General features: G+C 38.8%; 52 protein-coding genes and 4 pseudogenes (2 of these 56 only partly in view). 15 read left to right on the top strand and 41 right to left on the bottom strand.

Annotation, left to right across the window (positions count from 1 at the left end):
• Positions 1 to 879: pseudogene (fbaA, locus tag IPJ09_06045) on the top strand (class II fructose-bisphosphate aldolase) (it extends 196 nt beyond the left edge of the window).
• Positions 880 to 1,469: 590 nt separating this feature from the next.
• Here the strand turns inward: fbaA and IPJ09_06040 are convergent.
• The 22 genes and pseudogenes from IPJ09_06040 to IPJ09_05935 all read right to left on the bottom strand — a co-directional run bounded on the left by IPJ09_06040 (position 1,470) and on the right by IPJ09_05935 (position 18,044).
• A complete protein-coding gene (locus tag IPJ09_06040; GenBank protein ID MBK7370987.1) occupies positions 1,470 to 1,895 on the bottom strand; it encodes a DUF1801 domain-containing protein in 426 nt (141 codons plus the stop codon).
• A gap of 75 nt (positions 1,896 to 1,970) precedes the next feature.
• Positions 1,971 to 2,471, bottom strand: coding sequence for an SRPBCC domain-containing protein (locus IPJ09_06035; protein MBK7370986.1), 501 nt, complete (start codon positions 2,469 to 2,471; stop codon positions 1,971 to 1,973).
• Positions 2,468 to 2,788, bottom strand: coding sequence for a winged helix-turn-helix transcriptional regulator (locus tag IPJ09_06030; protein MBK7370985.1), 321 nt, complete (start codon positions 2,786 to 2,788; stop codon positions 2,468 to 2,470). Before IPJ09_06030 ends, IPJ09_06035 begins: the two co-directional genes overlap by 4 nt.
• A 611-nt stretch (positions 2,789 to 3,399) precedes the next feature.
• Complete coding sequence (locus IPJ09_06025; protein MBK7370984.1) at positions 3,400 to 3,975, bottom strand: hypothetical protein; 576 nt, start codon at positions 3,973 to 3,975, stop codon at positions 3,400 to 3,402.
• A 630-nt stretch (positions 3,976 to 4,605) separates the two neighbouring features.
• On the bottom strand, positions 4,606 to 5,028 hold the full coding sequence (locus tag IPJ09_06020) for a hypothetical protein (GenBank protein MBK7370983.1): 423 nt from the start codon (positions 5,026 to 5,028) through the stop codon (positions 4,606 to 4,608).
• A gap of 8 nt (positions 5,029 to 5,036) precedes the next feature.
• Complete coding sequence (locus IPJ09_06015) at positions 5,037 to 5,702, bottom strand: hypothetical protein (GenBank protein ID MBK7370982.1); 666 nt, start codon at positions 5,700 to 5,702, stop codon at positions 5,037 to 5,039.
• 255 nt (positions 5,703 to 5,957) lie between these two features.
• Positions 5,958 to 6,178, bottom strand: a pseudogene (locus IPJ09_06010) (amphi-Trp domain-containing protein).
• A gap of 32 nt (positions 6,179 to 6,210) precedes the next feature.
• Positions 6,211 to 7,167, bottom strand: a complete 957-nt coding sequence (locus IPJ09_06005; GenBank protein ID MBK7370981.1) for a calcium/sodium antiporter — start codon at positions 7,165 to 7,167, stop codon at positions 6,211 to 6,213.
• Positions 7,168 to 7,384: 217 nt separating this feature from the next.
• Positions 7,385 to 7,861 (bottom strand): DNA starvation/stationary phase protection protein, encoded by a 477-nt coding sequence (locus IPJ09_06000; GenBank protein ID MBK7370980.1) that lies wholly within the window; start codon positions 7,859 to 7,861, stop codon positions 7,385 to 7,387.
• Between the two features lie 1,205 nt (positions 7,862 to 9,066).
• Positions 9,067 to 9,672 (bottom strand): transposase, encoded by a 606-nt coding sequence (locus tag IPJ09_05995; GenBank protein MBK7370979.1) that lies wholly within the window; start codon positions 9,670 to 9,672, stop codon positions 9,067 to 9,069.
• Between the two features lie 6 nt (positions 9,673 to 9,678).
• Positions 9,679 to 10,002, bottom strand: a complete 324-nt coding sequence (locus IPJ09_05990; protein MBK7370978.1) for a transposase zinc-binding domain-containing protein — start codon at positions 10,000 to 10,002, stop codon at positions 9,679 to 9,681.
• Positions 10,003 to 10,035: 33 nt separating this feature from the next.
• On the bottom strand, positions 10,036 to 10,722 hold the full coding sequence (locus IPJ09_05985) for a tyrosine-type recombinase/integrase (GenBank protein MBK7370977.1): 687 nt from the start codon (positions 10,720 to 10,722) through the stop codon (positions 10,036 to 10,038).
• A 339-nt stretch (positions 10,723 to 11,061) separates the two neighbouring features.
• Positions 11,062 to 11,571, bottom strand: a complete 510-nt coding sequence (locus tag IPJ09_05980; protein ID MBK7370976.1) for a hypothetical protein — start codon at positions 11,569 to 11,571, stop codon at positions 11,062 to 11,064.
• Positions 11,572 to 11,646: 75 nt separating this feature from the next.
• A pseudogene (locus IPJ09_05975) lies at positions 11,647 to 11,772 on the bottom strand (hypothetical protein).
• 27 nt (positions 11,773 to 11,799) lie between these two features.
• Positions 11,800 to 12,126, bottom strand: a complete 327-nt coding sequence (locus IPJ09_05970; protein MBK7370975.1) for a hypothetical protein — start codon at positions 12,124 to 12,126, stop codon at positions 11,800 to 11,802.
• A gap of 399 nt (positions 12,127 to 12,525) precedes the next feature.
• Positions 12,526 to 13,032 (bottom strand): hypothetical protein, encoded by a 507-nt coding sequence (locus IPJ09_05965; GenBank protein ID MBK7370974.1) that lies wholly within the window; start codon positions 13,030 to 13,032, stop codon positions 12,526 to 12,528.
• A gap of 502 nt (positions 13,033 to 13,534) precedes the next feature.
• Positions 13,535 to 14,902 carry a metallophosphoesterase gene (locus tag IPJ09_05960; protein ID MBK7370973.1) on the bottom strand — a complete coding sequence of 456 codons (1,368 nt, stop codon included), beginning with the start codon at positions 14,900 to 14,902 and terminating at the stop codon, positions 13,535 to 13,537.
• Positions 14,903 to 15,217: 315 nt separating this feature from the next.
• Entirely contained in the window at positions 15,218 to 16,222 is a 1,005-nt protein-coding gene (locus IPJ09_05955) for a transposase (protein ID MBK7370972.1), read from the bottom strand.
• A 60-nt stretch (positions 16,223 to 16,282) separates the two neighbouring features.
• Positions 16,283 to 16,606: a transposase zinc-binding domain-containing protein gene (locus IPJ09_05950; GenBank protein ID MBK7370971.1), complete on the bottom strand. Its 324-nt coding sequence runs from the start codon at positions 16,604 to 16,606 to the stop codon at positions 16,283 to 16,285.
• Positions 16,607 to 16,685: 79 nt separating this feature from the next.
• On the bottom strand, positions 16,686 to 17,162 hold the full coding sequence (locus IPJ09_05945) for a tyrosine-type recombinase/integrase (GenBank protein MBK7370970.1): 477 nt from the start codon (positions 17,160 to 17,162) through the stop codon (positions 16,686 to 16,688).
• A gap of 5 nt (positions 17,163 to 17,167) precedes the next feature.
• A complete protein-coding gene (locus tag IPJ09_05940; protein MBK7370969.1) occupies positions 17,168 to 17,377 on the bottom strand; it encodes a phage integrase N-terminal SAM-like domain-containing protein in 210 nt (69 codons plus the stop codon).
• Positions 17,378 to 17,633: 256 nt separating this feature from the next.
• The gene (locus IPJ09_05935) at positions 17,634 to 18,044 is read right to left on the bottom strand and encodes a helix-turn-helix transcriptional regulator (protein MBK7370968.1); all 411 of its coding nucleotides are present in this window, start codon (positions 18,042 to 18,044) and stop codon (positions 17,634 to 17,636) included.
• Between the two features lie 111 nt (positions 18,045 to 18,155).
• Between IPJ09_05935 and IPJ09_05930 the strand changes: the two genes are divergently transcribed.
• From IPJ09_05930 to IPJ09_05920, 3 genes and pseudogenes are all read left to right on the top strand, one after another.
• Positions 18,156 to 18,956 (top strand): SDR family oxidoreductase, encoded by an 801-nt coding sequence (locus tag IPJ09_05930; protein ID MBK7370967.1) that lies wholly within the window; start codon positions 18,156 to 18,158, stop codon positions 18,954 to 18,956.
• Positions 18,957 to 18,967: 11 nt separating this feature from the next.
• Positions 18,968 to 19,972, top strand: a complete 1,005-nt coding sequence (locus IPJ09_05925; GenBank protein ID MBK7370966.1) for an NADP-dependent oxidoreductase — start codon at positions 18,968 to 18,970, stop codon at positions 19,970 to 19,972.
• A gap of 310 nt (positions 19,973 to 20,282) precedes the next feature.
• A pseudogene (locus tag IPJ09_05920) lies at positions 20,283 to 20,483 on the top strand (hypothetical protein).
• A 46-nt stretch (positions 20,484 to 20,529) separates the two neighbouring features.
• Here the strand turns inward: IPJ09_05920 and IPJ09_05915 are convergent.
• From IPJ09_05915 to IPJ09_05880, 8 genes are all read right to left on the bottom strand, one after another.
• The gene (locus IPJ09_05915; protein MBK7370965.1) at positions 20,530 to 21,819 is read right to left on the bottom strand and encodes a hypothetical protein; all 1,290 of its coding nucleotides are present in this window, start codon (positions 21,817 to 21,819) and stop codon (positions 20,530 to 20,532) included.
• A gap of 31 nt (positions 21,820 to 21,850) precedes the next feature.
• On the bottom strand, positions 21,851 to 22,615 hold the full coding sequence (locus tag IPJ09_05910; GenBank protein ID MBK7370964.1) for a formylglycine-generating enzyme family protein: 765 nt from the start codon (positions 22,613 to 22,615) through the stop codon (positions 21,851 to 21,853).
• A gap of 247 nt (positions 22,616 to 22,862) precedes the next feature.
• Entirely contained in the window at positions 22,863 to 23,393 is a 531-nt protein-coding gene (locus tag IPJ09_05905) for a fibrobacter succinogenes major paralogous domain-containing protein (GenBank protein ID MBK7370963.1), read from the bottom strand.
• A gap of 244 nt (positions 23,394 to 23,637) precedes the next feature.
• Positions 23,638 to 24,768, bottom strand: coding sequence for a hypothetical protein (locus tag IPJ09_05900; GenBank protein ID MBK7370962.1), 1,131 nt, complete (start codon positions 24,766 to 24,768; stop codon positions 23,638 to 23,640).
• A 365-nt stretch (positions 24,769 to 25,133) separates the two neighbouring features.
• Complete coding sequence (locus IPJ09_05895) at positions 25,134 to 26,246, bottom strand: IS91 family transposase (GenBank protein ID MBK7370961.1); 1,113 nt, start codon at positions 26,244 to 26,246, stop codon at positions 25,134 to 25,136.
• Positions 26,191 to 26,961, bottom strand: a complete 771-nt coding sequence (locus IPJ09_05890) for a tyrosine-type recombinase/integrase (GenBank protein ID MBK7370960.1) — start codon at positions 26,959 to 26,961, stop codon at positions 26,191 to 26,193. Before IPJ09_05890 ends, IPJ09_05895 begins: the two co-directional genes overlap by 56 nt.
• Before the next feature lie 451 nt (positions 26,962 to 27,412).
• Positions 27,413 to 28,054, bottom strand: a complete 642-nt coding sequence (locus IPJ09_05885; protein ID MBK7370959.1) for an alpha/beta hydrolase — start codon at positions 28,052 to 28,054, stop codon at positions 27,413 to 27,415.
• Between the two features lie 9 nt (positions 28,055 to 28,063).
• Entirely contained in the window at positions 28,064 to 28,393 is a 330-nt protein-coding gene (locus tag IPJ09_05880) for a hypothetical protein (protein ID MBK7370958.1), read from the bottom strand.
• 418 nt (positions 28,394 to 28,811) lie between these two features.
• Here IPJ09_05880 and IPJ09_05875 point away from each other — a divergent pair, with 418 nt between their 5' ends.
• The 4 genes from IPJ09_05875 to IPJ09_05860 all read left to right on the top strand — a co-directional run bounded on the left by IPJ09_05875 (position 28,812) and on the right by IPJ09_05860 (position 29,897).
• Positions 28,812 to 28,973: a transposase family protein gene (locus tag IPJ09_05875; GenBank protein MBK7370957.1), complete on the top strand. Its 162-nt coding sequence runs from the start codon at positions 28,812 to 28,814 to the stop codon at positions 28,971 to 28,973.
• 128 nt (positions 28,974 to 29,101) lie between these two features.
• On the top strand, positions 29,102 to 29,548 hold the full coding sequence (locus IPJ09_05870; GenBank protein ID MBK7370956.1) for a transposase: 447 nt from the start codon (positions 29,102 to 29,104) through the stop codon (positions 29,546 to 29,548).
• Positions 29,536 to 29,715 (top strand): transposase, encoded by a 180-nt coding sequence (locus tag IPJ09_05865; GenBank protein ID MBK7370955.1) that lies wholly within the window; start codon positions 29,536 to 29,538, stop codon positions 29,713 to 29,715. The genes IPJ09_05870 and IPJ09_05865 overlap by 13 nt, the downstream gene beginning before the upstream one ends.
• A 23-nt stretch (positions 29,716 to 29,738) precedes the next feature.
• Positions 29,739 to 29,897: a transposase gene (locus tag IPJ09_05860; GenBank protein ID MBK7370954.1), complete on the top strand. Its 159-nt coding sequence runs from the start codon at positions 29,739 to 29,741 to the stop codon at positions 29,895 to 29,897.
• A 149-nt stretch (positions 29,898 to 30,046) separates the two neighbouring features.
• Here the strand turns inward: IPJ09_05860 and IPJ09_05855 are convergent, their stop codons facing one another.
• The 3 genes from IPJ09_05855 to IPJ09_05845 form a co-directional block, all read right to left on the bottom strand.
• A complete protein-coding gene (locus IPJ09_05855; GenBank protein ID MBK7370953.1) occupies positions 30,047 to 31,210 on the bottom strand; it encodes an IS91 family transposase in 1,164 nt (387 codons plus the stop codon).
• Positions 31,207 to 32,067 (bottom strand): tyrosine-type recombinase/integrase, encoded by an 861-nt coding sequence (locus tag IPJ09_05850; GenBank protein MBK7370952.1) that lies wholly within the window; start codon positions 32,065 to 32,067, stop codon positions 31,207 to 31,209. The genes IPJ09_05855 and IPJ09_05850 overlap by 4 nt, the downstream gene beginning before the upstream one ends.
• 166 nt (positions 32,068 to 32,233) lie before the next feature.
• On the bottom strand, positions 32,234 to 33,331 hold the full coding sequence (locus IPJ09_05845; protein MBK7370951.1) for a tyrosine-type recombinase/integrase: 1,098 nt from the start codon (positions 33,329 to 33,331) through the stop codon (positions 32,234 to 32,236).
• 125 nt (positions 33,332 to 33,456) lie between these two features.
• Here IPJ09_05845 and IPJ09_05840 point away from each other — a divergent pair, with 125 nt between their 5' ends.
• Positions 33,457 to 33,810, top strand: coding sequence for a hypothetical protein (locus tag IPJ09_05840; GenBank protein ID MBK7370950.1), 354 nt, complete (start codon positions 33,457 to 33,459; stop codon positions 33,808 to 33,810).
• A gap of 163 nt (positions 33,811 to 33,973) precedes the next feature.
• Here the strand turns inward: IPJ09_05840 and IPJ09_05835 are convergent, their stop codons facing one another.
• Positions 33,974 to 34,558 (bottom strand): tRNA-(ms[2]io[6]A)-hydroxylase, encoded by a 585-nt coding sequence (locus IPJ09_05835; GenBank protein ID MBK7370949.1) that lies wholly within the window; start codon positions 34,556 to 34,558, stop codon positions 33,974 to 33,976.
• Between the two features lie 283 nt (positions 34,559 to 34,841).
• Entirely contained in the window at positions 34,842 to 36,176 is a 1,335-nt protein-coding gene (locus IPJ09_05830; protein ID MBK7370948.1) for an AAA family ATPase, read from the bottom strand.
• A gap of 91 nt (positions 36,177 to 36,267) precedes the next feature.
• Here IPJ09_05830 and IPJ09_05825 point away from each other — a divergent pair, with 91 nt between their 5' ends.
• Together IPJ09_05825 and IPJ09_05820 are read left to right on the top strand one after the other, a co-directional pair.
• On the top strand, positions 36,268 to 36,987 hold the full coding sequence (locus tag IPJ09_05825; protein ID MBK7370947.1) for a methyltransferase: 720 nt from the start codon (positions 36,268 to 36,270) through the stop codon (positions 36,985 to 36,987).
• Between the two features lie 21 nt (positions 36,988 to 37,008).
• Positions 37,009 to 38,292, top strand: a complete 1,284-nt coding sequence (locus IPJ09_05820; GenBank protein MBK7370946.1) for a 1,4-alpha-glucan branching protein — start codon at positions 37,009 to 37,011, stop codon at positions 38,290 to 38,292.
• Here the strand turns inward: IPJ09_05820 and IPJ09_05815 are convergent.
• The 4 genes from IPJ09_05815 to IPJ09_05800 form a co-directional block, all read right to left on the bottom strand.
• Complete coding sequence (locus IPJ09_05815) at positions 38,289 to 38,546, bottom strand: DNA-binding protein (protein MBK7370945.1); 258 nt, start codon at positions 38,544 to 38,546, stop codon at positions 38,289 to 38,291. The two genes, IPJ09_05820 and IPJ09_05815, sit on opposite strands and share 4 nt — an antisense overlap.
• 113 nt (positions 38,547 to 38,659) lie before the next feature.
• On the bottom strand, positions 38,660 to 39,778 hold the full coding sequence (gene ald / locus IPJ09_05810) for an alanine dehydrogenase (GenBank protein MBK7370944.1): 1,119 nt from the start codon (positions 39,776 to 39,778) through the stop codon (positions 38,660 to 38,662).
• 149 nt (positions 39,779 to 39,927) lie between these two features.
• On the bottom strand, positions 39,928 to 45,048 hold the full coding sequence (locus tag IPJ09_05805; GenBank protein MBK7370943.1) for a T9SS type A sorting domain-containing protein: 5,121 nt from the start codon (positions 45,046 to 45,048) through the stop codon (positions 39,928 to 39,930).
• Positions 45,049 to 45,412: 364 nt separating this feature from the next.
• Complete coding sequence (locus tag IPJ09_05800) at positions 45,413 to 50,455, bottom strand: T9SS type A sorting domain-containing protein (GenBank protein ID MBK7370942.1); 5,043 nt, start codon at positions 50,453 to 50,455, stop codon at positions 45,413 to 45,415.
• A 376-nt stretch (positions 50,456 to 50,831) separates the two neighbouring features.
• On the opposite strand from IPJ09_05800, the gene IPJ09_05795 reads away from it, so the two are divergent.
• The 3 genes from IPJ09_05795 (at position 50,832) to IPJ09_05785 (ending at position 52,347) form a co-directional block, all read left to right on the top strand.
• Entirely contained in the window at positions 50,832 to 51,569 is a 738-nt protein-coding gene (locus IPJ09_05795) for an MBL fold metallo-hydrolase (protein MBK7370941.1), read from the top strand.
• Positions 51,547 to 51,756, top strand: coding sequence for a hypothetical protein (locus IPJ09_05790; GenBank protein ID MBK7370940.1), 210 nt, complete (start codon positions 51,547 to 51,549; stop codon positions 51,754 to 51,756). Before IPJ09_05795 ends, IPJ09_05790 begins: the two co-directional genes overlap by 23 nt.
• A 423-nt stretch (positions 51,757 to 52,179) precedes the next feature.
• The gene (locus IPJ09_05785) at positions 52,180 to 52,347 is read left to right on the top strand and encodes a hypothetical protein (protein MBK7370939.1); all 168 of its coding nucleotides are present in this window, start codon (positions 52,180 to 52,182) and stop codon (positions 52,345 to 52,347) included.
• A 6-nt stretch (positions 52,348 to 52,353) separates the two neighbouring features.
• On the opposite strand, the gene IPJ09_05780 is transcribed toward IPJ09_05785, so the two are convergent.
• Positions 52,354 to 55,341: an aminotransferase class III-fold pyridoxal phosphate-dependent enzyme gene (locus IPJ09_05780; protein ID MBK7370938.1), complete on the bottom strand. Its 2,988-nt coding sequence runs from the start codon at positions 55,339 to 55,341 to the stop codon at positions 52,354 to 52,356.
• 154 nt (positions 55,342 to 55,495) lie between these two features.
• On the opposite strand from IPJ09_05780, the gene IPJ09_05775 reads away from it, so the two are divergent.
• Positions 55,496 to 56,482, top strand: a complete 987-nt coding sequence (locus tag IPJ09_05775) for a pyruvate dehydrogenase complex E1 component subunit beta (GenBank protein ID MBK7370937.1) — start codon at positions 55,496 to 55,498, stop codon at positions 56,480 to 56,482.
• Between the two features lie 17 nt (positions 56,483 to 56,499).
• Here IPJ09_05775 and IPJ09_05770 read toward each other — a convergent pair whose 3' ends face one another.
• Positions 56,500 to 57,671 carry the 3' portion of a hypothetical protein gene (locus IPJ09_05770; protein MBK7370936.1) on the bottom strand. The gene runs 439 nt beyond the window's last position, so the window shows 1,172 of its 1,611 coding nt (coding positions 440-1,611); the start codon falls outside the window, past its right edge — the gene reads right to left on this strand; its stop codon occupies positions 56,500 to 56,502.

Genomic DNA, 57,671 nt, shown 5'->3' with positions numbered 1-57,671 from the left:
TTCTCGCAGGTAAGGGTGTAAAAAACGAGTATCAACAAGCTTCTATACTTGGTGCCGTATCCGGAGCCATGCATATACACATCATGGCCAAAACTTATGGGGTTCCGGTTGTCATTCATACTGACCATTGTGCTAAAAAGCTTTTACCATGGATAGATGGATTGTTAGAAGTAGGGGAAAAGTATTTTAAATCAAGGGGATTTCCTTTATTCAGCAGTCATATGCTGGATCTTAGTGAAGAACCTATCAATGAAAATATCTCTATCTCAAAAAAATATTTCAAGCGCATGGCGCGCATTGGCACAGGTATAGAAATAGAGCTCGGTGTGACAGGGGGGGAAGAAGATGGTGTGGACAATAGCGGCGTTGAAAATTCAAAATTATATACTCAACCGGAACACGTAGCTCAGTCCTATGAAGAGTTGTCCAAAATAGCCAACACATTTACTATTGCAGCAGCTTTTGGCAATGTACATGGGGTATATGCTCCTGGCAATGTTGAGCTTAAGCCTATCATTTTAAAAAATTCGCAGGAATATATCAAAGCGCATTATAAGACTACATCTGATCAGCCTGTCAACTTTGTATTTCATGGTGGTTCTGGCTGTTCCCGTGACGAAATCAGGGAAGCTATCAGTTATGGTGCGATCAAAATGAATATCGATACGGACATGCAATGGGCGTTCTGGGAAGGGATCAAAGATTATTACGACGCAAAAAAAGGACTATCTGCAAACCCAGCTAGGCAATCCTGAAGGACCAGAAAAACCCAATAAAAATCAATATGATCCCAGGAAATGGCTTAGAAGTGGTGAAGAAAACTTTAAGAAAAGATTGAAGATCGCTTTTGAAGATTTGAATTGTATCAATCGTAACTAAGTTTAGGCTGCGCCGCTTGGTCTAGGGATGATAGGGTATCCTACTCGCGTTTTTGCTAACTCAAGTATTTAAATTATTTTTTTGTTATTGCTTAGATTGCTTTTTTGAAGGCTCTGTGCATTTTTAAAAGTCAACATTAGTTATTTCAAATCAAAACGATCAAGATTCATCACTTTCGTCCATAATTCACACCGGACCTCTATAACCACCTTTTTTACCCATTCATGGTTTTCGATTTTAATTTTTTTTAAGTAAGTGTTCACTCACAAATGTAACCACTAAAGTATTTTAATATTGTAATTTATGTTACATAACAACCTATTGATTTGGCAGTATGTGAACTTACTTATAAGGAGATTTGAAAATCCTTCTAGTCCTGACTAACAATATGTGTTACAGAATTTCAGAAATAGCCAATTCAAAACTGTGAGACCTTATTGAAATTATTACAGGTGATCATTGAAAAATAATCATTTTTCAAAATTCCATTCAGCTAAAGCAGGGGTCAGGTACCTGCCTACTGGTAGCCAGGCATATTGACTAATGTCTATTTGGTTCGTTTTTTTGACTATTTCATTTGCTGGCCATATTTAACTCTTGGACTCAACCCCATATCTTATAGCCGCTTTAAGTATCTCAATGTCTATGTCTTTCAGTGACTTAAACTTAATGCAATATCCCGTTATGCTTGCTTTGCCTAGATCTTTTCCATAAGTCTGGGCTAAGTAATGCTTATCCTTTATTCCAAGGATATATACAGAGATGCCTGTTGTATTTGGACTGATACCAATTTGGTAAAACTCTTTCGTTGTTCCATCAGCATATTTTAAGATCTGAATTCCATATCCTATATTAGGGTTAGAAACAGTTTTCCCTTGATCGTCCCTGCCATCTAAGAACCATAATTTGCATTTTGGCAATATATCCATAATGATTCGGTGCAAGGCATGCATATCGCTGTGTTTTGGTTCGGGTTGACTAGTGATATACTCTTTGATTTGTTCTTGTACGCTCATACAAAGAATAAAATTAAATGTTGAATATTTTGTTGTTTCAAAGTTCGCATGATTATTACTCAATAGGATGGTGTTTTATTTGCGTTTAGACAAAATGGCTAACAGTTTTTCCAGGTTATTCAAGGTCAATGTAAATCCTTGTTGGAAGCCTTCCAGTAGCTTCTCCATCCGATCAAAAGATTCATTAAAAATAGTAATCGTCACTTTTGTAATGCCATTTTGTTCGCTGAAATTGTAATCCCATTCAGAACCTGTCAATTCAGGGTTTTCATCTTTGTCTGCAAAAGCATTCCACAGTTTAAAATGGGTGGTTGGAGTAATTGAAGTATATTTCTGAATTATCCAACTTTCTTGTCCTTCCGGGCCTACCATCGCATAAAATCTTTTTCCCCCAACTTCGAAATTCATGTATTTAGTTTTTGCCATCCAAGGGGCAGGTGCTGACCATTGGTCCAGAATTTCTTGTTTGGTAAAAGCATCCCATACCAACGAAAGCTCCGCATCAAATTCTCTGGTTATAAACACTGTTTTTGCCGTTTTGTCAGCCGTAAAATCAAATAGCAAATTGTTTTTCATTTTCTCTGTTTTTTAATTGTTGATAATACTTTGTCGAGTTGATTAAATTGAGTTTCCCAAATTTTCCTGAACTGAGCTAACCAATTATCAATTTCTTGCATTCTTTTTGGATTAAAGTGATAATATATCTCTCTGCCTGACTGTTCAGGTTTGATTAATTCGCATTCTTGTAATACTTTAATATGTTTTGATACTGCCTGTCGGCTCATATCAAATTTTTCTGCCAGGGCATTTGGCGTCAAAGCTTGAAAGGCAAGGAAGGTCAAAATAGCCCTGCGGGTAGGGTCAGCTATGGCTTGGAATAGGTCTTGCTTCATTTTTTTAAAATTAAATTACGCAACATTCAGGTTGCAAATATATATGCAACTTGCGAGTTGCGCAATATTTTTTTCAATTATTTTTTAGCAGGTTGAAATGTAAAGCGCTTGTCGGTGATTTTTGGTGGACCTACATAAGTTCTTGCTGTAGAGTTGACGATAGGCTGCCTATGATAATCCTAAAATGGCGCCCAAAACCATTATAAGCCCCAACACTCCTTCCATGCCATGAATAATAACAGCCATCCAATTGGATTGGAATAATTTTGAGGGAAAGGCAAATACAAGCCCAAAATACAGAGCCGTCGATAAAATAATCTGAAATATTATCCATTTGCCAATGCCTGATCGAATAAAAGATGGCCCTTGGGTCTGAGAGGAAATTTCCCCAATCCCTTTATTTCTTAAAGAGCTGATCGATATTTTTAATATTTAGTCAATTGATTAATCGGGATTCAATATCCTTTAAGTTATCCCTTAGGGTTGTTAATTCCTTTTTCGGCCTGTCAGGGGGCAGGCTGAAGTTTGGGAACGTTGGGGGTGTTCTTTGTGGTATAGGCCACTGTGGTATCTCGCAGGGGTATGCCAAATCGGTCTCAGAGATTTGAATACTAATTGGCTTTTTCGAATACGGTTTTCCAGATACGCTCTTCGCCATCTGAGTTAGATTTTGCATTGGTCATCACAGTAATTGACTTGCCATCGTTGCTCAACTTCCAAACCTCTGTCACATTAACAACCATTTGTGTTAAATCATTTACTTTGTAAGGAGTGGCTACCATCTGATGTACAATTGATTTTACAGTCATAGTTTTTCTATCAGGAGACAACTTTACTGTAAACTTCTTTCCCCATACCCGGCCATTATTTAAATTGAATTCTCTTTCTTCACCGTCGAACACCAGTTTCTCATTGATAGCGACTGAAGCGCCATGCGACGGGTCAGGTATTTCTATAGTAAGAAAATCTGCCTGTTCTGTTATTTTCATTGTCTTAGAGTTCATACGATCACCTTCATCATATACGCAAACAATATTTCCGCCCAAACTTATCGGCTCTTTAGCTTTCCATTCACCAGAAAAGGTGGCCTGATCTGCGCCTTTTTTTTGCAGAGCCATTGTGGCAAAATAGGTTACTCCTATCAACAAAATAATGAGGCAGGACAAAACGATTTTTTTATTTTTCATCATATATCGATTATTTTTAAACTTTTATAATCACGCAAGTTTAACCAATATTTGTTATTTACATTGTAAAAAAATGTAAAATTAAGGTAAAATGAAAGCTAAAACTAAAGGTGCCTATTTTAGTTCGAGTATTATAACAAAAGCAATCAACCTAGCATGGTACAAATCATTAATGTTCTCAATCTCTAAATAGGCAAATTATGAATGGTCAGCAATTTCACTTGCTGATTGTTCCTCAGGACACTCTCCAATCATTATTTTTACAGTGTCGCGAATTAGAAAATGCAGCCGTCTTCCGCCCACAAAGTTTTAAAACATAATTTATACTTATAGAATTCTGCCGATACTGTCAAATTATTTACAGCTAGTACATATCTGTTTCCCGTCATTTTTGATTGCATGTCGCAGATGTCAAGACAAACTCAATTTAACCATTTCATTTTGAATCTAAGATTTTAGGTATTCTCGCCTCTGTTCACGAGGCCTACCCAATTGGCCACAACGAATAGAGCTTTGCGAAGGTGGGGAAATCGAAGTAAAAAATGTTCAATAGAATTCCTTTGCTCAAATTTAGCACTTCTGCTCCAATTTTGCAAGACCGCTGTTAGTTGCTGCACATTTTCCTAGTCGTTAATATGTTTTATTGAAGTTTTTCATTTTTATTTTTTCTAACTCCAATTCTAATGTGTCTTGTCCATTTATTCCTGTTAGTTTCATTCGATTATTTTTGTCAAGCTCTGTTACTTTCCCTTTGAAATTATCTTTAATATCTGTTGGATATTGCCAAGTTGTTTCAAAAGTTCTTGTTGCTTCATCAATTGTAAAATGTCCAATTTGCCTTTTCTTAAAACTGTTATTAGTAAATATAAAAAAGTCACCCAAGTCAAAATAAACTTTTGAAAATGTTGTGTCGCTACATTGGTCTATAATTTTATCTTTTCCATTCACAGTCATTTTTTCAATGTTATATTTACCTGTCAGCCCCTGCCTATATTGAGTTCTATAATGTGGTGTCAATATTATAATAGGAATTAGGATTGCTAATAACCGCAAAGCATTTTTTAATTTAGAACTATTGAAATAGAATTTAGGCAAATTTTCGTTTGCTGAAAAAAAGAAATTAAGTATTTTTCTTTGTCTTGGTAAGCTAAATACAAAACACCTATTAATAAAGTGATGGCTTCAAGAAGTGGGTCGTATACATAATACAAAATGTCAATTATTATAATGTTAGCTGCCATTACGAATAAAATCATAGTGCCAAGTAATCTTGTCTTTCTGAACAAAATAAATATAGCACCTGAAATTTCTAATAGTCCAAGAATACAAACCATAGGATAACTCTGTCCAAAGAAATGTGATAATTGCTTATCTCCGGAAACCATAGTCATAGGCATTTCCATAAGTCCTAAAGAATCAGTCATATGTAAACGAAGTATTTTTAATAGTCCCCATTTAGTAAAATGAAATGCAAGTGCAAAAGCCAAAATACTATTGACAAGTCCTAATATTGAATGTGAACTTTGTTTAGTTTTTCTTTCTATATATTTCCAAAACAATAGAATTGAAATTATAGTTGCAAAAAGTAGATATGCTAATATTCTTGCAAAAACTGTGTTTGGAAAGAAATTGGGATTTAGTCGTGCTAATGGATATGCAGTTACAAATGCAGTCAGAACGCAAGCAATTATTTTTTGTATCAGCAATACTTGTTTTGTATTGTCCATTTGATATTTTGTCTGTTTAGAAACGGTCTGTTTGGGTTGCACCTAACGTTTTACGGGTTTGAGGAGTGGCGTATTAAATGCTCGTCGCTGTCCAACGAGACAAAAGTAAATTTATTGTGTATACGCTCAAACTTGCTCGTCACCCGCCACTCTTAAACGCGCAGTTATCGGTTCGTTCTATTTTTTTTCTCGACTAGTTGCGCAGTTTCGTTTCAATTTGACACCAACATTTTATTCATTGTTAATTGTGATGTGTTACTTTTTTTCCCCTTTCAGTTGAAACTCCAACTCTTCACTATCTTTTGCCGTTCGTGCTCAATATTTACAAAAACATCTCCCGGAATATACATGCTCTCATTTCCAATTTGAATGCGGAAAGTGTTTCCCGCTTCCAGTACATCAGCAAGTCGTCTTAATTTAGCAATGAATTGCTTGCGGGGGTATTCTTTTACAATATCGCTATTTTTCTTTTTCATCTTGTTTTGTTTTATTTTAAATTATGTTTATTTTATCCTCTCATTATTAAAAAGACAGAATAGCCAGCATAGAGCAGCAAAAACAACACCCCCTGCCATTTTTCTAATAATTGTTTTTTCCCTACAAATAAAACAGCAAATAAAAGGACGCTGGCAAAAACAGTCATCGCAATGTCTGAGTTGCCGGCAGGTTTAAAAGGCAGTGGTTTTATCACCGCGCTAATACCGAGCACCCAGAAGATGTTAAAGATATTAGAGCCGACCACATTTCCAATGGCAATGTCAGTATTCTTCTTATAGGCAGCCACAGCAGAAGTGGCAAGTTCGGGAAGCGAAGTGCCTACGGCTACAACAGTCAAACCGATTAAATATTCGCTCACCCCAAATTTACCGGCAATTTCAATTGCACCATTGACAATCCAGGTGCCTCCCAAAACCAATCCTGTTAAGCCCAAAAGGATATATGAAACAGACCTAAAATTGCTTAACTGTTTTAAGTCCCCAATTGTTTTGTTTTCGGATTTTTTTGCAATGCTGAAAATGTAATACATAAAAATGATGAAGAACCCAATCAATACAAGCCCATCACCTCTTGTCAATTCCGAATTTTCCTTATGGTCAATCAGGTGGTCATTGACGAGAACACCCAATATCAGAGCCGCTAGCAAACTGAATGGAATTTCTTTCCAGACGGTAGTGCTTTGAACCGAAAGCGGAAAAATAATAGCAGCAACGCCAAGTATCAAAAGGATATTAGCAATGTTGCTGCCGAGAATATTACCAATGGCAATTTCAGAATTACCCTGAATGCTGGCAAAAACATTAACGAACAATTCCGGTGCAGAAGTGCCAAAAGCCACTACTGTCAAGCCTATTACCAAATCAGAAACATTCAGCTTTTTGGCAATGGACGAAGCTCCATCCACCAATAAATCGGCACCCTTGATGATTATGATAAAACCGATTATTAATAAAAAATATGTCAGCATATAATTTCATTCTTTGATTTTCTTTCAGCCCTTTGAATTATGTTATGTCGGAGATGTCGTTAAGAATGGCATAGAACGTTTTCGGGCTTTGCGAAGGCTGGGATTAGAAGTACGAATGTTCAAATTTAGCACAATGTTCATTAGAATTCTAAAAGTTCAATTTAGCACTGAAGTCCAGCTTTTGCAAAACCCGTGTTATCTGCTGGCGTTTTTACTACTATTTTTTCAAAAATGAAGAGTACATCCAAACTGATTTTTCTTGTAACCTAATGTAGTCGCTCATTAAAGCATTTGTTCCTTCGTCACCTGCGTCAGAAGCAATTACAAGGAGTTCTCTTTGTAGAATAATAATTGTCTGAAACGAGGCTAAAATATCTTCAACAGCCTTTATTCCATCACTTACAAACACACTTTCTTTGATTTTTGAAGTTGTGCGATAGTCAGCATAATTGTGTTTTGGTGTATGTCCCAATGTTAGAATTCTTTCCGCAACTTCGTCTACTTTTAATAATAGGTCATTGTACAATTCTTCAAATTTCAAATGAAGTTCAAAAAATTTCTCTCCTTTAATGTTCCAATGATAACCTCTCGTATTTTGATAAAAAATTGAATAGTTGGCCAATAGCTCGTTTAATTTTTCTGCCAAATGTTTAGCCTTGTCATTGTCTAGCCCTATTGCATTTATTTTGTTCATGTTTTTTGATTTAAATTGTTTAATTAATTAGTTTCAAATGTAAGTCTTAAAAAGTTGCTGTACTGTAACAATAGTTACGGAACTGTTTTATTGTTTGTTTGTTTTTCATGTTTGTCTATTTGTAACGTGTCGCCCTACGATTGCAGGTAACATTTATAAAAGTATCCGACAGCCCACAAAAAAAGGCTTATGCTCCACGGTACTCTTATTGGGCTGTCGGTATACTTTTATGTTGACGGACAAGCAGGTGGTAGTATCTAAGGTGTAAAGTATGGATGCATGATGCAGCTTAAGGTGGTGAGTTGTTATCATTTTTATTGGGTGTTGATGGGTTGTAGGCAATTTTAATTCATTTGAATGTTAAATTTATGATTTTTTACCTTGTAATTTACGTTTTTGATTACATTTTTTTATTTTTAGAAATTGATTGCACTAGCAAGCTGCCTTGCATAGTTGAGGGTGTTGCTCTGGTCATCTTCTCGCCAATTATGAATCATCTTTAAAACACACTGCAACCAAGATCAGTGACAATTTTTGACATTGAGGGCACTGGTTATACCATATGTTATTCCAATTATAGTCGGAATTGTCAAGGTTGCACGGTCGTCCTACGCTTGCCTGTAACACAAAGGAATGTTGAATGAATTCCCTCATGCTGCGTCCAAAAATAAGCAATTCTTTCAAAGTGGGATTCATCAACATTCCAAGTTGAACGAAGCCGCTATCCTGGCAAAGAAAATCTCAATTAGTCCAGTAAGGGTAAGTGTGATAAGAGTGAATGGTGGTTTAAAACGATTTTGACCCCTTACGGAAGGATAAATATGATGGCTTGCATAGCAAAAAATATGTAGCTGAATCATGTGGTGCAAAAGTTAGTCGTATTGATCTTCTTTTATGCATTCGAATGGATGAAATGTTTGTGTGATGGAATAGGAATAGCATGAGCACCAGGTGATTGCATCATATTATTCTGAAAATTGGGTTTAATATCTGGATTCATTGGAGGAGGAGCTTTAAGAAAATCTGAAGAAATAAATTTAAAAATGTAATTATTGTCAGGTATTACGATTTCCATGTAAAGCTGATCAGAGCCACATTGATCACACTTGAAGGCGGATTGCTTGCATAGCTGAGTAATGATTTGAAATAAAGTCCTCACAGTATCAGACTCTCTCTGTAAAGCATCGGGAATAGTATGAGTGCATTTAAATGAATGGTGATGAAGACCATCCTTTATGATTGTCTTTGAGGTATTGTAATCTATTATTGGAAATGGCCACGCGATTAATATATCGGGCAAGATATTTTTCGATTACAATAGTATTCATGGTAGGGTGAGTACTGTGTACTACCCATCTTATTTTTTCAACTTCATGGAGTATATCATCTATAGGTAAGTGATAATTTATTTTATGAGTATGATAAAGTAATAAGAACTCTTGAATAAAAATATTTTTATAGGTGCTACAGATCGTGCGATACCGCTCGATTTTATCACTGAATTTCGGAAACCTCCATTGGTTGGTGTGTACATCTCCGCAGGATGCTTTGCATAATCCGCCAAAGGTGACCAAAGCGTGGACATGAATATGATACTTCATGTCTGATCCAAATGTATGGAGTATTGAAGTCATGCCAGGCGTAGCACAGTATTTGGCCATAATTGATTTTACAGTTAGCCATGCGACACGAAGGATAAGTGAATACATAATAGACTCATTGTTGCGAGCAAGTCCATTGAGCTGATGAGGTAACGTAAAAACGGAATGGATATATGGTACTTGTAGTAAAGTATTGCTGAGCTTATCCATCCCTGCCTACCGGACAGGCAGGCACTGTTCACGCTTGATGCTTTGACAGATCATGCAGTGACTATGACCACAGCTATGATAAACAAAATGTTTATGACCACAATCTTTGCAAATAAATACATGACCACCTAAAGCAGGCGTTTTGCATACCCGAATCGCGCGTATGAGTTTTATTTGTTGAATCGAAGGTTTGTAGATGCGGATATACTCTTCACCATGGTCTCTGAAAAGAGCACCTATGCTATTGGTGTTGGAATACCCCGATTTGGTTGATAACGGATCTGTAGAGAGTCGATTGGGTGTTTGATATATCGATGCCTTTCTACACATAATCCAATGTAGCGAATGGTGGTACGCAGATTTTTATGCCCCATTTGCTCCTGTAGGAATACTAAATCCCTGACTGCCGTCAGGCAGGTGTGCCACCTTCGAGATGATGGGTTGCATAACAGTTTCGTAGTGTGTATAGAACATTTCTTGTTTATATGTGCCAACTTTTTTACTTTGTGCCATGGTAAGCTGTACAGATCTGGGAGAGTAAGGCTTTCCTTTGTGAATACCATTAAATAAATATTTTATGGGTTTTACTTTTTTATAATAATCTCGTAGAAGATCAATGAGTACAGGGGGCACCAATATAAATCGATCTTTATTTCCCTTGCCTTTATTTACTCGTATCTGTAATCTGTTACTGTCAATGTCTTCAAAACATACATTAATAGATTCGCTGAGTCTCATGCCTGTGGTATAAATGAAGGTGAGTAATACCTGTTGTTTATAGGTAGGGGCATTCTCAATGATTTTGACTACATCTTCTTTGGATAATATAGTGGGTAGTTTCTTCTCTTTGCGCGGTCTAGGTATTTTTTTAATATTCCAGGGCATTAAGATTATATTCTTATAAAATTTTTGAATAGAAGAATAGTCACTGTTCACGGTCTGCCAGTCAAGACCTAGAGCATATCGATGTAATATATATTCTTTAGCTATGTCGTCAGTTAACTCTTCGTTGGGATGATGATCATGACAGTATCGAAGATAATAATGCACTATTTGATAATAGGTCTTGATAGTCCGGGGCTAAAATTTTTAAGAATCATAAAATTCTTGTACTCTAGTAAATGCGAATCATACAATATCATAGAATATAGATTTAGTGATTGAATTCATTGATTCAAATGTAAATACTATGACGAGTATGTTGATGAAAAAGCGATGATGAAACAGACTTTAGCAAAAGGGTTTGTTCAACGGTTTGGGGCTTTGCGAAGAAGCGGATCTCGAATCACAAAACTGTCTGCCAGCACTAAACTTGATACGAAGCACAATGCTTCATTTAACCACTGAACCCGCTTTTTTGCCAAGCGCCTGTTTGCTGTTGCCATTTTACTATTTATTCGTAGTCATTTCAGTTACTATTTCTCCATCATATTTCCAAATTCCATTCGCTCCACCAAACCAAATATTATCATCTAAATCGCCAAAAATGAATAGTACATTAGAGAATGCCTTTCCGGTGTAGTTAAATTCAGAAAACTTTTGACCATCAAAAATGCATAAGTTAACCAAGTCAGCACCAAGCCAAAGATTACCATTTTTATCTTCATAAATTGCACGAATTCGCTTATTGCAAAGACCGTCTTCAATAAAATATGTTTTGAATGAGCTACCGTCATAAACAGTTAATCCACTATTTCTATTCCCGTTAAACCCAAACCATATCTTTCCAGATTTGTCGCAGTAAATAGTTCGTATTTGGTCTTCACATAATCCATCTTTTATCAAATATTGTGTAAATTCTTTACCATCAAATTGACTGACTCCACCGTGGGTCATTGATGCAAACCACATATTTCCTTTGCTATCTTTTCTTATAAAAGGAATCCAATTGTGGTACAAACTATCTATTTGTTTTTGTCCGATTTCGGTTAAATAGGATTTGAAGTTTTTCCCATCATAGCAATAGGCTCCAGCACCACCAGTGCCAATCCATAAGTTGTTGTTGTTATCGGTTGCTAAAGCATAAGCAGCATTGGGGCTTAGAGTGGGGTAAACGGTGCTAATCCAACCTGTTGTGGTGTCATGGTATGGCAGCGGTATTTGTTCAAACTTTTCTGTCGTATTTGGTTAAACCATTTTGAGTTCCGAACCATAGATTGTTTTTATTGTCGGAAAGTATTGAAAGACTCGATTACTACTCAATCCGTCTTTCATAGTATAATTCTTACATGTTTTACCGTCAAAATGGTAAATACCATTACTACTTGTGAACCAAATCGTACCGTCTATGTCTAGGAAACCATTTGAAAATCCGTCTTTCGGAAGAGGAATTTTGATTACTTCTGTAACCTTCTCAACTTCGGGTGATGGTTTGTCATTTTTAACCTGTCCATTACAAGAAACAAATGAAGAAACTAAAATCAATAAAGAGATATTTCTAAGTGTTAATTTCATTTTTCGTATTTTATGCTTGCCGCTAACGTTTCGGGGGTTTGCATTGGCGGGGTGTTTTAGCACTAAACTTCATTCAGAGAACTGAACTACCATCTTGCACAAATGCGTCTGCGAAGCATGTAACCCCCGCTATTGCAAACCCCTTGTTAGCGGTTCGTGCTATTTTGTCTGTGAACATTAGGAATTGAGAGACTTACCCTGAAGTTTCCTTTGGACAAATAGGGACGAAATAATGAAAGCAACCCCAAGCCCTTTCAAAAAATCCTCAATGTCTAAGGATGTCTTAAAGAAATGTCTTGTAAGTAGGGTAAAACTCATACATAATGTTCCAATGGTCAGTAAAAGGATTGTTGATTTTTTCATTTTGCTTGTTTTTAGTTTAAGTTTTTTGCGTTTATTTTAATTAAGGTTTGCTTTGGTCCAGTAAACCAAATCAAGAAGTTTTAAGTCCGTAACTTTGTCGTGCTGAATTAAATGTTTGTTGTCAATATTTTCAAATTGTTGTTTTATGTCTGCCAACAATTTTAAGTTGTTCGCAGCCCAAAGTTTGTAAGCTGAACTGATAATTGAAAAAGCGATAAAGAAACTCTCTCGTTTAAGTCCGAAATAGTCTTTGATTGGATTGTCTAACGCACAGTAGTCAGCAGGTTTAAAAGTATGAACAAGTTTAGCGAAGAAAGAACCCAAGTCCTTGTCAACCGTTGTCGCCCCGTGTTTGATATTTGCCTTTGCGAAATAGTCAAAATACAAGTCGGTTAAATTGTCGGCTTGTAGAAGTGACAAGATATTTTGCTTATCACTTTCTAATCTGTCCAGATAACCGTTGTCAATGCCTTGTAAGGAATACCGCTTCTTAAAATCCCTGAAAAATGTCGGTGAAGTGAGAAAGTAATTTTCGTTGGTCAAAGTCAGGAAGTAATAGTCCTGAAAAGATGATGAGTTCTTGTCCTCAAGATGGAACGCTAAAAGTCCGCACGACATTGTCAACAGTCGTGTCGTTAATGTCAGCCGAAATTTGTCGTCTAACTGTTGCGATATGTTTGTCAAGGTATGAGTCCAATTTTAATATTTCTGTTTGTTCAAAGCTCGTCAGTTTCAAGTCGGTATTGTCGCCCAAGCATGACCGCTAACGTTTTTGGGCTTTGCGTTCGGGCGGGTTTCGAAGCACTAAACTGTCAACCTGCACTACACTTGAAGAAGTACAAAGCTCCAAGTTTGCACATCACCCCGCCTGACGCAAAACCCGTGTTAGCAGCAGTAATGCCGTTAGTGTAATGGTCTATTTTTGTCTGTAAATTCATAAGTAACTGATGTTGGATTCTCATTGTAGTCATTTGAACTTTTATCCCAAATGTATTTTTCGCATTTCACTTTATATCCATCAGATAAAATATCAATTTTATATACGTTAAAGGACCTGTATTTTTTTTTCATCGTCATGTGCTTTGCAAGCTGAGCCAACCATTAATTGTAAAAACTGTCTTGAGAATAATTCTTTGATTACTCTTTTCAAGTGTTTAGTAAGTTCCTTTAGTTTTTCTCTCTCCTCTGCACTAAGTGATGTTCTAACTCTTTTTGTTATTTCAGAAAGTTCTGCCTCGTCCAAAATGCCATCATCAAGAGCAGAAGCGTTGCATTCGTTGATAAAGGATTTTAATTCTGCTTCAAAACCCTCTGGATTGTCAATCCCTCTGACTAAAATTTCTGACAATGGTTCTATAAAGCTGTCGTCTGATATTATGTCTTTGTTGTCATTATGAGATTTATACTTATTTATCAAGAAAAGAGAAATCAAAGTAGAAATTAGTTTGTTTTCTTTTTTGCCCTTTTTGTCGGAATATTGGAATGGCAGTGAGTGAATTCCAATAAGTCTTCTGAAATAATTAAAAATATACCTTGCCTTTGCTCTTCTATCAAAATGATGTAAATACAAATGGTCTTTAATTTCAGCATAATGCTTGTGACCGCACATTAGAATGTCTGTGTCTGCTAAAGCAAAATTTTTAAAAACAGATTCTTTTTCTCTAAGTTGAAGAAGTGGCTCACGCTTTTGTCCAGAAGGCTCAAAAATATAGTGGTGCATTACAACAATTTTCAAAGCCTTAGAAAAAACAGATTTGTCTATATACTTACCACTATTATAGGGGTCTTCAAGTTTACCCAATAAACCTTTGTCATAAAGCATAAGGACGCTTTCAGCTTGTTTTTTAGATATCTTTCCTTTTGCAACTCTGTCTATTATAGTAAGCTCTGGATTTTCATTCTCAATTTGTGTGTCCCCCATGTAACTTGAGTCAAGGAATACAATGAATACACCACGCTCGCCTTTCTGTAACCAATCGAAATAATAACCATCGGGAAAAGGAATAACATCTTTGCCATTTCTTCTGAAAACATAATTAAAGTTTTCTAGAGATTTTTGTCGTATGTCAATTATTTTTCCATTTCTTGATTTTGAATTCCAAGCATCATGATTACCTGGAACTAATCTCACTTTATCATGCTCATTTTCATCAAGACCAAGAGATATTCTTTCCTCGTTCCCAATTTCCATTGAACTAAAAATCCATTGTTTTGCTCTCAACAAGTTGTCATCGTCTCCATAATGGCTAATATCACCACTAATGATTAATCTATCCATATTTTCTTTTTCCTTTTGGACAACTTTTTGAATGCCCTTTAAATGCGGTATGGAATGCGAGTGTGTCTTGTGTCGTTGAGAAGAGCCTCCATGAAAATGCAAGTCTGAAAGATGAATGAATTTAAAGTCTGCCATTTTGTTATGATTTTGGTTATGAATGTCGTGAAATTATTGCTGCTAACACAAAGGAATGTTGAATGAATTCCCTCATGCTGCGTCCAAAAATAAGCAATTCTTTCAAAGTGGGATTCATCAACATTCCAAGTTGAACGAAGCCGCTATCCTGGCAAAGAAAATCTCAATTAGTCCAGTAAGGGTAAGTGTGATAAGAGTGAATGGTGGTTTAAAACGATTTTGACCCCTTACGGAAGGATAAATATGATGGCTTGCATAGCAAAAAATATGTAGCTGAATCATGTGGTGCAAAAGTTAGTCGTATTGATCTTCTTTTTATGCATTCGAATGGATGAAATGTTTGTGTGATGGAATAGGAATAGCATGAGCACCAGGTGATTGCATCATATTATTCTGAAAATTGGGTTTAATATCTGGATTCATTGGAGGAGGAGCTTTAAGAAAATCTAAAGAAATAAATTTGAAAATGTAATTATTGTCAGGTATTACGATTTCCATGTAAAGCTGATCAGAGCCACATTGATCACACTTGAAGGCGGATTGCTTGCATAGCTGAGTAATGATTTGAAATAAAGTCCTCACAGTATCAGACTCTCTCCGTAAAGCATCGGGAATAGTATGAGTGCATTTAAATGAATGGTGATGAAGACCATACTTTCTGGTTTTTTGAAAATGAGGGGGGAGTACATGTTCTAGTATCTGATGAATAGCGGGAATAGGATCGAGTTCTTTAAACGCTTTGGGGGCAGGGCAGCCAGACAGCTGATTTTTGTAATCATTATACAGAATGATTACTTTATGATTGTCTTTGAGGTATTGTAATCTATTATTGGAAATGGCCACGCGATTAATATATCGGGCAAGATATTTTTCGATTACAATAGTATTCATGGTAGGGTGAGTACTGTGTACTACCCATCTTATTTTTTGAACTTCATGGAGTATATCATCTATGGGTAAGTGATAATTTATTTTATGAGTATGATAAAGTAATAAGAACTCTTGAATAAAAATATTTTTATAGGTGCTACAGATCGTGCGATACCGCTCGATTTTATCACTGAATTTCGGAAACCTCCATTGGTTGGTGTGTACATCTCCGCAGGATGCTTTGCATAATCCGCCAAAGGTGACCAAAGCGTGGACATGAATATGATACTTCATGTCTGATCCAAATGTATGGAGTATTGAAGTCATGCCAGGCGTAGCACAGTATTTGGCCATAATTGATTTTACAGTTAGCCATGCGACACGAAGGATAAGTGAATACATAATAGACTCATTGTTGCGAGCAAGTCCATTGAGCTGATGAGGTAACATAAAAACGGAATGGATATAAGGTACTTGTAGTAAAGTATTGCTGAGCTTATCCATCCCTGCCTACCGGACAGGCAGGCACTGTTCACGCTTGATGCTTTGACAGATCATGCAGTGACTATGACCACAGCTATGATAAACAAAATGTTTATGACCACAATCTTTGCAAATAAATACATGGCCACCTAAAGCAGGCGTTTTGCATACCCGAATCGCGCGTATGAGTTTTATTTGTTGAATCGAAGGTTTGTAGATGCGGATATACTCTTCACCATGGTCTCTGAAAAGAGCACCTATGCTATTGGTGTTGGAATACCCCGATTTGGTTGATAACGGATCTGTAGAGAGTCGATTGGGTGTTTGATATATCGATGCCTTTCTACACATAATCCAATGTAGCGAATGGTGGTACGCAGATTTTTATGCCCCATTTGCTCCTGTAGGAATACTAAATCCCTGACTGCCGTCAGGCAGGTGTGCCACCTTCGAGATGATGGGTTGCATAACAGTTTCGTAGTGTGTGTATAGAACATTTCTTGTTTATATGTGCCAACTTTTTACTTTGTGCCATGGTAAGCTGTACAGATCTGGGAGAGTAAGGCTTTCCTTTGTGAATACCATTAAATAAATATTTTATGGGTTTTACTTTTTTATAATAATCTCGTAGAAGATCAATGAGTACAGGGGGCACCAATATAAATCGATCTTTATTGCCCTTGCCTTTATTTACTCGTATCTGTAATCTATTACTGTCAATGTCTTCAAAACATACATTAATAGATTCGCTGAGTCTCATGCCTGTGGTATAAATGAAGGTGAGTAATACCTGTTGTTTATAGGTAGGGGCATTCTCAATGATTTTGACTACATCTTCTTTGGATAATATAGTGGGTAGTTTCTTCTCTTTGCGCGGTCTAGGTATTTTTTTAATATTCCAGGGCATTAAGATTATATTCTTATAAAATTTTGAATAGAAGAATAGTCACTGTTCACGGTCTGCCAGTCAAGACCTAGAGCATATCGATGTAATATATATTCTTTAGCTATGTCGTCAGTTAGCTCTTCGTTGGGATGATGATCATGACAGTATCGAAGATAATAATGCACTATTTGATAATAGGTCTTGATAGTCCGGGGGCTAAAATTTTTAAGAATCATAAAATTCTTGTACTCTAGTAAATGCGAATCATACAATATCATAGAATATAGATTTAGTGATTGAATTCATTGATTCAAATGTAAATACTATGACGAGTATGTTGATGAAAAAAGCGATGATGAAACAGACTTTAGCAAAAGGGTTTGTTCAACGTTTTACGGCTTGGCGAAGTGGCGGAAATCGAAGCACAAATGTTCAATTTAGCACTGAAGCCCCACTTTTGCAAAACCGCTGTTATCGGCTGTTTTTTTCTCGTCATTTTGTTTTCAGTTCTTTTGACACTTGTTTTATAAATTTGTCTTTGTCCTTTTTTGCTTCTTTAATTGTCGCTTTTATGTCTGCTGGAATAGTTAAATATTTGTCTGACCAAATGTAAACTTCCATAATGATAGGCAATAAGTCAATTCCTTTTGTTGTCAGTTTGTATAAAATTTTTGCTTTACTGTCGGGGTGTGCAGATTTTTCTATTATACCATTTTCTTCAAGTCCTTTCAGTCTTGTTGCTAAAATATTTGTTGCAATTCCTTCAGCTGATTTTAAAAAGTCGTTATAGGTACACTTGTTACCGAACATTAGGTCTCTAATAATGAGTAACGACCACTTGTCGCCAAATACGTCAAGCGATTGACTCAAAGGACAGTCTGACCTTTTTTTACCTGTTTCCATAAAATAATTCTAAAATACTTTGAGATTTAACTTGCATTTTGAAAGTTGTTCGTATATTTGCACTTGCAATTTGCAAGCAAAAATACAATTTTAAATTTAAAACTAATAAAAATGAGCAAGAATATTTTAGTTACTGGTGCAAGTTCGGGCTTTGGATTACTTATCGCAAAAGAGCTTCACAGAAAGGGTTTCAATGTAATCGGTACAAGTCGAAATCCTGAAAAAATAAAGTCAACAGTCCCTTTCAAAATGATTGCATTAGACCTTGATTCAGACAACTCAATAACCACTTTGTCTGATAGACTTTATAAAGAAATCGATAAGTTGGATATTCTAATCAACAATGCAGGCTTCTTAGTTACAGGTATAGCAGAAGAAATTCCCATAGAATTAGGTAGAAAACAATTTGAAACTAATTTTTGGGGAACTATCAAAGTTACAAATGCAATTTTGCCCTCTTTTAGAAAGCAAAAATTTGGTAAAATAATAACAGTTGGTTCAATTACTGGGCTTGTTGCATTTCCGAATACATCTTACTATGCCTCCTCCAAACACGCCTTGGAAGGATACTTTAAAGCATTGCGCTATGAATTAGCTGAATTTAATATTCGTGTGGCAATGATTGAACCTGGTTCTTTTAAAACAAATATTATGGAAAATTCATCAACAACCTTAAATCGAATAGAAGACTACAATAGACTAAGGGCGAAAAGCGAAAAATATGCTGATTTAATAGTTGAACAAGGTGAAAATCCTGTAATGGTTGCATCAAAAGTGCTGAAAGTAGTTGAAACTGAAAACCCAAAATTTAGAAATTTAGTTGGTAAAGGCTTATCCGTTTTAATCACGTTACAACATTTTGCCTATGGCATTTTAGAAAAAACAGTACTTAAACAATTAAACAACGCTTAAAAATAAATAAAATGAAAGCATTCATAGCAAAAAGCTACGGCAAAAAAGAAAAATTGCATCTAACTGAAATTGCAGAACCTGCAATAAACCCAAATGATGTATTAGTAGAAGTAAATTCTGCAGGTGTCAATGTAATTGATTTGCTTATACGAAATGGTGATTTTAAACTTTTCTTACCAATGAAACCACCTTTTCAATTAGGTCGTGATGTGGCAGGTGTTGTGACAAAAGTGGGTTCAAAAGTTAGTAAGTTCAAAGTGGGTGATGAAGTATACTCTAGTTCAGGAAATCACAAACTAGGAACGTATGCTCAATATATTTCTATTGATGAAAATGAAGTTGCATTAAAACCCAAAAATCTCACAATGGAAGAAGCAAGCTCAATTCCATTAGTTGGATTAACTTCTTGGCAAGCATTGGTAGAACTTGCAAATGTTCAAAAAGGGCAAAAAGTTTTCGTTCAAGCTGGTTCTGGTGGTGTTGGTACATTTGCCATTCAATTAGCAAAACATTTAGGAGCAACTGTTGCTACTACAACAAGTTCACGCAATTTTGATTTGGTAAAAAGTTTAGGTGCAGATATTGTAATTGATTACAAGACACAAGACTTTGAAACTATATTGAAAGATTATGATTTGGTTTTGCATAGCAATAAGGATACAAAAGTTTTGGAAAAGTCATTACGAATTCTGAAATCAGGTGGTCAAGTTATTTCGCTAACGGGTCCACCAACACCTGAATTTGCAGAACAAATTGGTTTAGCTTGGCATTTGAAATTTGTGACAAAACTTTTAAGTTTAGGTATAAAAAAGAAAGCAAAAAAGTTAAATGCAAAATTTACTTTTCTGTTTATGAGAGCAGAAGGCAAACAATTAAGTCAAATTACAAAACTTATTGAGGCTGGTGTTATAAAACCTGTGATAGATAAAGTCTTTCCGTTTGAACAAACTAATGATGCTTTGTCCTACGTAGAAACAGGTCGGTCAAAAGGGAAAGTTGTTATCAAAGTCAAGTAGTTTGTCTGTCTGTGTAGGGTTTCGGTAAAATAGCCGATAACGTAAAAGTATTTATGAAGAAGGGGGACTTTGGAACTCGTCAGCCCGTAACTGGTGCTGGGTTTTGTTCCAAAGTTGAGTTACTTCCAACTGTTTCATGGTATTCCGTCCGCTGGTACAAATGTTTATTAATGTACTGATGCTTAAATACTTTCGTCCGCCCCATTTTTCATAAATACAATGTTGTGCGTTCGCTTTTTTTAGTCTGCGATGTAAGATGTCTGCCCACTTATTGCCTTCAAATTTTTTCTTTACCTTTTCGCCCGAATCCATTTCATGCCTCATCGCCAGCCCAATTGCTTGGTATTTTATGAATGGTTGGTTGCAAAAATACACATATCGAACAGAGATAAGCTGGTGGATATTTGTGGTGGCAAGTGCTGGGGCTTTGCTAATTACATTATTGACGGTGCGTTATCAAGCTATAAAAGCAGCTTTGATGAATCCAGTGAAGAGTTTGAAGAGTGAATAAAACTGGAAAAGTGAAAGAATAAATGTGATTTAAGTTTGGGAGTTTGTTATTTTTTTACCAACTCAAAACTCCCATTCTTTTCACCTTCCTTTACTTGCCAGCCTTCATTTATTTTCAATGTCCATCCATCCCCTGTATAAGTTAATTCATCTTTCTTCACAGGTACTGCCACTCTACGAGTGCTACCATCAGTAGCAACTAGAACTCCTTTTTCGGCTTCCAATTTTCCCCAAGGGCCAGATGCACGAAATGGGCCATAATAAACGGTACCTTCACCTTTAATGGATACAGCACCTCGGGAATCAAAACTGTGATTGCCGCCTGGAAAAATTAATATGGAGCCATCTATAAATATTTTTTGTAGTTCATGGAGACGATCCCGCCTAGCTTTTTCTCTTTTTTCTTCTGCTAATAAAATATCATTCCCTGCGTATTTCAAAGCTGCTATATGTACATCAGTGCTTGGTTTTAATTTTAGTGCTTGTGAAAGTAAGAATCCAAAGTCATCTGTGTTTTTAAGCGATTTTCGCCAATTAGGAGCAATTTCATCCAATAAAATACAATAAGCTGGGCCTGAAATATAGGCAAATGTGCGTACTAAACTGGCTTCATTTGCAGTATTTTCAGCACCTGTAAGCAAATCAATAGCACTTTGTTTGGCTTCTATAATATTCTCAGCCGCCAACTTAGTCCCTGTGTAGGCTGCCAGCCCTTCTGTGATTTCTTGCCCTCTTTCGTCCTCAATATTGGCGGCAAAAATAGTTCTTCTGGCCTGCCGAAAGGCCAATATATCTGATAAGGCAGCTTTACGCTGTTTACCTGATTTTCGAAGTGCCTGTTCCAAGGCTTTCCATTCCAATCGCATCCAATATCTACCATCTTTAGCATCAAGGTGTTCGGGAGTATTAGCAGCGGCACCCAATTTGAGCTGGGGCTGTACTCCATGAAACATTTCATGCAGAAATAGTTCTTTTCGTTCGCGTGGCTTTCTGTTCACAATATCACTCCACATATAAGCAATCCAAGTTTCACCTCCCCATTGAATAGGAGCATTTAAGAGCCCAAGCAATTGAGGATGAGGTGCATCGGGTGCTGGTTTACTTGTAGCGATTGTTTTTGTTTGCCTATCATAAATAACCATTGGACCACAGATTGATTTGCCCCAAAGTTTGCCACCGTCTTTTTCACAAAGTGCTTGGGCTTCTTTAAAGTACTCTTGGGCAAGCTGTTGGTTGACTTGGGCATGGGTATAGTTTGTACCCCAATATATAGAAAGGAGAATTATCATTTTCCTTCTATTTTTAAAATTAATTGAAATGCATTCATTATCTACCATTGAGTTTTTAAAATGAATCGAATTACATTATTCATTTCCAATACGATGCTGCTATTCTAAATCCTATACATTCATCTTTCGCTTCAGGAAAAATCGCATACCTCTTAGATACTGTACAATGGATAGCACCATTATGATGACATCCGCCTCTTAATACTCTGTCTTCACTTTCATGCATGCAAGGTGTGCCATCTGTTGGTATCAAACTAATATCTCTTTGAAAAGAATCCTGACACCATTCCCATAAATTACCACACATGTCAAAAATGCCTAATTGGTTTCCTATCTTCAGTCCTACTATGTGTGTCTCAGTACCTTTTTCATGATTTTTTAGTTTTGTAATTATTTCCGGGTCGGTATATTTTCCACTGTTCATTTCATACCAAGCCACTTCATTTATATCATTGCTGCCGCTAAATAGAAAATCATCTTTCCAATGAGAGCCGCCTCTAGCTGCATATTCCCATTCTGTTTCTGTAGGCAAGCGAAATATCAAATTATATTTATCACCAAATTCAAGATTCAATTTGTGTAAAAAACCATTTATTTGAGTGATGTTGTTAAAAGAAACATTTTCTACTGGTCTATTTGGGCAAACAAAATGTGAGGGGTTATTGCCCATAATGTATTCCCACATTTGCTGAGTTATCTGGAATTTGGAAATAAAAAAATCATTGATATGAATGTCTGTTTTTTCACTTGCACCAAACAAATAGGTACTATCTCCTGTTCCTTTTAAAAAAACCATAGGGAAACTATAAATGACTTCGGGAAAGTAAATGTCAAAACTCTTCATGGTTATAGTATTTTGATGACTGTTTAAAGTGACGCACAACGTTCGTGTATGCGCAGTTTAAATTTACCTTTCAAAATTATTAATCAAATTTAAATTGCGCATACACATTGTTGGCAGTAGTTGAGCCTTTCTCCTCACTTGGTAGGTCGTGCAGCCAAGGAAATACGTGTTTTAGAACTTTGCCAAATAAAAAACGCTCCCCGTTTCCGAGTTAATTATAATTAAATTAAGCAAGTCTACAAATAAGTTAATCCTTGACGCAACGAACAGAAAAACCAGTTACCTTATTGAAAGTACCTCCGTAGACCACACCATCTGAGCTATTCATGTGGCGATGAAAAGCATCGCCTGTATCCTTTTCCGTAGAACTCCACCAACCACCGTGGGTATTGATTAAGTCGAATTTCCCACCAGAGTCACGGAAACCGCCCCGAAGAGCTGAAAACCCACTTTCATTGGTACCATTTCCATTTTCTTCCCATCCACTTGTACGTTTCATTTTGGTTCCAGCTGCAGCTTCTCCTCCCAGATAATCCGTAAGGGCTGTCCATTCATCATCTGAGGGAACTTTCCATCCATCAGGTGCTAACCCCCTCGGGTCGTTTATTGCATACCAATTGTATATTTTGTGATACTTATCACCATTTGCAGGGTCGTTGTTATAATAGCACCAGGCAGGTTGTTTATTCTCTCCTGCGAGTAGCCATTCGGCCTCAGTTTTTGCTTCAGGTATAGAGTCGCCATTCCGAAACTTGTCAACATTAAGGTTTTCAGACATCCATACTTGGTTGCCAATGGTCACGGTTTGGGTATGAGCAATACTTACCAAAACGAAGCAGAATTGAAGAATTAAAGCGAATTTTTTCATTGTTTAAATGTACTTAAGATTGAGGAAAAATGTAGTTAAGTTTGGTCTAGCCCCCTATTACTGCCAACGTTTGGCTTGCTGCCGTGCCGCCGTGCGTTAGCTTTGTGGACTGGCTGTTCGGCGGCATGGACAGCAAGCCGTTGTTATCTGCATTTTATTTTGGGGCTACTCCTTTCAGTTTCCATAAAAAATACCCCTTTTTGTCTTTCAACTCATTATTGGCTTTTAAACCTTCTATACGCTCCATAATGAAACCAATTACACTTGTTGCAAGACCCGTTGGAATTGTGTAATTCGGGAGACCGCGGTACATAGAAGCATTTACACCCAGAAATCCTGTAAGAACCCCCAACTTTCTTAACGCACCAATATTATTCATTCTTTTCACAGTCTTTTCTATGTTATTTAATTCATCGTCAATTTTGTTTCTCTGAATATATTTCACCTCATGTGCAAAATTTTCAGTTCCAAAATTTGATTTTAGACTATTTATTGATTGCAAGAGACCGGAACTAAATGTTGCAAATTCTTCATAATAATCTTCTTTAACTTTCGAAAGCGTCTCAATATCTATGTTATCTAAAAAGGGGAGTTTTAAGGAAAGAAGAGCCAAAAGTTTATCATTTGCAAGCCATTCCCAAGTGCTATCAACATTATGATAAAATGTATCATCAAAACAAGGCATTGAATTGAAATAATCTGGAACAGACAATCCCTTGTTTAAAAATTCAAGTTCCATTTCAAATGTTGGTATGAATGGGGCATAAACTATTTTGCCAGTTTTTAAATATTCTCTGCCACTTGAAAAAATCCAGTCTTTAAAGTTTTGTGGTATTTGATTGAATGCCCAAGCCGCATAAGCAACATACAAACCATTGTTTAACATCTTAGTAGAAGATGACCATTGCAAAGGCGGTCTATAATTTAGCGTTAAAGGCGATGGTCTTAGGGTTTTCAATTCCTCGATAACTTCGTCAAAGTATCCGGGCTTGTAGTTGCCGTCCGCTGGCATAGGTATTTCTCCCAAAGTATCTTCTTCTGGCACCCATTTTCTTGTATCTCTTACAACTAAGGTGTCAGCAACCAAGAACAGTTTTTTTGATAATTTCTCGAATTGTTCAAAACTGCTCACATTAACTATCAACTTTAATCCGTCATGTTTTGTCAATGCGGCGGATAATGCGTTATTGTTTGCCATGTACCAAAATTCAATCAGCCCTGCCGCATCATCTGGGTCTCGGTCTATAAAATCAAACAAATCGGATTGAATTTTTGAGATTAGCATATTTTATTTTTTTCTTCTGTTGCAGATAACATTTATAAAAGTATCCGACAGCCCACAAAAAAAGGGCTATGCTCCACGTTACTCTTATAGGGCTGTCGGTATACTTTTATGTTGACCGACAAGCAGGTGGTAGTATCTAAGGTGTAAAGTATGGATGCATGATGTAGCTTAAGGTGGTGAGTTGTTATCATTTTTATTGGGTGTTGATGGGTTGTAGGCAATTTTAATTCATTTGAATGTTAAATTTATGATTTTTTACCTTGTAATTTACGTATTTGATTACAATTTTTGATTTTTAGAAATAGATTGCACTAGCAAGCTGCCTTGCATATTAGAGGGTGTTGCTCTGGTCATCTTCTCGCCAATTATGAATCATCTTTAAAACACACTGCAACCAAGATCAGTGACAATTTTTGACAATGAGGGCACTGGTTATACCATATGTTATTCTTTTCTAATAATCTCACATGCCAAGGGACTTTTACTTTTGCAGGATGATAAGGGAGATTTAAATAGTAAGAAATCTCTTCGATATTAGCTTTACGATTTCTATTACTGAGATAACCATAACTGCGGATTTTAGTAAAATATTTAGGTAAAATATGTTGTTCAAACCTGCGGATAAACTCATTAGCCCCGAGTTCCATTTCTTTCACTTGACCCTCTGCTGTATAGTCTTTATAATCAAATGTTACAGTATCAGAATTAATTTCGATTTTTTTGATTCTATTGTTAGTGATGGCTACCTTATGTGTATACCTTCCGAGATATTCGATGACTTGTTGAGGCCCACCGAACGGTTTTTTTGCATAGACCACCCAATCTTTAGAGTATAAGGGACTTATAAACTCCTGGATATCTAAGTGAAATGGCACTGTTACATCTTGGTTAGCAATTAACTTCTTCAATCCGTGCAGATATTTTGCTCTGAACACAATTGCCATAGCTTTTACCGGGAAAAGAAAATCATCCTTGTTTCGTACTGCGTTTTTCCATATCATTCCGTCTTTGGTTTTTATCATACCACCTCCACTAACTATGCAATGAAGATGGGGATGAAAGCTAAGTTGCTGTCCCCAGGTATGCAAAACAGCCAGAATGCCAGGAATAGCCCCTAAATGCTTTGGGTTCTTTGCAAAATCAAGGAGTGTTTCGGCAGTCGCATCAAAGAGCAGCTTGTAAAGTACTTTACGATTACCCAATATTATACTATTTAGTTCATGTGGTAAAGTGAATACTATATGGTAGTAGCTAATCGGTAATAACTCACTTCTCCGATCATCAACCCACTGTTCTTTTTGCATCGAACCACAAGCAGGGCAGTGGCGGTTTCGGCAACTGTGGTACTGGTATTTTAATTTCATGCAGTCGTTATTGTTGCATTTATACAAGTGGTAGCCAAGTTGTGCAGTCCTGCAACTCTTAAGTTGGTTGAGGACATGCTCGACATGAGGATTTTGAATGAGTATGATATTTATTTAATATGGACTGAACAGTGGCTACCTTTGGGCTGGTAGCAGTATTCATGGCGTTTGGTCGGGCTTTTTTATTAATATGGGAGATCATTGCATCAAACGGATTCATGATTTGATTTAGACGCTTACTACTCAAATGTAGGTATTGAGTAGTTTGAGATAGATGACTATGGCCCATCATCTCCTGTACGACTTGCAAATCTGCACCGTTATCTACCAGATGTGTAGCGAAACTATGCCTTAGTGTATGAACCGTATAATTTTTACCTCCTAATCCGATTTTTGCTAATGTCTTTTGAAGAATAACCTGAATAGACCGAACTGAATATTTGCTAGCAGTTCTATAGCCATTAAATAAATAATTAACAGGTTTGTAATATAAATAATACGTTCGAAGCTGGTCCAAAACTAATGGTGATAAGGGTACAAATCTGTCTTTTTTTCCTTTTCCATTCACAATTTTTATCCGCATGAGCTTACTGTCTATATCGATAAGTTTAAGGTTGGTAATTTCACTCACACGCATTCCTGTACTGTATAAAAGAATGATCAACGTTTTGTGTTTAACATTTTTTATTGTGGAAATAACATTAAAAACTTCCTGTTCTTCCATAACAGGAGGCAGCTTGTGACTATGAGCCGCAAATAATATACTTGGTATTTTGTAAGGTTTATTCTGAACTTGCCTGAAAAAGAAAGCAAAACTATTGGCTGCCATTTTTGATTTGACCCTGCTACAACCTAGCGTTTTATTCAGATAAATGAGATAATTAAGCGAGTCTTCATAGGTAATTTGAGACGGCCTGACATCTCCATAATAGCTAAAAAGGTATCGAAGTTCACTTAAATAACTTCGAATGGTTCCGGGGCCATATTCACCTAGATTTAAAGGTCTTTGGTGCGTTGCAATGCATTGATTGCATACTGCGATAAAGTTTTTTTTCTTGCATAATATTAAATTTTTAGCTTAACAAGATAAGCCAAAATTTAAGGCAAAACCCGTTGCGAAGCAATGTTGGTTCAACGATTTGCAGATTTGCGATGGGCGGGATTTTTACAACTGAACTTTATGCGGAGCACAGAACTTTCGGCTACCACTAAACTGTCTGCGGAGCACGTAACCCCGCCTATTGCAAATGTGCTGTTATGCCCAGTTTTTCTTTCTTCCGTCATAGTTGTTGTCGCAATATGTTGTTTAGTTCGTCTGCTTTATTGAGTGTCATTAAGTGTCCACCGTTTTTAATTGTCGAGTTGCAATTTACAAACTTAATAGGTAAAATTCTGTCGCTTGTTCCATGAATATGAAATATGTTTTTGGTCTGCGTTTGGTTTGTCCACCGTGCAACTTTGTCAATTGCCCAATTCAAAAAAGTCAGATCGGTGTCGATAAGAATTTGTTTTAAAAGCTGTTTGTCAAACGTTGATGTTGTCCCGAAAAACCAGTTTGTAATATGGTTTGAACTTTTTAAAAGTCGGGTCGGCAAAAGTTTGTGAAGTCCAAGTTGTCCAGCGAAACGATAATAAAATGGAATTTCACTTTTTGTCTTGGCTGATGCAATTAAAATTACTTTCTCGGTGTCAATTTGTTTAGCCACTTCAACTGCAACCAGTCCACCGAATGAAAGTCCGATTAGAGTTGGTTTTGTTGTCGAGATTTGGTCAAGAAGTCGTGTTGCGTAATTTTCAATTGTTTCGCTGTCCTGTGGAATAATCCACTTTACAAAAGTTGTCGAGAAGCCAGAAAAGTCAAGTCGTTGAAAAACTCTTTCGTCTGCTCCAAGTCCGCTAAATATGTAAAGTTCCTTTGCCAAGTTTTTGTCTTAATGCGTTACTTTATTTGTCAATTTGCCATTTTCAAAGTAAAGGTCCAGTTTTTTTGAACCGTCTAAATTAAATTGTTCCCAATGTCCGTTTGGCAGTCCATTTTTAATTGTAAAAGTTCCTTTAACGTTTCCGTTTTCGTGAAAATAAAAGGTGTCTGTTCCTGTATAGAATTTAGTTGCGTGTTCTTCACAGTCACCGTAATAGTATTTTCCATTTTTTTCTATTACCATTTCATTTAATACTATTTCGTCCTTGTCCATTTGTCGTCCACAACCAAAAAGGCTCAATAATAAAAGTGTAAATGTCAGTCTATTTAGTGTCGTCATAAAATTGGGCATAACATTTATAAAAGTATCCGACAGCCCACAAAAAAAGGGCTATGCTCCACGTTACTCTTATAGGGCTGTCGGTATACTTTTATGTTGACCGACAAGCAGGTGGTAGTATCTAAGGTGTAAAGTATGGATGCATGATGTAGCTTAAGGTGGTGAGTTGTTATCATTTTTATTGGGGGTTGATGGGTTGTAGGCAATTTTAAGGTTCATCGCAATAACAAGTACTTTTTTAAAAACCAGAAAATCAATATCTTAGAGTAAAAAAAGCTATGGATTCAAAAATATTGGAATTAGGATATGGCATAAAAGGGTTGATATTACAAAAGTTGAAGAGGACAATGGATATATCGGAATACATATAGAAACCAAGAAGGGCAATTTGAAATGTGGAGAATGTGGTAGTCGGAATGTGATAAAACGAGGCTATACAATTCGGGAGTTCAGGGATGTTCCGATTGGCCTAAGAGCTGTGCGACTAATAGCAAAGGTGTATCGACTGGAATGTAAGAATTGTCTGAAACTAAGACAGGAGAAACTATCCTTTGCTGAGAAAAAAAAACTATACGAATAACGTAAAGAATCTATGTTTGAGTTTATTGAGTTGTATGACGATAGAAGATGTATCAAACTACACAGGACTGCACTGGCATACGATTAAAAAAAATGGATAAGGAGTATCTGAAAAGACGGTACAGGAAAATGGATTTTAGAAGAGTTAAATATATAGCGATAGATGAATTCGCGGTGAGCAAAGGTCACCAATACATGACAGTAGTAATGGACCTGGAAACGAAACGAGCCTTATATGTCAAAAAAGGCAAAGATGGAGCTAGTCTGAGGGAGTTTTGGAAGGAAATCAAGAAGCAAAAAGTCAAAATAAAGGCAGTAGCAATAGATATGAGTCCTGCCTATATCAAATCGGTCACAGATCATATAGGGTATGACAAAATAGTATTCGATTGGTTTCATATCAAAAAGAAAATAAATTTTGAAATAGATGAGTTACGGCGAGAGATGTACAATGAGGAAAAGAGGCTTGGTATCCGCCAAGTAATGAAGGGCAGTAGATGGCTATTATTAAAGAATTCAGAAAACCTAAATGCCGAAAAGATGAGAAGCAGAAATTGGAAAAGGTGCTACAAATGAATAAGCCATTGGCCACAATGTACTATATGAAAGAAGAATTAACAACCATGTGGTGGTTGGGTGGAAAAGCAAAATCTGAAGCATACTTGCAAACCTGGGTTCTCAGGGCTATAAATAGCGGAATTAAGCAGCTGATAAAAAGTTGGAAATATGATAGGCTCGTTTAGAACAGCAATCTTAAGATGGTTTGATTTTTGATATTAGTTTATCAACTGGACCGCTAGAAGGATTTAATAACAAAATCAAAGTACTAAAAAGAAAAGCTTATGGTTATCGAGATATTGATTACTTCGGATTGAAAATATTTGATTTGCATAATTATCGGTTGAAGTATGCATTAATGCGATGAACCAATTTTAATTCATTTGAATGTTAAATTTATGATTTTTTACCTTGTAATTTACGTATTTGATTACAATTTTTGATTTTTAGAAATAGATTGCACTAGCAAGCTGCCTTGCATATTAGAGGGTGTTGCTCTGGTCATCTTCTCGCCAATTATGAATCATCTTTAAAACACACTGCAACCAAGATCAGTGACAATTTTTGACAATGAGGGCACTGGTTATACCATATGTTATTCTTTTCTAATAATCTCACATGCCAAGGGACTTTTACTTTTGCAGGATGATAAGGGAGATTTAAATAGTAAGAAATCTCTTCGATATTAGCTTTACGATTTCTATTACTGAGATAACCATAACTGCGGATTTTAGTAAAATATTTAGGTAAAATATGTTGTTCAAACCTGCGGATAAACTCATTAGCCCCGAGTTCCATTTCTTTCACTTGACCCTCTGCTGTATAGTCTTTATAATCAAATGTTACAGTATCAGAATTAATATCGATTTTTTTGATTCTATTGTTAGTGATGGCTACCTTATGTGTATACCTTCCGAGATATTCGATGACTTGTTGAGGCCCACCGAACGGTTTTTTTGCATAGACCACCCAATCTTTAGAGTATAAGGGACTTATAAACTCCTGGATATCTAAGTGAAATGGCACTGTTACATCTTGGTTAGCAATTAACTTCTTCAATCCGTGCAGATATTTTGCTCTGAACACAATTGCCATAGCTTTTACCGGGAAAAGAAAATCATCCTTGTTTCGTACTGCGTTTTTCCATATCATTCCGTCTTTGGTTTTTATCATACCACCTCCACTAACTATGCAATGAAGATGGGGATGAAAGCTAAGTTGCTGTCCCCAGGTATGCAAAACAGCCAGAATGCCAGGAATAGCCCCTAAATGCTTTGGGTTCTTTGCAAAATCAAGGAGTGTTTCGGCAGTCGCATCAAAGAGCAGCTTGTAAAGTACTTTACGATTACCCAATATTATACTATTTAGTTCATGTGGTAAAGTGAATACTATATGGTAGTAGCTAATCGGTAATAACTCACTTCTCCGATCATCAACCCACTGTTCTTTTTGCATCGAACCACAAGCAGGGCAGTGGCGGTTTCGGCAACTGTGGTACTGGTATTTTAATTTCATGCAGTCGTTATTGTTGCATTTATACAAGTGGTAGCCAAGTTGTGCAGTCCTGCAACTCTTAAGTTGGTTGAGGACATGCTCGACATGAGGATTTTTTGAATGAGTATGATATTTATTTAATATGGACTGAACAGTGGCTACCTTTGGGCTGGTAGCAGTATTCATGGCGTTTGGTCGGGCTTTTTATTAATATGGGAGATCATTGCATCAAACGGATTCATGATTTGATTTAGACGCTTACTACTCAAATGTAGGTATTGAGTAGTTTGAGATAGATGACTATGGCCCATCATCTCCTGTACGACTTGCAAATCTGCACCGTTATCTACCAGATGTGTAGCGAAACTATGCCTTAGTGTATGAACCGTATAATTTTTACCTCCTAATCCGATTTTTGCTAATGTCTTTTGAAGAATAACCTGAATAGACCGAACTGAATATTTGCTAGCAGTTCTATAGCCATTAAATAAATAATTAACAGGTTTGTAATATAAATAATACGTTCGAAGCTGGTCCAAAACTAATGGTGATAAGGGTACAAATCTGTCTTTTTTTCCTTTTCCATTCACAATTTTTATCCGCATGAGCTTACTGTCTATATCGATAAGTTTAAGGTTGGTAATTTCACTCACACGCATTCCTGTACTGTATAAAAGAATGATCAACGTTTTGTGTTTAACATTTTTTATTGTGGAAATAACATTAAAAACTTCCTGTTCTTCCATAACAGGAGGCAGCTTGTGACTATGAGCCGCAAATAATATACTTGGTATTTTGTAAGGTTTATTCTGAACTTGCCTGAAAAAGAAAGCAAAACTATTGGCTGCCATTTTTGATTTGACCCTGCTACAACCTAGCGTTTTATTCAGATAAATGAGATAATTAAGCGAGTCTTCATAGGTAATTTGAGACGGCCTGACATCTCCATAATAGCTAAAAAGGTATCGAAGTTCACTTAAATAACTTCGAATGGTTCCGGGGCCATATTCACCTAGATTTAAAAGGTCTTTGGTGCGTTGCAATGCATTGATTGCATACTGCGATAAAGTTTTTTTTCTTGCATAATATTAAATTTTTAGCTTAACAAGATAAGCCAAAATTTAAGGCAAAACCCGTTGCGAAGCAATGTTGGTTCAACATTTGCGTTTACGAATGTTTACTGCGTATATTTCCTTATATCTACCAAATTTAGTTAATATTTAGTCTGTCTAGCGGACTTTGCATACGAAATTTATTGGTATCAGTAAGATGAGTATAGATTTCAGTTGTTTTGGGAGAACTATGACCCAGAGCTGCCTGAATATTGCGCAGGTCTACTCCCGCTTCCAGCAAGTGGGTGGCATATGAATGCCTTAAAGTATGCACTGTGGCGTAAGCATCGACTTTGGCTCTCTCCAGGGACTGGTGAAAAACGGCTTGGATACTCCGTACGCTGTATTGGCCACCTTCCTGTCCTTCAAAATACCAGTATTGGCAGGGATACAGCTTTTCATACTCCATTAAAACAGTTTTGAGTTTGACAGGAAAAAACACGTACCTGTCTTTTTTGCCTTTTCCAGCTTTAATAAATAATCGATTTTGATTCCAGTCCACATCTGCTTTTCTCAGGTGAACTACTTCACTTATACGCAATCCACAGGCATAGATCATGCTTAGTATAGATTTGTGTTTAAGGTTGGTATTGGCATTGATTAGGGCGGTTACTTCTTCCTGACTTAGGGTACCGGGTAATTTGAACCCCTTCCGTGGCCGGATTTCCCAAAATGCTCTTGGTTCATGCCTGATCTTCTCAAAATAGAACTTCAACGCATTGATTATGGTATTTTGATAGGCCTCTGACCACTTATTTTTATCTAATTGTGTTCGGATCCAACCTTTAAAGTCTTCCAAGGTCCAATCTTTTGGATGTAATGATATACAATGGTATAGAAAATATCGAAAGGAGTTGCAATAGGTCTTGATTGTATTCAAGCTATATCGCAGGACATATAATTGAGTATAATACCGATCATACTCCAGCTGGAGATGATCTGGTAGAGCAGGCATACTTTTTTTTTGGTGAAAGGTTTGCCCATTTGTTTTAATTATTTGGTACTGGTTCAAGGAAGACAGGCACTGCTGCCATATCTTAATATCATAGGGGATGCACCAACTTTTGTTCGCAGGGCTCCAGTGACTGTGGGGTATTTTTCTGATTAGTGCATTACATTCCTGATCAAATCTTTCTGTACGCAATCCGATCATTTTTTGTTGATTAATTTCTATGGGGAAAGCAAAAATTTTCATAATTCAGTATTATAATGAGTAAATTTATTATAAAATACTAAATTAGGTAATGATTAAAATGTTAATGGCCAATGTTTTATAAAATTAAAATTCATTAAACGATTAATAACGGATAAATATCGGATATGAATAAGTTATGCATACAATGCGGTCAGTCTGTGAGAGGCAGATCGGATAAAATGTTCTGCAGCATGAGCTGCAAAAATGACTACAATTATAAAAACAGGGCTACGACCAAGTCAGATGTAAAAACCATCGATGATCTACTCCATCGAAACCGTATTATATTAATGACACTGATGGGCGACTCCAAAAAGGAAACTTTTGATAAAATGATATTGACCCGCGCTAAATTCAGATTTGAATTTCACACCGGCCATTATATCAACAAAGAAGGAAAAACCTATTGGTTAGTATATGACTATGCCTGGATGGCATTTTCAGATCAGAAGATATTGGTGGTCAGGAAAAGCATGTAGTAAGCGTTGGAGGGAAATGCAAAGCACATCTTTATATTTCACCCAGAGCGGATCTATAATCGCCTGTAAATTAATACGATAAACAAATAGTTGCCATCATGGTGCAGATACCCTTTGATTTATGGCTAAGCGGATTACGCCGGCTACTTGATGATTATAATCTTTAGTGTAAGGCAGCACGGATAGGCAGCCCCTGTATGATGTTGCCTTCCTGCTCTACCCACCAGGCCAACCTCGCATATACCTCCTCCGACGGAAAATAATTGAGGGCCATTTTGACATATATATTGCCATGTTTGGCTTCTGATACCCAGAGCATTTTGTAAAACCGCTTTAGCTCCGGGTCAATGAGGTTTTCTTCAATGAGGCGGAACCTTTCTGCACCTCTCATTTCGACGAGGGAGCCGATCAGCAGCCTGTCCAGGAATCGCTGCATGACCGGTGTTTTCATCAAAGCTAACAAGGATTTGATATATGGGTCTTCCGGCATGGATGACAACAGGGAAACTCCCCTCGACCGCATGATCTCAAAGACTTGTTTAAAATGATCCAGCTCCTCCAGCGCGGTATCGATGAGGTCCGGGATGATCTCGTTGCGATCAGGATATTTTGCCACCATACTTAAGGCCATGGCACTGGCCTTGCGTTCGCAATCAGCATGGTCTTGAAGAAAAGTATCAAAATGCTCCAATACTTTTTCTACCCAGGCGGTTGGACTGGGTATAGCTACATCCAGGCTCAGCTTCATGAACTTCTAAATAGCAGGTAGATCAGTACAAATAGGGCCACCGTGATAAGGCCTACTATCACAAAGAAATTTTTTAATTGTTTAGGTTCGCTTTTTTTAGCGGATTTTGATTTAGATCTTGATGTCATAATTTGTGATGATAATAGTGATTGATCACTCCAAATCTAAAGAAATAACCGGAAAAATTATTCTGTTTTTGCGTACTCCCAGGTATTGAGATCAAACGGAAGCCAAACTAACTAACAGGATTGTCTTTTTCGCCAGAGCCAGCCTCCCGGGAGGCTCAACCGTTGTTTAACCAGGGCTTGAAAGAAGATAAAGGGATTTTTTTCATCATTTCGTAAAATTCATTGATTCGGGGATCGACCAGGATATCATTGGGCCGCAGGGGTTTGCTGAGCACGACCCCGCCTAGCGTGCGACATCGCGATAGTGCCACGTAGGTCTGTCCATACTCAAAGGCACCATGACCAAGATCTATATGGATATGATCAAATGTTTTGCCCTGACTTTTGTGGATGGTGATGGCCCAGGCTAGTTTGATAGGGTAGTGCCGAAAGGTTCCGATGACTTCTGTCTCCAGTTCTTTTTCTTTATTGAGTTTATATTTGATGATATGCCATTCGAAAGGAAATAATTCGATGGTTTTAGTGGAGCCTTGCCTGTCGAGCTCTACCAGGATCTTTTCTTTACTTAGTGAGGCAATTTTGCCAATACTGCCGTTTACAAAGGCTTTAGAAGGATCATTGCGAACAAACATGACCTGGGCGCCTTCTTTAAGTATCAGCACAGGATCGGTCGGGTAGCTGGATTTATTAAACTCTCCTTCGATCTCTGCATGGTATGTAAAGATTGGCAGGTCGATAGCCTGCAATCGGAGTGTATTGATGCGATCTGCGATAGCATTGGTCGTAGATAAGGTGATGACATATTGATCTGTAAGACTTTTATTATGTGCCCGCTGGTTGATTTCTTCCAGATCATCATAATCAAACTGGCGTGTACGGATGCGATCAAGTAACTGAATAAAATTATATTCTTCCTGGCGATATACATGATGGAGTTCAATCATCTTTACATCAAAATGATCTCCAAATACCTGTGCAGAATAGAAATAAGGTGTTTCATATTTTTGCTGGAGCGCCTCCCGCTCTGACGAAGAGGAAAGGACCGGAGGTAATTGGTAAAGGTCTCCAAAAAAGATCATTTGGACACCTCCGAAAGGCTCCTCACTGCCTCTGTTGATTCGTAAAAAATAATCTATCTGATCCAGCATGTCGGCTCTCACCATAGATATTTCGTCTATGACGAGCGTCACCAACCTTTCGTACAATTGATGTTTTAAAACCCGATGGATCTGCGATCGATGAAGCGGATAGGAAAGGAACCCAAAAAAACTATGGATGATCTGACCTCTAACATTTAAAGCTGCGATCCCGGTTGGGGCTATGACTGCAATTTTTTTGCGGGTAGTATCTTTAAAAAGTTGCAGGAGGGTAGATTTGCCGGTGCCTGCTTTGCCGGTGATAAAATAGGAGTCATCAGTCTGCTCGAGTATAGAAAGGCAATTTCTGAAATCAGCGGTGAGTGCTAAGGGTTCGAATCTTGTCGAAGACAAAATAGGTTAAATATTTTAGGTAAAGATATACAGATAATTATGGATGTTAATAGATCTTTGCTTCGCAAAATATACCAATAACATACTATCCATGTCTGAGATCAAACCATTTGCGTTTAAACAATTTAAGATACATCAGGACAAAGTCCCGATGAAGGTTGGTACCGATGGTGTCCTCGTCGGCGCCTGGGCAGACCTCACCGCTATTACACAAGTCCTGGATATCGGCACCGGTTCGGGGTTGATCGCACTAATGATGGCGCAGAGACTTCCTTCGACTGCCAGGGTCCATGCCATCGATGTGGATGAAAAAGCCATCTTGCAGGCAAAGGATAATTTTGATGCTTCTCCCTGGCCTTCAAAAATGGAGGTATATCACCAATCTATACAAGATTTTGCCAGGGCCACCGACCACCGTTTTGATTTGATCATCAGCAATCCTCCTTTTTTTACCGGAGGTATGCTATCGGGCAGGACACCACGCGATGAAGCCAGGCATACGATAAAATTGCCTCACGGGGACTTATTGTGGGCTGTAAGTAAATTGTTAAAGCCGGATGGTCATCTTGCCATTATCCTTCCCTATCTGCAAGGCCTCCGTTTTATAGAGATATCTGAGTCCTACAAATTGTATCCACGCCGCATCACCGAAGTCAAATCAAAGCCTGAAAAATCAATAGAACGATTATTGATTCAATTTGGCAGGCAGCGGACAGTGACAGTTATGGAGGAATTATTGATCCACAACCACGAAAACGAATATTCAGAACAATATAAATCCATCACAAAAGACTTCTACCTGAACTTCTAACCAGGTCCATTAAATCTCAATATGTTTAGATCCATACCATCTCTTGCCGGAAGCAATATCTATGAATTGAATGTGCGGCAATATACTGCAGCAGGAACATTTCAAGCCCTGAAGCCCCATCTGCCCAGGCTCAGATCCATGGGGATCGATATCCTGTGGTTTATGCCTATCACCCCTATATCGCTGAAAGAACGGAAAGGTAGTCTGGGCAGTTATTATGCAGCAGGTGATTATACTTCGATCAATCCTGAATTTGGGACTATGGAGGATTTTGTATCCCTGGTAGATGCTGCTCATCAATTGGGATTTAAAGTGATCATCGATTGGGTAGCTAACCATACCGGCTGGGATCATACCTGGACGCGATCACATCCTGAATATTATGTCAGAAATCAACAAGGTTCTTTTTATGAAAAAAATGGCTGGGAAGATGTGATAGACCTGGATCATCAGAATCCACTCATGCAGGATGCTATGATCGATGCTATGAAATATTGGGTAGAAAAGGCCGGTATCGATGGATTTCGCTGCGATATGGCTATGCTGGTGCCGCTGGAGTTTTGGATTAAAGCCAGGGGCACACTGGATGGCATCAGGCCTTTGATTTGGCTGGCAGAATGTGAAGATCAACGATATTTTGAGGCGTTCGATATGCTGTATGCCTGGGAGTGGATGCATCTCACCCGTTCTGTCGCACATGGAGGTCATCGAAGTAGTTTAGAAGGGTTGCTGGCTAAATACAAACAATACACGGTGGACCATAAAAGGCAATTGTTTTTCACTTCTAATCATGATGAAAATAGTTGGAATGGAACCGAATATGAGCGCTATGGTGCCCTGGCCAAATCTTTTGCCGCCCTATCCATCCTGATACCGATAGGCATACCGTTGATCTATGCTGGACAAGAACTGCCTTTGATGCATAGATTGAAGTTTTTTGACAAAGACTGTATACCTTTTGATGATGGTGAAATGGCTTTGCATTCTTTTTACCAATGTTTGCTACTATTGAGAGCTAACAATCCGATATTTTCTTCCATGGCTCAGGATCAGGATTGGGCGATAAATACGCTGACAGAAGATGATCAGGTATTCACAATGCACCTGGGCAAGGGAAAGCACCACGAAGTCATTGTATTAATGAATTTGAGTGCAGAAAACAAAGAAATAAACTTAAATAATAAAAAGTTGGGTGACCGTTATAAAAATGTTTTTACCCAACAGGAATTTTATCCAAATACAGCCCAATATATGATACTGAGCGGGGCTGGCATAAATGTCTATGAAAGATCAGACAGTCATTAAACGACAGAGCTGGAATCGTGCTCTATCAGTTCTTTGGCCAGATTTAAAATAGAAGTGTCCTCTAATTCTACAATGCCTCCATTCGGTCCGGGTTGAATATGCTGATCTATAATTTTACCATCTACAAACTTTTTGGCACCAAAATAATTTCTGACGGTCTGTTCGTCCAGATTGAGATCATGTGCAATTTTTGATACTCCACCGGTAGGCAGCATGTGCTTAATCTGGCGCAATTCTTCAAATGTGATGTGCATAATGAAATGGATTTAATGAAAAAAAAATTTACCTAAATATAGTGCACTTTAAATGCGAAAGCAAGAAATGAATATCAAATTAACAAATTTTAGTATACAATTATACATTATCCTCAGGGAGCAAGCACGGTTTCGACCGGATCGTAGGGAAGTCCGAAAGCATCGGCGACTCCCTGGTAGACTACCTTGCCTTCTACGATATTAAGCCCTCTTCTCAAGCCCAGATTGTCGATACAAGCTCGATTCCAGCCTTTATTGGCTAACTCAATGGCATAGGGCAGGGTAGCGTTGGTCAAAGCTATGGTTGAGGTGTAGGGTACGGCTCCGGGCATATTGGCCACGCAATAGTGCACAATACCATCGATGAGATAGATTGGATCGTCGTGGGTGGTAGGCTTGCAGGTCTCGATGCATCCGCCCTGATCTACAGCTACATCGACCAAGACAGTCCCTTGTCTCATCAGTCCGAGCATATCCCTGGTGATCAGGTGGGGCGCTTTGGCCCCTGGTATGAGTACAGCTCCGACTATCAGGTCATGATCGGGGATGAGACGACGGATATTGTACTCATTGCTATACATAGTGGTGACATTGGCAGGTAAAATGTCTTCGAGGTAACGCAGCCGGTTGAGGTTGACATCCAGGATAGTGACCTGGGCGCCTAATCCTGCGGCCATCTTAGCAGCCTGGGTACCTACAATACCTCCTCCCAGGATCAGAACCCTGGCAGGGGGTACACCGGGAACTCCACCTAGCAGAACTCCTCTGCCCTTGGAAGGTTTTTCCAGATACTTGGCGCCCTGCTGAATAGACATGCGGCCTGCTACCTCTGACATCGGTACCAGGAGAGGGAGAGACCTATCAGGAGCCTCGACCGTCTCATAAGCCAGGCAGGTCGCTTTATTTTGAATCATGGCTCTGGTCAAAGCCTCGCCGGAGGCAAAATGAAAATAGGTAAATACGAGATGGTGAGACTGGATCAAGGGATATTCAAGGGCAATGGGTTCTTTCACTTTTAAAATCATCTCAGCTGCGCCATAAGTGGCCTCTATCGTAGGAAGGATGGTCGCACCTGCCTGGACATAATCGGCATCAGAATAACCACTGCCTTCTCCGGCCGAGGACTGGATGATGACTTGGTGGCCACGCTTGGTGAGCTCCATGACGCCGGCAGGAGTGACTGCGACACGGTTTTCATTGCTTTTGATTTCTTTAGGTATACCGATTTTCATATGAAGTAAATTTACTGGAGTTAAGTATGTTTTTAAGAAAGTCCCCAAATATAATTTGTCTTGAGCAAAAAAAAATTAAAAAAGAAGGCTTGCAAGGATTCTCGCAAGCCTTTTTGCTACATAAGACGGAAGCTAATTAGAAAATTCGTTTATTGAACTAAAATCATTTTTTTACTGTCTTTGAAGCCTTTTGCTGCTAATGTGTAATAGTAGATACCTGATCCGGAAAGTTGTTTGTCCAGTGTCCACTGATTAAAGCCTTTTTTGCCATTCAGATCTTGTTTGAAAATAACTTTTCCCGTCAGGTCGGTGATGACGATTTGCACTGGTTGTGCACCAGGCAACTCAAAAGAGATTCGGGTAACTGACTGGAATGGATTAGGGGTATTTTGATATAACACAAAGCGATTATCTGACTTATTGTTTTCAGATCCAAATTTCAAAGCAACCCCAAGGGCTTCTTGTCCGTCATAGGATTCAGCCCGGGTGATTCTGGAGTTGATAGTCATTTGATTGCTGAGTGTGAGGTCTTTTTTCGCTTTGACCGTGATGGAGAACAGCGCCTCATCTGCGAGAATTGAAGTTCGGTCGACTCTATTCCAACTGGTAGTCATCGCATCATTAAAAGAACCAAAGTTTCTTTGATCCATTTTAATGGCCTTTCCCTGAACCCCCAGGATTTCAAGGTCGGGGTGACTCATCGTAAACTGGAAAGCCTGGATCGAATTAAAATCATCTGCATAAAAGTTGATTTCCTTAGATTCGCCTTTTTTCAAATTTTGATCAACTAACTTAAAAGTCAACGATGCTACAGCACCCCTGGATTCTGCCCCTAAGAGTGAATGCGCTATAACCGTGTTATTGATATCTCCTGTCTTGATGCCGACAAAGTCACGATTGATCTCATCTGAACTCAAAGATGCGATATCGATTTTTTCAGGAAAATCAAATGGTGTGGCTGCATTAAATTGGAATGATTTAGGAACAAATCTCCAACTGGTATTAGAAGGAAAAGCATCATAAATATTGAGGATGACCTTTCTCAGTTCTATTAAATCGTTGGTGTTGATGTCCTTGTCATTGTTTATATCTGCAGCGACCAGGGTGTATGGATCTTTGATAGGATCCAATCCTAAAATGTGTTTTTGTATTTTTAATAAGTCGATCGTGCTCACCCCATTGGTTGGATTGTCTGATTTAGTAGGTTTCAGCACCAAATTACTGTTTAAAGGCAGGTTGGTGAATGCATAATATCCGGTCGTGCTGGTTTTGAAAGCAGGCATATAAAAACTAGCCCTGGCTTCGACATTTACTTGCTCAACAGGCTCTGCGCTTTGAGTACGGATATTTCCGGAGATACTGCTCATGATACTATTCGCATCATCACATACATCGCCACTACCATCCTGAATATTGACAAAAGTTCTGCAAAAATCCACATTGCCTGCTTCATCCCACACATAGATGTCTACTTCATTGGTGAAAGAGACCCCATTGGGTATATTTTTACAATTAAATGATTGACAACTATCTCCTTTATTCGGTCCAAAAGTAAATTTGAGATTAGCCCTCGAAGTACAATTGTCATAACTGCCTGCATCAAGATCTTTGGCCCATACCTTAATCGTACCGGTAGAAGGCATGATCACTGTAGCGATGCCATTGTAACAATAGGGTGTGGGTTTTTTACAATCTCTGACCGTAAGAGCAAAAGTAGTCGTGTCTTCATTGCCACAGTTGTCCTCCGCGATCACATGCACGAGAGATACGCCGATTTTGTGCAAAGTATTGAGTGATGATTCATTGCCACGAGACACTTTATCTATACTGCTTTTATTATAAGTTTTATTTGCAAGGTCGCTGGCACTCGGCGTTTCATCCAACTCCCATCGATAAGATATCAATCCAGGTGCAGTGCAATTATCTGAAGCACTGAAAGGAATGAATACAGACGCTAACAGACAGCTGTTGTCATAAAAACAGATAGTCGTGTCTTTAATAGTAATGGAAGGACGGATCGTATCTTTAATCAGAATGATCTGAGAGTAAGTTACAAACCCATCGCCATTGTCTTTTACATGTCGGTATACACAAGGTCTTTTCACTGCATCAGCTACTTTACGGTCATCTACGATGATGTCCTGATCACGATTATGTTGGTTGGGATCAAATTTGCACCAATCTACTATACGCCAGGTCCGAATAATCTTGTAACAAGCATCAGGCACGATATCAAATTGCTGATCTTCATAATTGACTCCTACAAGTTCACATTCATCGTCCATGATGATAGGTCTGCCGATGGCTTCAGGAGAAATGTCTTCCATATTGCCACAAAGGGTCATTTTGTCCTGAGGAAACAGAACTTCAAAGTCTGAACGATGCTTGGTAGTGATTTTTTGATCGACAGAGACTGAATTGCCGCATTTGTCTTTGGCTGTCCAGGTTCGTTTGATCCAACCATTACCACAATTGTCAAAATAGGATACATCGGTAGAATCCAGGCTGGAGAGATTCATCCAACAATTGTCCCAGATATAAAAATGGCCATTACCAGCATCAGCATTTCCAGGATTGCCATTGTGCAATATTGGAGTATCAAACTGTTGCAAAGGGTTTACTTTGCCTGCTGCATCGGTAGAATCCAGTATCAACCAGCTACGGCAGTATACCGGAGCCCAGGAGTTCATCGTAGATGGGCAGGAGATCAATCCTCCGTGCTCATCCGGATGCGCTCCACCGTAGATATTGCATCCATACCAGCCATAAAATTTGCCTGTAGGATCTATGGTATCTGCAGCATAAGCGTCATTTTCTTTAATCGATTCTATTTGATTATAGGGTATACCTTTTTCATCCGTACACATTTTATCTTTTGCGTTGTCCATAGACCAGGATTCGTCATCACATCTGGCATATTCATATCTGTCATCCTCGTCAGAAGATACATTGTCACAATACCAAAATTTGTCCTGGGGATTGATGGCCACGGGTGGCGTTTTGTCATCTACCAATACGGTGACCATACAGTCGCTATACAGTCGTTTGCTACAAGTATTGCCGGGAGCGTTAGGCGCATCTGTGCCACTGAGCGGTGCTGCTTCAAAATAAAACTCAGGGAAGCAATAAGCTGTTTCGATTGGGAGCTCAGGATATAAAATAAGCCGGGTGGAGCCTGGATATTTTGGAATCCACAATTCTTTGGGATCGGACAGAAGTGAAGACATCAAGGAGAGATGCTTGTTTCTGCAATACCAAGGAAATGTACCAGTACAAACATCCTGATTAGATTTGATTTTCAGATAGTTATGCCAAAGCATGAAGGCTGGGTAGGTATTGTAACAAAACCATGAATGAGCACCACAAGTATAGATATGGTCATCATATCTCGGCACACCACAGGCTTCGTACGCTCTAAGTATGAGTTGATTTTGATTGCATTCGGTCAGGTCTACGTAATCTTTAAAAACATAACAATTAATCCAGTTTTCAATGAATTCATCATGGAATGGTTTGTATTTCCAATAAAGTTCTTTACCACATGAATCTTCCATTTGTTTGGCATATTTGCTACGATAGTAAACTACAGAATCCATGTTGGCTACTGCAAAATGAAGAATATCGCAACAATTATCTTTACTGCCTTTGTCCAGATCAGCGGCGTATATACGGCTCCAGCATTGTTCAGGATCTATAGTCGTCTGTAAAGTTTTAATGCAAACAGGATTGGGAGGAGTCTCATCCGTAATACAAACCAGCGCTACACCCGCATAGCCGAATGGAGCCTGGTATACAATACGACTGCTTCGGCTGTCTATTATTTTGAGATCACTGTTGGTGGTATTGAAACATTCGTCCTGAGCTTGAATAAATATTGGAAAACAGTTGCGCGGCATGGTAAAATCCTCAAACCCTGCTTTAGTAAAAGGTAGATTATCACTTAAAAGATAATTGTTTGGACTGCCAGGTAAGGTCATACAATCTTTTAAAGTACCTGCTTTGGTAGTCAATGATCCATTGCGGGATGGGTCCGGATAAGTGACTGAATAAGTCTGATGATGTAATGAACAATCGTCAGTCTTGAGACTATCCAGGCAGAAGGTTGCATAACAATCGTGAGCATTGGTAGCTACGTTGAGTCTATATCCAGGGATGACCATCTCCAGTCTTCTGCCTTTCTGTCTGAATGGGATAGTGAAATTGGTTTTGACGATGGGTGCGACTTTATCTTCTACATTGATATATTGTACGCATATGGTGTCTTGTCCGGTACACCAATTGGTAAAGGTCCATTCTCTTCTTACTTTAAAGCCGTTGCCACAAACCGGAAAAATCAAGTCGTCATATCTCAATAACATTTTGCACAAGATTCCTGTGGAAGGATACATCGATACACAAGTATCAACTAAAGTGCAGACTCCATTGATAAATTTGAATACACTGTCTTTTATAAATGGAACGACTCTAAGGTTTGCAGGAATGCATTTATTGACATTGCTTTTAAAAGTGTCCCTTTTTTGGAGTTCGATAAGTTTTTCAGGGGATGGATAATTGGCATCGAATTTATTAGAGGAAAATGTGAAAGTATCAAAATTGGCAGGATCATCTTTTGATTCTTTATTGCCTGCTTTTTTACAAAGCATAATACAAGCCAGATTGATCATATCCGGGCATTTGATCAATGGGAAAGAATCTTTACGGATTCTAAGGGTATCTGTACAAGCGCCACTATTTCCCCAGGGATCGATGGTGCGAATCGTTCTAATCACTTTGCCGGTGATGCCCACAGAGTCGCAGGCATAGTCTTGCCAAATTAACTTTTCGATGATTGATTTTCCTTCTTCGGAGCAATTATCGACTACGACCTTATTGAGTTCTGAAATTTTGTTAAATTGAAAACATGAAATAGTGCTGTTTTTACAGAAAGGTTGCGGTGGTGCTTTGTCCTCGATAGTGACATATCCCCAGCAACTATTGCCTCCATTTTTTACCTGGAATACGATGGTATAACCCAGATGAGATGCATCTACTTTGTTGCTGTCCAGCTGACTGGTACCGTAAGGATGGACTATGTTTAGAGAGTACGTGCTACATGCAGGATCGGGATTTTGCAAAAAATCTTCTACATCAAATGATCGAAAACAATTATCCGAAGGAAGGGATGCATGCACATGATCATTGCAGGATAAATAGCAAGTTTGAGTGCGACCTGCATTTAAATTAAGAAATAATATACCTACAATTATTAAATAGCTGATATGACTCTTCACGGTGATTATTAATTAGTTAATTAGCGGAAAATTAGACTATACACGGCAAAAATCATGCACATTTAGCTATGTATTTGGAATATTGATTTAACTTATAAAAGCTGTGTTTAATATGAGCATTAAGGGTGCTAACAATCATATTTTTATACAATAGAATAAAGATTAATATCATTTAATCAGAATGATCTTAATCCATAGTTTTTTTAAAATACTTGCCCTTGTTCATCCTATGGAATCATTGGGTCATTTTTTATGAAATGATGAATCATCAAAAAAAAGAGCCCGGTAGTTGGTACCGGGCTCTCAATCAAGACAGCATTTCTATCAAAAGATCAATTCATGATCCATGTTATAGACTATTTAATTACTCCATAAGAAGCATCTTTTTAGTATCATTAAATGATTTGGTTTCAATAGAGTAATAAAGCACTCCGGCTGATCCAAAATCACCTCTGTTTAATACTAATCTGTTGACTCCTTTTACTCCATCTACTTTATAAGATTTGATCGTTTTGCCGGTCACATCTGTCACGGTGATGGTTGCTTTTTCACTTCTGGCCAATTCAAATCCGATGACAGTCTGTGATTTGAAAGGGTTTGGTGTGTTTTGATACAAGGCATTGCTTAAAGTAGCGTTGGAAGCATTTCCAAATTCAAGAGATACATTGAGCAATTTAGTATTTGCATTTTCAGAGGCATAAGCTTCTGCTCTTGTATATCTGGAGTTGATGTGTAGATTGTCACTTAATGTGAGTTCTTTTGTTGCTTTTACTTTTACGCTAAATAGAGTAGTGCCATTTTTTACCGTAGTAGCCTGGCCGGTGGCATTGATATCACTCCAGCTGGTAGTGATGTACCCATTGCTTAATTTAGTCAAACCAAAATTATCTGCAGTCACTTTTAATGCTCCGGGATATACATCTACTACAGTCAATCCTGCTACTGATAGTGAAAACTGGTAGCCATCGATTTTATTGAAGTTTTCAGCTGTGAAATCGATGATGGCTTCTTCACCTGCTTTCAAATGACGGTCCATTGATTTGAATCTAAGTGTACCTGCAGCTTCTCTTGCTTCAGCGCCAAGTAGACTGTGTGGGATGGAAGAGGCATTGACATCTCCAACTTTGATACCTACAAAATCTCTATTTAATTCATCTCTGCTGAGATCATTGATGTTCAACTGCTCAGGGAAACTGACTTGAAGCGGAGCATTTGTTTTGCTGAAATCATATGATCGTGGGACAAATCTCCAACTGGTATTGTTGGGTAGTTTGTCATACACTGTGAGAATCAATTTACGCAATTCTACCAAGTCAAGGACTGTGATATCATTGTTGCGATCCACATCCGCAGCAATCATTTTATAAGCGGTCTTAAGCGGTTCTACACCAAGTATGTGTTTTTGAATTAATACCAGGTCTATCGTGCTAACACCGTTCATTGGGTCATCGTCCCTATTAGGCGTGATGGTATAACTATCGGGAATCGGTAATCCTTTGAAAGCATACAGACCTTTGATGTCTGTCATATAAGCTGACATAGGGCGTGAACTTTTGATATTCATAGCTACTTTCTCTACAGGTTCTTCACTTTCAGTAGTGATTTTTCCTGCGATAGAACCAGCTGCGCCGGTATTGTCAGGACACTTATTGCCATTTCCATCCTGAATCAATAAGTATGTTCTACAGAAATCATTATTGCCCGCAGCATCCCATACATAGATATCTACTTCAATAGTGACGCTGATTCCGTTTGGTATGTCTGCACATTTAAACGTTCTGCTGGAGATCAATCCTTCATCATCAAAAGAATAATTTAGCGAAGCTTTTGGAGTGCAATTGTCATAACTACCTGCATTCAGGTCGCTAGCCCATACGGTGATTTCTCCAGTACTAGGCATTAACACAGTTGCGATACCATTATAGCAATATGGTGTTGGTTTTTTGCAATCTTTTACTATCAGGACAAACGTAGAGGTATCTTCATTACCACAATTGTCTTCAGCGATGACATGTACCAGATGAGTGCCATCTTTGATAGTAGTAGAAGTGAAAGCAGATACATTGGCTTTAGTCAGGTCGATGCTGGCTTTGTTATATCGTTTTGCAGCGATATCAGCACTACTTGCATTTTGATCCAACTCCCAGCGGAAAGTAATTTTGCTTGCATCAGTACAATTATCTGTGGCTACAAATGGTATAGATAAATTTGGAGCAGTGCAATCTGCATCTGTACCGGTATACAAGCAGATAGTAGTGTCTTTAGTAGTGACTACAGGTGCTTCTGTATCTATCACTTTGATGATCTGAGTATAAGTGATATAACCATCACCTTCGTCTTTGAGGTGTCTGTACACACAATATCTATTGGCAGTATCAGCTACTTTACGATCATCCACGATCACCTCTGCATTTCTATCATGAGCATTTGGATCATATTTGCACCAGTCGATTAACTTCCAGGTACGGACGATTTTATAACAGGCGTCTGGAACGATATCATATCTGACATCTTCATAGTTTACTCCGACTAATTCACAATCATCATCCATTACGATAGGTTTGCCGGTGACATCCGGGCTGGTGCTTCCTTTAACATCACAATTGATGACTAAATCTTTTGGAAATTCTACCTCAAAGTCAGATCTGTGTTTCACAATGATTTTTTGATCACACACGATTTTGTTTTCACATTTGTCTTTGGCAGTCCAGGTTCTTCTGATCCATCCATTGCCGCAATTATCGAGATATACATCATTGGTAGTGGTAATGACAGGAAGTGTACAGTTATCCCAGATATAGAATTTGCCTTCTCCAGCGGAGGCACTACCGGGATTTCCCTGGTGAGCCACTGGAGTATCAAATAGAGTTGAAGCATCGAATTTACCTGCCTGATCAGTTTTGTCCAAACATAACCAGCTATGGCAATAAATCGGTGTCCATGAGTCAGTATTGCCACAAAGATCTATGATCGGTCCATGATCGTTTGGTCCGTGTGATGGAGGACCATAGATGCTACAGCCATACCAACCATATTCTTTGCCTGTGGGGTCTTTGATATCTTCGGTAGAATTGTTTTCTACACTGCATTCGATTTGCTTGTATGGATCTCCGTTTTTGTCAACACAAGTCTTATCCTTAATATTGTCATTGAGCGTTCCAAAAGTTGCACGGTCTTTGGTAGTTACAGTGGAGTAATCATAATCATGGCAAGCCGTATTGGCATATTCGTTTTGGTATCCTAAAACCCCATCACAGAATGCAAGCTTGTCTTGTGGTTCCTGGCATACAGGCAATGTTTTGTCGTCTACCAAAATATTGATCATGCAGTCACTGTATAATCTGGCAGAACAAGTATTGCCAGGAGCATTGCCTCCATCAGTATTATTACCAACTTGCACTAGTACTTCTTCTTCAGGGAAATAGAAGTCACAACTTTGTGCATAAGTCTCTGCACTTGGATATAGTGGAGAATAATCTGTATAAAAATTAGGTGAAGTACCTGGCTTCCAATGAGTAGGCGCACATACGGGGCCAAATCCACGGTCGCAATCTTTAGTTTTTACACCAAAGAACTTGTAGTTGTGCCACAATCTGCACATACTCCATGTATTGTAAGCAAACCAGTCATGTTTAGAACAAGGGAATACATGAGGATCATATAAAGGCACTCCGCATGCTTCGTATACTCTCAACACTACCTGGTTAGTACCACACTCAGATAAATCGATATAATCTGCAAATACAAAGCAGTTGATCCATCTTTCCAACCATTTGTCCCAATAGGCTTTATGGTTCCAATAATCGGATTTGCAGCTAGCATTCCAATAGTCTGTCCATTGTTTGCGATAAAACTCTATGGTGTCCATATGAGCGACCGCAAAGTGAAGTACATCACAACAATTGTCCTTGCTACCATGATCCAAATCTTCTGCATAAACTCTTGCCCAACAAGTACTAGGATCTACTGTAGTCTGTGTATATTCGATACAAACAGGATTAGGAGGAGTGACATCTTTTACTTTGACCGTGATCTCTGCCTCAGTCCTATTAAGACATGCGTCAGAGATAGATACTTTCACTGTATGATATACTTTACCACCCTTGGCTGATACGATGGCAGGTAATTTAAGCGTAGCAGGTAGAGTACCACTTAAAATGACTATTTTTCCACCATGACCTCCGAGATCGTATTCTGCGATATATTCTTGTTTTGGATTAGGATCGCAATCATCGACGAGCAAAGCAGCTATCGCTACATTGGCAAAACAATCGTGTGGGCCGGTATTGGCTGAATAATATAATTTGCTATCAGATTTTATTACTGGTTTTTCTTTATCTTCTACTTTGATATACTGTACACAGACAGTATCTCTGCCAGAGCACCAGTCATTGATGAGCCATTCTCTTCTGATTTTAAATCCGGTACCACATATTGGGATAACCTGATCTCTCCAGGTAAGGCTGGTTTTGCAGAACCCACCAGGTGCAGGATACATGGCTACACAAGAATCAACTCTATAACAAGTACCTGCTCTTACTACTAACACGCTATCAGATATAAAGGGAACTACTTTTAATCCTGCAGGAACACATTTTCTTGCGCCTCCAAAAGTATCACGCTGCTGAAGTTTTAATAAAAAAGCAGGAGTAGGGTAGTTGGCATTTGATTCAACGCTTGAAAGCTGAATTAAATCAAAATTTGCTTTGTCTGAATTTGATTTAGTGTTATCAACTTTTTTGCAAAGTACCCGACATCCTAAAGATATCAGGTCTGGACACTTTATATTTTCTAGAGAATCTCTACCGATCGTCAGGGTATCTGTACAAGTAGAGGAGTTGCCCCACTCGTCCCAGGTACGGATAGATCTGATGACCCGGCCTAATCCTCGTGGATCAGTACAACCGTATTCTGTCCAAAGTAGATTTTCAATGGCTGCAGCGCCTAACTGACCGCAATTGTCTATGACATCACCTACAATCTCAGTGAGCCGTGCTACCTGAAAGCAGGATACCTTTGCGTTTTTACACAAAGGTTGAGGAGCAGCTTTATCTTCAATGGTTACATAGCCCCAGCAGCTATTTTTAGTGCTTTTATCGAATACACTATATATAAAGGTGTAACCGATATGGCTGCGATTGACACTGGTATCTCCTGAAACCTTGTCAGTACCATAAGGATAGTTGAGTTTAACAGCATAACTGGTACAAGCTGGATCAGGATTCTCCAAGAAATCTTCCGGGAAAAAATCGCGTACGCAATTGTCAGCCGGCATGGATGCATTGACATGATCGTTACACACAAGATTACATGGTTCTAGTGCGCTCAAGTTCAATGAGTAAAACAATGCTAGCAGCGCCGGTAGCCAACATCGTTTCAAACTTGGGAAGGTAATTGTCTTTTTCATTCTAGAAAGTGTTTGATTTAAATTCAATAGTTAATTTGATTAAAATTATTTTGTCTGATGTCATAGCAGGCTATTTTCCAAAACCGTACCAAATTCATTAATTAAGTGTTTGATATTCAGTAAAATAACAATATGATACACTTGTGTTAAAATTAATAATCGTTAAGCACTACTGATCATTATTTTATAAATTACACTTTTTCGTAATGTGTTAAATATTATTTAAAAAGAATATGTTTTTTTTTAGTAATATATTTTAGTGAAATCGCGATTTTGAAGCAGAAATGGGTTTTCATGCTTAATTTTAACCATCAAAACCTTTAAGGTCTCAGACCACATCAGCGTATTCCAAAGCACCCTATGGCAGCTCAATTCTGTGGCATGTCATTATGCGCAGACCGATGTCATTTGGGATCCGGCTTATACCCCGGATGAACTATTGTCCATTCAGGAAGCTATTCCAGAAGTCTCTCATTTTGGCAAATTTTTGATTTACACGCACGGAGATTATGATCATATCGTAGGGCGGCCATATTTTGAAGGTTTTACTCAAATCGGGTCAGATCTCATGGAGGTGCGGCAGGATAAGTCCAGATCGCTAGCTCAGCTGCGGGCTATAGATGATGAATATTATATAGACAGATCAGTCTCGCTCCGTTACCCTGAGCTGGACATGCTCATAAGGCCCGAAACCCAGTCAGAATACAGGCTAGGAGGAATAGACATCAAGTTCTACGCGGCTCAGGGGCATACTGCTGATGGCCTCTTTAGCCTATTGCCCGAGCTTGGTTTGCTGGTGGCAGGCGATTATCTGTCCAATGTGGAGTTTCCATTTATTGAGGACACTATTGGTCATTATCACGAGTCGATGGATACTGTAAAAAAAATCTTGAAGGAATGTAAGGTGGAGACCATGGTACCAGGCCACGGAACTATAGCTTATACTACGAAGGAGATATTGAACAGAATCGATCACTCAACAAGATATTTGGACAGTTTGGTCGTCCCGGACATTGTCGATTGGAGAATTTCCTGGGGGTATTCTCCCTTCGAGTCGTTTTTGGATAAGATGCATCAGAAAAACATTGATTATGTCCGATCACATAAAATATGATACGCCTTTGCTCAAAAAGATTGGCTTCAAATCGGGACAGCAGGTATTGATCTCCGGAGCCCCTGAGATGATAGTACAAATGTTAACCACAGAATCAATCCATTTTGATACCAGCATTCAAACCAGGAAATCCTATGATCTGGTGTGGTTGTACACCAACAAAACAGCGGAGTTGGAAGATTTTTAACTTGCGGGCTGCCCGCGCGGGGTGGCCCTCCCCCCCCCCCTTGCCCCCCCCCCACTTTTTTTCGTCCCCTTTTTTCTTTCCCCCCCCCCCGCGGGGGGGGCGGGGGGGGGGAGACGGCCCCGAATTCCCTCCCTGCCGGCCCCTCCCCCCCCCCCCCCCCCCCCCCCCCCCGGGGGAAAAAACCCCCTTTTCGGTTTTTTTTTCCGGGGGGGGGGCCCGGTTTTTTGGCGGGGGGGGGGCTGGCCGGCGGGGGCCCCCCCCCCCCACCAAATTTTTTTTTTTTTGGAATTAATTCTCCCCCGCCCGCCCGCCCTTTCCCCCCCCCCCCCCCCCCCCCCCCGGGGACCCGGGGGAAATATTTTTTTTTTTTTAAGGCGGGTTTCCGGTTTAAAGAAAAGCAGACGCATTATAGCATCCAATGGAATGATTTGGGTCTCCTGGCATAAAAAAGCATCCAAAAAGCCAACAGAAATAAACGAAGATATGATCAGGGCTACTGCTTTGGCACTAGACCTGGTAGATGTAAAAGTGGCATCGGTAGATGATACCTGGTCAGCTCTGAAAATGGTGATCCCGATAAAGAGCAGATAGGACCAATTAAATCAACATGGGAGCTTCTCTCAATATTTGGTCCATCCTGGACAATAATTCTTCTGCATTGGTCTGGCTAAAAGTCATCGGTGGTTTTATTTTTAATACATTATCATCCGGCCCGTCGGTACTCATTAAAATACCATAAGTTCGCATTCGGCCTGCAAGATAATTTGCAGCCAGGGTGGCAGGTTTCGTGCCATCTAAAAGCTCTATCCCAAGGAAGAATCCTTCGCCTCTAATGTCAGCGAGGATAGGATGATCAGGCAATAAATTATTGAGTTCTTTTTTGAGATATTGCCCAGTCAAAAGTGCATTTACCATTAAAGATTCAACCTGGAGCACCCTCAATACTTCGCAGGCTATGGCGCAACTCACGGGATTTCCTCCAAACGTATTAAAGTATTCCATTCCATTATTAAAAGCTGCTGCAATTTCCCTGGTACATAGCACAGCCCCGATTGGATGGCCATTACCAAGTGGCTTACCCAGGGTCACGATATCCGGAGTCACGCCATATAATTCATATGCTGAAAAATGTGACCCGATCCTACCCAGCCCGGTTTGTACTTCATCTGCGATGTACACCCCGCCGGCTTCTCTTATGATGGATACAGCTCGAGTTAAAAAATCTTTTGGGTAGACGATTTGGCCTCCACAACTTAAAATGGATTCGGCAAATAAGGCAGCTGGTTGAGAGCCCTGGCTATTTATCAGCGAGAGTATAGCTTTTACTTCTTGAAGATATAGTGCAGCCTGATCTGGATGCGAAGCATATATGCCTCTCAGCGGGTCAGGCATAGGGATGACATGTGTATGTGGAGGCCTGCCTTTACCTCCTTTGCGATCAAATTTATAAGAGCTAAGATCTACCATGGTGCTGCTATTGCCATGGTATCCCCATTGCATGGTCAGGACCTCTTTTGACCTGGTATAGTTTTTTGCCAATCGAATGGCCAGTTCATTGGCTTCAGTACCTGAGTTGGTAAAATAACATACTTCAAGAGTAGGGTCAAAGTATTTTTTTAGCTCCTCTGCGAGTGTTATGATTTGCTCATGAAGGTATCGCGTATTAGTATTCAGGACTGCCATACTTTTTTGGCCACGGCTCACCACTCTTGGGTGTTCATGACCACAATGGGCTACATTATTGACAGTATCCAGGTATTTTCTTCCCGTATGGTCTATGAGATATTGGGATTGTCCTCTTTGGATCCATAGCGGTTGGTTTTTATAAGAGACAGAAAGGTTAAAGCCTAATATTGCTTTTCTTTTTTGAAGAATATTACTAATAGAGGTATTAAGTATTTGGTGAGGGTAATCTTCAAACATAAATCCAGGATCGGGACTGATGCAGGTCCATACCGCTGTTTGAGACAAGAATCCAACTCCCGGAAAATCACCCACATACCCAAGTAAATCAAGAATAACCTGAAAATGCAAATGTGGTGGCCATCCTCCATTTTCCTCTATCTGCCCTATCCAACCGAGTGTATCCCCTGCGGAGATTAAATCACCTGGTTTCCAATGGAGTGATGACTGAGTCAGGTGCCCGTATAAGAAGTAAAATTTGACGCCGTTGTTATCGTGCTCCGTGATGATGGTTGGGCCATAGTCACGCTTCAAATTGTTGAAGTTTAAGCTATGAATTTTGCCACTGGCGGCTGAATAAACGGGGGTGCCGGCCGGTGCAAATAGGTCAATGCCCAGATGCTGAGTTCGCCATTGAGGGCCATCATTGCCTTCTGTTCTAAATGAATCACCGGAATAGAAAGGCCTGATCTCACTATATAGTCCGAGACCATATTTTTTATTATTATTTCTAAGAGTAGCCTCCGTCAGTGCATCCAATTTTTCATCCACGAGGTAGTTTTCAAAATTGCCCAGTTCTTCACTCCCTATACTAAAATCAAAAATGTGGGCCTGCTTCAAAAAATCCCGGCTGATGATGGGTGAATATGCTTTTGTATGCAGCCCGGTCAATATTTTTTTTTGATCAGGAATGGGTTCGAGATGGCATCCAGCCCTGAAACTGTACCATGCCATCCTCGGATGAAGGGCGAACCATTTTCCCAATAAAAGCCAGGCAGCCTGATCGCTGATCTGGAGGTATTCGTTGAGCGGCTCAGCGTCTTTGTTAATAGCAGATACGGTCACGCTGATCATCAATCTTGCAGCGATCATAGCATACAATACTTCCAGTTCCTCTGGGTTGAGTGGGCTGACACTATGATAAGCTGAAGTGATTTCTACAGCACCCTGGAGCGGATCTGCCAGGCCCATGATGCTGTAGGCACAGGTGATGGCGAGTTCGTTGATGCGATGGGTATAGACTGTGTCCAACCAATCTATGAGTGCATAAGCTTCGAAGCATTGGGTTGTGGAGTTCCAATTGCAGAGTACATTATAATCATTGGCATCATTGTAATTAACCTGACGGGGACATTTATCAAGCAGTGGGAATATGTATTGCTCAAGCCAATCCAGGTGGGAGATGAATATGCCTTGCCATCGGGAAGGAATCAGATGAATATGATCTTTGATCCATACTACCTGAGAAGGGTCCCATTTGATGAATCTATGAGCTGCATCGTGCTCAAAATCTGCCAGCACCATACTCAGCGAACCCATCATCAACCCAATGGAAGCACGGGTATGACCGGTCTGAGGATTGCACTGTGCTTGAAGCTTCGCATCTATCCATTCAAAAATCCTCAGATGGTAATCTTCAAATGGTACAAAATGGAGTCCACCCAATGAAAGAACGGGCTTTTGAAACACATACGTATAATTCTTTTGATGGAGGTGTTCTAAAACCGCGGACTCAAGTTCCAGGATAGCTACAGGGCGGTCAGGATTAGAGAGTTTTACCACATATTTTTTATCCTCATCCTCAAGAGAATAAACTTGGTCCAATTCGGAATAAATCATCTCTAACTTGCCTTTGAGACCAAACTGGGACCTTATAATTTCTGCCAGGTTATTTTTGTCCATATTGAATCGAAAAATAATCAATCTCAGGGAGTCCAACATCAAACTACCTCAAAATCAATGCAAACCGTTGTCTAATTGTATTTGGATGGACCTGAGTATGCTTCCCTGTTAGTTATTTTGTCAAAATGACTAAATTTGCGCTTCAATTCAAAATATGAGCAGGATTATCACTTTAAGAGATGCATTGCGCGAAGCCATGGTAGAAGAAATGAGGAGAGATCCAAATGTCTTTTTGATGGGAGAAGAGGTCGCAGAATACAACGGGGCTTACAAAGTAAGTAAAGGCATGTTGGAAGAATTTGGCCCTCAAAGAGTTATAGATACACCGATTTCTGAGCTCGGTTTTACTGCTATTGGAGTAGGCGCTGCCATGAATGGATTGCGACCCATCATAGAGTTCATGACCTGGAATTTTGCCATCCTGGCTTTTGATCAAATAGTCAACAATGCAGCTAAGACCCTGAGTCAATCTGCTGGTCAGTTTGCCTGCCCTATAGTATTTAGGGGACCTAGTGGGTCAGCAGGGCAGCTGGCGCAACAACATTCTCAGACATTCGAATCCTGGATGGCCAATGTACCTGGCCTCAAGGTGATCTCCTGCGTGGATCCTGCTGATATGAAAGGATTGTTAAAGTCAGCTATCAGGGACAATGATCCGGTGTGTTTTATGGAATCTGAGATACTGTATGGGTTAAAAGGTGATGTGCCTGAAGGAGAATACCTGGTGCCTATTGGATCAGCAGCTATCCGCAGAGAAGGCAAGGATGTAACCATTGTATCCTATAATAAAATGGTCGAAGTAGCCAAAAAAGCAGCAGAAGAACTGGCCAAAGAAGGGATAGAGGCAGAAATCATAGACCTGCGAACCATCAGGCCACTAGATTATAAAACCATAGTCGAATCTGTCAAAAAAACCAATAGGCTGGTAGTTGTAGACGAGGCCTGGCCTTTTGCCGGTATCAGCGCTGAGGTGACTTATGAAATCCAAAAACATGCTTTTGACTACCTGGATGCGCCTGTGATTCGAGTCAACTCTGCAGATACTTCACTGCCTTATGCTCCTACCCTGGTAGATGCCTGGCTACCCAATCCTGCTAAAGTCATCAAAGCAGTCAAAGAAGTGATGTATGTCGCTAATTAATCGCAAAGTAAATAAGGCTAAAATTTAACCGTAATTCCACCTACAGCATTCACACCGAACGTAGGATATTGATACCATCTGCGCCAAACACTATTGGCCAGATTGTTTGCCTGCACAAATAAGCCGAAGTTTTTAGTCAGGTGATAATCAGCTCCCAGGCTGATATCCAACAAAAGTTTTGACTTACCTGTATTGCCTAAATCATCTTCATAAGGAATGCCATCATTTACATAGGACTCAGCGGTCAGGAGCAGTTTTTTATTGAGCGATTGATATTGAAGAGAGCCATTAAATTCTAAAGAGGGTAGGCCCCAGGCACTTGGTTCAATATTCTTACGATAAAAGTTTTTATTGATAGCACCATTGACAATGATTTGTTTAGTAGGCCTGAAAGTAAGTGAGGCTGTACCATGTACCAGGTCAATAGCTCTATATAAAATGTCAAACCTGCTGAAATTATTGGTATTCAGTGAAAACAGAGGCAAGTTGTCATTTTGTTTGTAACCCACCCTGGCATCATATTCAACCGTTTTAGCAGAACCTTTTAATCCAATAAAGTAATGGGTAAAAGCATTGTTCTTTAAAATTAGCCTGGAGGTAATGAACGGATTATAATCACTCAGACTACGATAGGAGTTTTTATTCAGCCCTCCCTCAGCTCCTGCTACCACCATGAGTGAATTGCCGGCTATGCTGCCACTCAGATTGACAGCAGGAAACAAATTGATGTCTTCGCCATCAGAGGTGATTCTGACACCCCCCTGGATTAAAAAAGATTTTCCATGGATACCAATGGAAGGCAATAAGTAAAAATTGTTCAATTCTTGTTTGGCAGAATCCTTAAATGCAGTGAAGTCAGACCCCAATTCTATGCTGAGCGAATGTTTCTCTTTTATCCACTTTGTCAATCCGAGGTGAAGATTCGCTCCTTTTTCTGAGCTGGAGAGATTGTCTACTAATGAAGATACATTCAAGCCTGCAAAATAATTGATCCCATTGGCACTGATCTTGGGATTGAATAATTTGGCACCCACTTCGAAGATATCATAGTCGTGTTTTAAGATAGCGTTTGGGGTAAGGGTACCTGGATTTTGAATATAATGACCATAATGGTAGTATCGGTCTTTACTCACCAGCGCATCACCTTGTATGGCCATGCCTTCTTCGGTAAGGTAGAGTACATGTGCCT

The organism is Saprospiraceae bacterium (assembly GCA_016709995.1).
In the GTDB taxonomy this organism is placed as follows: Bacteria; Bacteroidota; Bacteroidia; order Chitinophagales; family Saprospiraceae; genus JADJLQ01.
Note: the sequence above shows the minus strand (reverse complement) of the source record. Positions and strands in the feature narration are given on the sequence as shown.

Bases quoted from the DNA above. Each gene is read 5' to 3' on its own strand.
- IPJ09_06040 (MBK7370987.1), bottom strand. From the start codon at position 1,895: ATGAGCGTACAAGAACAAATCAAAGAGTATATCACTAGTCAACCCGAA.
- IPJ09_06035 (MBK7370986.1), bottom strand. From the start codon at position 2,471: ATGAAAAACAATTTGCTATTTGATTTTACGGCTGACAAAACGGCAAAA.
- IPJ09_06030 (MBK7370985.1), bottom strand. From the start codon at position 2,788: ATGAAGCAAGACCTATTCCAAGCCATAGCTGACCCTACCCGCAGGGCT.
- IPJ09_06025 (MBK7370984.1), bottom strand. From the start codon at position 3,975: ATGAAAAATAAAAAAATCGTTTTGTCCTGCCTCATTATTTTGTTGATA.
- IPJ09_06015 (MBK7370982.1), bottom strand. From the start codon at position 5,702: ATGGACAATACAAAACAAGTATTGCTGATACAAAAAATAATTGCTTGC.
- IPJ09_06005 (MBK7370981.1), bottom strand. From the start codon at position 7,167: ATGCTGACATATTTTTTATTAATAATCGGTTTTATCATAATCATCAAG.
- IPJ09_06000 (MBK7370980.1), bottom strand. From the start codon at position 7,861: ATGAACAAAATAAATGCAATAGGGCTAGACAATGACAAGGCTAAACAT.
- IPJ09_05995 (MBK7370979.1), bottom strand. From the start codon at position 9,672: ATGGATAAGCTCAGCAATACTTTACTACAAGTACCATATATCCATTCC.
- IPJ09_05990 (MBK7370978.1), bottom strand. From the start codon at position 10,002: ATGTGTAGAAAGGCATCGATATATCAAACACCCAATCGACTCTCTACA.
- IPJ09_05970 (MBK7370975.1), bottom strand. From the start codon at position 12,126: ATGAAATTAACACTTAGAAATATCTCTTTATTGATTTTAGTTTCTTCA.
- IPJ09_05960 (MBK7370973.1), bottom strand. From the start codon at position 14,902: ATGGCAGACTTTAAATTCATTCATCTTTCAGACTTGCATTTTCATGGA.
- IPJ09_05955 (MBK7370972.1), bottom strand. From the start codon at position 16,222: ATGTTACCTCATCAGCTCAATGGACTTGCTCGCAACAATGAGTCTATT.
- IPJ09_05950 (MBK7370971.1), bottom strand. From the start codon at position 16,606: ATGTGTAGAAAGGCATCGATATATCAAACACCCAATCGACTCTCTACA.
- IPJ09_05945 (MBK7370970.1), bottom strand. From the start codon at position 17,162: ATGCCCTGGAATATTAAAAAAATACCTAGACCGCGCAAAGAGAAGAAA.
- IPJ09_05940 (MBK7370969.1), bottom strand. From the start codon at position 17,377: ATGATTCTTAAAAATTTTAGCCCCCGGACTATCAAGACCTATTATCAA.
- IPJ09_05935 (MBK7370968.1), bottom strand. From the start codon at position 18,044: ATGGAAACAGGTAAAAAAAGGTCAGACTGTCCTTTGAGTCAATCGCTT.
- IPJ09_05930 (MBK7370967.1), top strand. From the start codon at position 18,156: ATGAGCAAGAATATTTTAGTTACTGGTGCAAGTTCGGGCTTTGGATTA.
- IPJ09_05925 (MBK7370966.1), top strand. From the start codon at position 18,968: ATGAAAGCATTCATAGCAAAAAGCTACGGCAAAAAAGAAAAATTGCAT.
- IPJ09_05915 (MBK7370965.1), bottom strand. From the start codon at position 21,819: ATGGTAGATAATGAATGCATTTCAATTAATTTTAAAAATAGAAGGAAA.
- IPJ09_05910 (MBK7370964.1), bottom strand. From the start codon at position 22,615: ATGAAGAGTTTTGACATTTACTTTCCCGAAGTCATTTATAGTTTCCCT.
- IPJ09_05905 (MBK7370963.1), bottom strand. From the start codon at position 23,393: ATGTCTGAAAACCTTAATGTTGACAAGTTTCGGAATGGCGACTCTATA.
- IPJ09_05900 (MBK7370962.1), bottom strand. From the start codon at position 24,768: ATGCTAATCTCAAAAATTCAATCCGATTTGTTTGATTTTATAGACCGA.
- IPJ09_05890 (MBK7370960.1), bottom strand. From the start codon at position 26,961: ATGGCAGCCAATAGTTTTGCTTTCTTTTTCAGGCAAGTTCAGAATAAA.
- IPJ09_05880 (MBK7370958.1), bottom strand. From the start codon at position 28,393: ATGACGACACTAAATAGACTGACATTTACACTTTTATTATTGAGCCTT.
- IPJ09_05870 (MBK7370956.1), top strand. From the start codon at position 29,102: ATGGATTTTAGAAGAGTTAAATATATAGCGATAGATGAATTCGCGGTG.
- IPJ09_05855 (MBK7370953.1), bottom strand. From the start codon at position 31,210: ATGAATACTGCTACCAGCCCAAAGGTAGCCACTGTTCAGTCCATATTA.
- IPJ09_05845 (MBK7370951.1), bottom strand. From the start codon at position 33,331: ATGAAAATTTTTGCTTTCCCCATAGAAATTAATCAACAAAAAATGATC.
- IPJ09_05840 (MBK7370950.1), top strand. From the start codon at position 33,457: ATGAATAAGTTATGCATACAATGCGGTCAGTCTGTGAGAGGCAGATCG.
- IPJ09_05835 (MBK7370949.1), bottom strand. From the start codon at position 34,558: ATGAAGCTGAGCCTGGATGTAGCTATACCCAGTCCAACCGCCTGGGTA.
- IPJ09_05825 (MBK7370947.1), top strand. From the start codon at position 36,268: ATGTCTGAGATCAAACCATTTGCGTTTAAACAATTTAAGATACATCAG.
- IPJ09_05820 (MBK7370946.1), top strand. From the start codon at position 37,009: ATGTTTAGATCCATACCATCTCTTGCCGGAAGCAATATCTATGAATTG.
- IPJ09_05815 (MBK7370945.1), bottom strand. From the start codon at position 38,546: ATGCACATCACATTTGAAGAATTGCGCCAGATTAAGCACATGCTGCCT.
- ald (MBK7370944.1), bottom strand. From the start codon at position 39,778: ATGAAAATCGGTATACCTAAAGAAATCAAAAGCAATGAAAACCGTGTC.
- IPJ09_05800 (MBK7370942.1), bottom strand. From the start codon at position 50,455: ATGAAAAAGACAATTACCTTCCCAAGTTTGAAACGATGTTGGCTACCG.
- IPJ09_05790 (MBK7370940.1), top strand. From the start codon at position 51,547: ATGTCCGATCACATAAAATATGATACGCCTTTGCTCAAAAAGATTGGC.
- IPJ09_05785 (MBK7370939.1), top strand. From the start codon at position 52,180: ATGATTTGGGTCTCCTGGCATAAAAAAGCATCCAAAAAGCCAACAGAA.
- IPJ09_05780 (MBK7370938.1), bottom strand. From the start codon at position 55,341: ATGGACAAAAATAACCTGGCAGAAATTATAAGGTCCCAGTTTGGTCTC.
- IPJ09_05775 (MBK7370937.1), top strand. From the start codon at position 55,496: ATGAGCAGGATTATCACTTTAAGAGATGCATTGCGCGAAGCCATGGTA.